Annotated in this window: 53 protein-coding genes, 1 tRNA gene and 1 riboswitch; of the genes, 24 read left to right on the forward strand and 30 right to left on the reverse strand. The window is 57.6% G+C overall.

The genetic code is table 11. The features are described from left to right. The 6 genes from PMI01S_RS23955 to PMI01S_RS23980 all read left to right on the forward strand — a co-directional run. A partial coding sequence (locus PMI01S_RS23955; protein WP_307641715.1) for a PA3715 family protein occupies positions 1-820 on the forward strand: 820 nt, incomplete at its 5' end. Positions 821-825: 5 nt separating this feature from the next. Continuing rightward, positions 826-1,290: a fosfomycin resistance glutathione transferase gene (gene fos, locus PMI01S_RS23960; RefSeq protein WP_084322624.1), complete on the forward strand. Its 465-nt coding sequence runs from the start codon at positions 826-828 to the stop codon at positions 1,288-1,290. Positions 1,291-1,307: 17 nt separating this feature from the next. Continuing rightward, positions 1,308-1,946 carry a LysE family translocator gene (locus tag PMI01S_RS23965; protein WP_084322625.1) on the forward strand — a complete coding sequence of 213 codons (639 nt, stop codon included), beginning with the start codon at positions 1,308-1,310 and terminating at the stop codon, positions 1,944-1,946. 87 nt (positions 1,947-2,033) lie between these two features. Next, entirely contained in the window at positions 2,034-3,383 is a 1,350-nt protein-coding gene (locus PMI01S_RS23970; protein WP_084322626.1) for a sensor domain-containing protein, read from the forward strand. A gap of 116 nt (positions 3,384-3,499) precedes the next feature. After that, positions 3,500-3,658, forward strand: a complete 159-nt coding sequence (locus tag PMI01S_RS23975) for a KGG domain-containing protein (RefSeq protein WP_084322627.1) — start codon at positions 3,500-3,502, stop codon at positions 3,656-3,658. Between the two features lie 71 nt (positions 3,659-3,729). Beyond that, positions 3,730-4,233 (forward strand): DUF4142 domain-containing protein, encoded by a 504-nt coding sequence (locus PMI01S_RS23980; protein ID WP_084322628.1) that lies wholly within the window; start codon positions 3,730-3,732, stop codon positions 4,231-4,233. An 80-nt stretch (positions 4,234-4,313) separates the two neighbouring features. Here PMI01S_RS23980 and PMI01S_RS23985 read toward each other — a convergent pair whose 3' ends face one another. Further along, a complete protein-coding gene (locus PMI01S_RS23985) occupies positions 4,314-4,724 on the reverse strand; it encodes a low affinity iron permease family protein (protein ID WP_084322629.1) in 411 nt (136 codons plus the stop codon). A gap of 233 nt (positions 4,725-4,957) precedes the next feature. Here PMI01S_RS23985 and PMI01S_RS23990 point away from each other — a divergent pair, with 233 nt between their 5' ends. Beyond that, the gene (locus tag PMI01S_RS23990) at positions 4,958-6,043 is read left to right on the forward strand and encodes a type I restriction endonuclease (protein WP_084322630.1); all 1,086 of its coding nucleotides are present in this window, start codon (positions 4,958-4,960) and stop codon (positions 6,041-6,043) included. Between the two features lie 55 nt (positions 6,044-6,098). Here PMI01S_RS23990 and PMI01S_RS23995 read toward each other — a convergent pair whose 3' ends face one another. Then, complete coding sequence (locus tag PMI01S_RS23995; protein WP_084322631.1) at positions 6,099-6,638, reverse strand: AidA/PixA family protein; 540 nt, start codon at positions 6,636-6,638, stop codon at positions 6,099-6,101. A 125-nt stretch (positions 6,639-6,763) separates the two neighbouring features. Next, the gene (locus PMI01S_RS24000; RefSeq protein WP_017336890.1) at positions 6,764-7,267 is read right to left on the reverse strand and encodes an inclusion body family protein; all 504 of its coding nucleotides are present in this window, start codon (positions 7,265-7,267) and stop codon (positions 6,764-6,766) included. Between the two features lie 392 nt (positions 7,268-7,659). Between PMI01S_RS24000 and tam the strand changes: the two genes are divergently transcribed. Beyond that, a complete protein-coding gene (gene tam, locus PMI01S_RS24005) occupies positions 7,660-8,430 on the forward strand; it encodes a trans-aconitate 2-methyltransferase (protein ID WP_084322632.1) in 771 nt (256 codons plus the stop codon). A gap of 425 nt (positions 8,431-8,855) precedes the next feature. On the opposite strand, the gene PMI01S_RS24010 is transcribed toward tam, so the two are convergent. The 16 genes from PMI01S_RS24010 to PMI01S_RS24085 all read right to left on the reverse strand — a co-directional run bounded on the left by PMI01S_RS24010 (position 8,856) and on the right by PMI01S_RS24085 (position 25,276). Further along, positions 8,856-9,125 (reverse strand): hypothetical protein, encoded by a 270-nt coding sequence (locus PMI01S_RS24010; RefSeq protein ID WP_017336893.1) that lies wholly within the window; start codon positions 9,123-9,125, stop codon positions 8,856-8,858. Between the two features lie 583 nt (positions 9,126-9,708). After that, complete coding sequence (locus tag PMI01S_RS24015; protein ID WP_084322633.1) at positions 9,709-10,017, reverse strand: hypothetical protein; 309 nt, start codon at positions 10,015-10,017, stop codon at positions 9,709-9,711. Between the two features lie 352 nt (positions 10,018-10,369). Then, a complete protein-coding gene (locus tag PMI01S_RS24020; protein ID WP_084322680.1) occupies positions 10,370-10,777 on the reverse strand; it encodes a type II toxin-antitoxin system HicB family antitoxin in 408 nt (135 codons plus the stop codon). Between the two features lie 37 nt (positions 10,778-10,814). Then, on the reverse strand, positions 10,815-10,994 hold the full coding sequence (locus PMI01S_RS24025; protein WP_007984690.1) for a type II toxin-antitoxin system HicA family toxin: 180 nt from the start codon (positions 10,992-10,994) through the stop codon (positions 10,815-10,817). A 305-nt stretch (positions 10,995-11,299) separates the two neighbouring features. Next, positions 11,300-11,373: transfer RNA gene (locus PMI01S_RS24030), tRNA-Gly, on the reverse strand. A gap of 174 nt (positions 11,374-11,547) precedes the next feature. Next, positions 11,548-12,432, reverse strand: coding sequence for an alpha/beta fold hydrolase (locus tag PMI01S_RS24035; RefSeq protein ID WP_084322634.1), 885 nt, complete (start codon positions 12,430-12,432; stop codon positions 11,548-11,550). Between the two features lie 314 nt (positions 12,433-12,746). After that, positions 12,747-13,439, reverse strand: coding sequence for a pseudouridine synthase (locus tag PMI01S_RS24040; protein ID WP_084322635.1), 693 nt, complete (start codon positions 13,437-13,439; stop codon positions 12,747-12,749). A 57-nt stretch (positions 13,440-13,496) separates the two neighbouring features. After that, complete coding sequence (locus tag PMI01S_RS24045; RefSeq protein ID WP_084322636.1) at positions 13,497-13,691, reverse strand: cysteine-rich CWC family protein; 195 nt, start codon at positions 13,689-13,691, stop codon at positions 13,497-13,499. A gap of 6 nt (positions 13,692-13,697) precedes the next feature. After that, entirely contained in the window at positions 13,698-15,185 is a 1,488-nt protein-coding gene (locus PMI01S_RS24050; protein WP_084322637.1) for a sensor domain-containing diguanylate cyclase, read from the reverse strand. A 324-nt stretch (positions 15,186-15,509) separates the two neighbouring features. Continuing rightward, positions 15,510-17,282, reverse strand: coding sequence for an allophanate hydrolase (gene atzF / locus PMI01S_RS24055; protein WP_084322638.1), 1,773 nt, complete (start codon positions 17,280-17,282; stop codon positions 15,510-15,512). Positions 17,283-17,306: 24 nt separating this feature from the next. Beyond that, positions 17,307-20,924 (reverse strand): urea carboxylase, encoded by a 3,618-nt coding sequence (gene uca, locus PMI01S_RS24060; RefSeq protein ID WP_084322639.1) that lies wholly within the window; start codon positions 20,922-20,924, stop codon positions 17,307-17,309. 277 nt (positions 20,925-21,201) lie between these two features. Further along, entirely contained in the window at positions 21,202-21,843 is a 642-nt protein-coding gene (locus PMI01S_RS24065; protein WP_017336948.1) for an urea amidolyase associated protein UAAP2, read from the reverse strand. An 11-nt stretch (positions 21,844-21,854) separates the two neighbouring features. Further along, positions 21,855-22,580 (reverse strand): urea amidolyase associated protein UAAP1, encoded by a 726-nt coding sequence (locus tag PMI01S_RS24070; RefSeq protein ID WP_084322640.1) that lies wholly within the window; start codon positions 22,578-22,580, stop codon positions 21,855-21,857. Positions 22,581-22,592: 12 nt separating this feature from the next. Continuing rightward, a complete protein-coding gene (locus tag PMI01S_RS24075) occupies positions 22,593-23,381 on the reverse strand; it encodes an ABC transporter ATP-binding protein (protein ID WP_084322641.1) in 789 nt (262 codons plus the stop codon). Further along, the gene (locus PMI01S_RS24080) at positions 23,378-24,193 is read right to left on the reverse strand and encodes an ABC transporter permease (protein ID WP_084322642.1); all 816 of its coding nucleotides are present in this window, start codon (positions 24,191-24,193) and stop codon (positions 23,378-23,380) included. Before PMI01S_RS24080 ends, PMI01S_RS24075 begins: the two co-directional genes overlap by 4 nt. A gap of 15 nt (positions 24,194-24,208) precedes the next feature. Beyond that, positions 24,209-25,276, reverse strand: a complete 1,068-nt coding sequence (locus PMI01S_RS24085; RefSeq protein ID WP_084322643.1) for a putative urea ABC transporter substrate-binding protein — start codon at positions 25,274-25,276, stop codon at positions 24,209-24,211. A gap of 62 nt (positions 25,277-25,338) precedes the next feature. Further along, positions 25,339-25,439, reverse strand: a riboswitch (guanidine-I (ykkC/yxkD leader). A gap of 280 nt (positions 25,440-25,719) precedes the next feature. Between PMI01S_RS24085 and PMI01S_RS24095 the strand changes: the two genes are divergently transcribed. The 5 genes from PMI01S_RS24095 (at position 25,720) to PMI01S_RS32235 (ending at position 34,557) form a co-directional block, all read left to right on the forward strand. After that, a complete protein-coding gene (locus PMI01S_RS24095) occupies positions 25,720-25,965 on the forward strand; it encodes a hypothetical protein (RefSeq protein WP_084322644.1) in 246 nt (81 codons plus the stop codon). A gap of 167 nt (positions 25,966-26,132) precedes the next feature. Continuing rightward, positions 26,133-26,576, forward strand: a complete 444-nt coding sequence (locus PMI01S_RS24100; RefSeq protein ID WP_084322645.1) for a hypothetical protein — start codon at positions 26,133-26,135, stop codon at positions 26,574-26,576. A gap of 284 nt (positions 26,577-26,860) precedes the next feature. Beyond that, positions 26,861-28,075, forward strand: coding sequence for a glycosyltransferase family 4 protein (locus PMI01S_RS24105; protein WP_084322646.1), 1,215 nt, complete (start codon positions 26,861-26,863; stop codon positions 28,073-28,075). 30 nt (positions 28,076-28,105) lie between these two features. Further along, the gene (locus PMI01S_RS24110) at positions 28,106-28,963 is read left to right on the forward strand and encodes a hypothetical protein (RefSeq protein ID WP_084322647.1); all 858 of its coding nucleotides are present in this window, start codon (positions 28,106-28,108) and stop codon (positions 28,961-28,963) included. A gap of 2 nt (positions 28,964-28,965) precedes the next feature. After that, a complete protein-coding gene (locus PMI01S_RS32235) occupies positions 28,966-34,557 on the forward strand; it encodes a calcium-binding protein (RefSeq protein ID WP_084322648.1) in 5,592 nt (1,863 codons plus the stop codon). A gap of 127 nt (positions 34,558-34,684) precedes the next feature. Here the strand turns inward: PMI01S_RS32235 and dspII are convergent, their stop codons facing one another. Continuing rightward, the gene (dspII, locus tag PMI01S_RS24120; RefSeq protein WP_084322649.1) at positions 34,685-35,797 is read right to left on the reverse strand and encodes an enoyl-CoA hydratase/isomerase DspII; all 1,113 of its coding nucleotides are present in this window, start codon (positions 35,795-35,797) and stop codon (positions 34,685-34,687) included. A 132-nt stretch (positions 35,798-35,929) separates the two neighbouring features. On the opposite strand from dspII, the gene ung reads away from it, so the two are divergent. Continuing rightward, positions 35,930-36,622 carry a uracil-DNA glycosylase gene (gene ung, locus PMI01S_RS24125; RefSeq protein WP_010462292.1) on the forward strand — a complete coding sequence of 231 codons (693 nt, stop codon included), beginning with the start codon at positions 35,930-35,932 and terminating at the stop codon, positions 36,620-36,622. Positions 36,623-36,753: 131 nt separating this feature from the next. Here the strand turns inward: ung and PMI01S_RS24130 are convergent, their stop codons facing one another. The 4 genes from PMI01S_RS24130 to PMI01S_RS24145 are packed head-to-tail and all read right to left on the reverse strand — an operon-like array spanning position 36,754 to position 40,798. After that, complete coding sequence (locus tag PMI01S_RS24130; protein WP_084322650.1) at positions 36,754-37,794, reverse strand: AbrB family transcriptional regulator; 1,041 nt, start codon at positions 37,792-37,794, stop codon at positions 36,754-36,756. Further along, on the reverse strand, positions 37,787-39,301 hold the full coding sequence (locus PMI01S_RS24135) for a tripartite tricarboxylate transporter permease (RefSeq protein ID WP_084322651.1): 1,515 nt from the start codon (positions 39,299-39,301) through the stop codon (positions 37,787-37,789). The genes PMI01S_RS24130 and PMI01S_RS24135 overlap by 8 nt, the downstream gene beginning before the upstream one ends. 1 nt (position 39,302) lies before the next feature. After that, positions 39,303-39,761 carry a tripartite tricarboxylate transporter TctB family protein gene (locus tag PMI01S_RS24140; protein WP_084322652.1) on the reverse strand — a complete coding sequence of 153 codons (459 nt, stop codon included), beginning with the start codon at positions 39,759-39,761 and terminating at the stop codon, positions 39,303-39,305. A gap of 59 nt (positions 39,762-39,820) precedes the next feature. Beyond that, entirely contained in the window at positions 39,821-40,798 is a 978-nt protein-coding gene (locus PMI01S_RS24145; RefSeq protein WP_084322653.1) for a Bug family tripartite tricarboxylate transporter substrate binding protein, read from the reverse strand. A gap of 390 nt (positions 40,799-41,188) precedes the next feature. On the opposite strand from PMI01S_RS24145, the gene tctD reads away from it, so the two are divergent. Further along, positions 41,189-41,860 carry a two-component system response regulator TctD gene (gene tctD, locus PMI01S_RS24150; protein WP_084322654.1) on the forward strand — a complete coding sequence of 224 codons (672 nt, stop codon included), beginning with the start codon at positions 41,189-41,191 and terminating at the stop codon, positions 41,858-41,860. After that, positions 41,853-43,241, forward strand: coding sequence for a two-component system sensor histidine kinase TctE (gene tctE / locus PMI01S_RS24155; protein ID WP_084322655.1), 1,389 nt, complete (start codon positions 41,853-41,855; stop codon positions 43,239-43,241). The genes tctD and tctE overlap by 8 nt, the downstream gene beginning before the upstream one ends. A gap of 135 nt (positions 43,242-43,376) precedes the next feature. Here tctE and PMI01S_RS24160 read toward each other — a convergent pair whose 3' ends face one another. Beyond that, positions 43,377-44,198 (reverse strand): HDOD domain-containing protein, encoded by an 822-nt coding sequence (locus PMI01S_RS24160; protein WP_084322656.1) that lies wholly within the window; start codon positions 44,196-44,198, stop codon positions 43,377-43,379. 34 nt (positions 44,199-44,232) lie between these two features. Beyond that, positions 44,233-45,174 carry a CAF17-like 4Fe-4S cluster assembly/insertion protein YgfZ gene (gene ygfZ / locus PMI01S_RS24165; RefSeq protein WP_084322657.1) on the reverse strand — a complete coding sequence of 314 codons (942 nt, stop codon included), beginning with the start codon at positions 45,172-45,174 and terminating at the stop codon, positions 44,233-44,235. Between the two features lie 150 nt (positions 45,175-45,324). Between ygfZ and PMI01S_RS24170 the strand changes: the two genes are divergently transcribed. Then, the gene (locus PMI01S_RS24170) at positions 45,325-45,579 is read left to right on the forward strand and encodes an FAD assembly factor SdhE (RefSeq protein ID WP_019692540.1); all 255 of its coding nucleotides are present in this window, start codon (positions 45,325-45,327) and stop codon (positions 45,577-45,579) included. After that, positions 45,563-46,015 (forward strand): protein YgfX, encoded by a 453-nt coding sequence (locus PMI01S_RS24175; RefSeq protein ID WP_084322658.1) that lies wholly within the window; start codon positions 45,563-45,565, stop codon positions 46,013-46,015. The genes PMI01S_RS24170 and PMI01S_RS24175 overlap by 17 nt, the downstream gene beginning before the upstream one ends. Here PMI01S_RS24175 and nadB read toward each other — a convergent pair. Further along, on the reverse strand, positions 45,984-47,600 hold the full coding sequence (gene nadB / locus PMI01S_RS24180) for an L-aspartate oxidase (RefSeq protein WP_084322659.1): 1,617 nt from the start codon (positions 47,598-47,600) through the stop codon (positions 45,984-45,986). The two genes, PMI01S_RS24175 and nadB, sit on opposite strands and share 32 nt — an antisense overlap. A gap of 557 nt (positions 47,601-48,157) precedes the next feature. Here nadB and rpoE point away from each other — a divergent pair. The 4 genes from rpoE to PMI01S_RS24200 all read left to right on the forward strand — a co-directional run bounded on the left by rpoE (position 48,158) and on the right by PMI01S_RS24200 (position 51,928). Beyond that, positions 48,158-48,739: an RNA polymerase sigma factor RpoE/AlgU gene (rpoE, locus tag PMI01S_RS24185; RefSeq protein WP_003172477.1), complete on the forward strand. Its 582-nt coding sequence runs from the start codon at positions 48,158-48,160 to the stop codon at positions 48,737-48,739. Positions 48,740-48,769: 30 nt separating this feature from the next. After that, positions 48,770-49,357, forward strand: coding sequence for a sigma-E factor negative regulatory protein (locus PMI01S_RS24190; protein WP_084322660.1), 588 nt, complete (start codon positions 48,770-48,772; stop codon positions 49,355-49,357). An 8-nt stretch (positions 49,358-49,365) separates the two neighbouring features. Next, positions 49,366-50,322: a MucB/RseB C-terminal domain-containing protein gene (locus tag PMI01S_RS24195; protein ID WP_084322661.1), complete on the forward strand. Its 957-nt coding sequence runs from the start codon at positions 49,366-49,368 to the stop codon at positions 50,320-50,322. A gap of 181 nt (positions 50,323-50,503) precedes the next feature. After that, positions 50,504-51,928 (forward strand): DegQ family serine endoprotease, encoded by a 1,425-nt coding sequence (locus PMI01S_RS24200; RefSeq protein WP_084322662.1) that lies wholly within the window; start codon positions 50,504-50,506, stop codon positions 51,926-51,928. A 77-nt stretch (positions 51,929-52,005) separates the two neighbouring features. On the opposite strand, the gene PMI01S_RS24205 is transcribed toward PMI01S_RS24200, so the two are convergent. Then, on the reverse strand, positions 52,006-53,439 hold the full coding sequence (locus tag PMI01S_RS24205) for a M48 family metalloprotease (RefSeq protein ID WP_084322663.1): 1,434 nt from the start codon (positions 53,437-53,439) through the stop codon (positions 52,006-52,008). Positions 53,440-53,537: 98 nt separating this feature from the next. On the opposite strand from PMI01S_RS24205, the gene PMI01S_RS24210 reads away from it, so the two are divergent. Then, positions 53,538-53,777, forward strand: a complete 240-nt coding sequence (locus PMI01S_RS24210) for a sulfurtransferase TusA family protein (protein WP_084322664.1) — start codon at positions 53,538-53,540, stop codon at positions 53,775-53,777. A 32-nt stretch (positions 53,778-53,809) separates the two neighbouring features. Continuing rightward, positions 53,810-54,880, forward strand: coding sequence for an AI-2E family transporter (locus tag PMI01S_RS24215; RefSeq protein WP_084322665.1), 1,071 nt, complete (start codon positions 53,810-53,812; stop codon positions 54,878-54,880). A gap of 161 nt (positions 54,881-55,041) precedes the next feature. Here the strand turns inward: PMI01S_RS24215 and PMI01S_RS24220 are convergent, their stop codons facing one another. Both PMI01S_RS24220 and PMI01S_RS24225 read right to left on the reverse strand, forming a co-directional pair. Next, the gene (locus PMI01S_RS24220; protein ID WP_084322666.1) at positions 55,042-55,515 is read right to left on the reverse strand and encodes a peroxiredoxin; all 474 of its coding nucleotides are present in this window, start codon (positions 55,513-55,515) and stop codon (positions 55,042-55,044) included. A 10-nt stretch (positions 55,516-55,525) separates the two neighbouring features. Then, complete coding sequence (locus tag PMI01S_RS24225) at positions 55,526-56,086, reverse strand: glycine cleavage system transcriptional repressor (protein ID WP_084322667.1); 561 nt, start codon at positions 56,084-56,086, stop codon at positions 55,526-55,528. Positions 56,087-56,274: the final 188 nt, after the last annotated feature.

The raw sequence follows: 56,274 nt of genomic DNA on the forward strand, positions 1-56,274 counted from the left end.
GACTGGCTGGCAGTCGCTACCGTACTATCAGTTGTCGTGCGGGCCTGAAATCGTCTGTTTTTTTGAAACACACAAGGAGCAAGGAATGACATTGAAGTCTGTACGAATGGGATATGCGGCACTGTGCAGTTTGATGATGGCGGGACAGGCCTTCGCTGCTTGCGAGAAACCGTTTCTGGCCGGCGATTTCGGCTATTCGGTGTGCAAGGAGTGGCCGGCCTATCCGGGGCTGACGATTACGGCATTGTCGCAGTTCGAATCGGGGTACTCGGCGAGCGATTATGGGCCTCAGGGTAAATACGATCTCAATCTTGCCATTGTCTCGGCGGGTGATTCGAAACCGCTGGCGACGTATCACAAGACAGCGGCTTTCGAGTCGGATGCCATTGCCTTTGAAGACCTGCAACTCGACACCGCACGTTACAAGCTCACGCCGGACCTGAGAGCGTTTGGTGTACGCGTCACGTTCAAGGGTTCGTCACGGGTCAATCCCGTGAGTGAAAAGTTGCTCTCGCTCTATGTGAAAGAGGGCGGCCAGTTGCGTCCGGTCCTCGACAAGCTCATCACCTATGAGTACGGCGGTGAATGGGATGGCAATTGCGCCGGAGAGCTTTATCGACACACCCGCACCCTCGAAATCGGCAACACCCGTTCACATGGCTACGCGGACCTGATCGTCAAAACAGTGTCCAGCCGCGAAATCGGGAAGGGCGAGGGGGAGGCTTGTGAATCAAAGACCATTACCGAAAAACCGGTGCTGACGACGCTTCGATACGACGGTAAAAGCTACGTCCTGCCACACGGTTTCAAAGGTCTATAAATATCATGCTAACCGGCCTCAACCACCTGACCCTCGCCGTCACCGACCTGACCCGCAGCGTTGAGTTCTATCATGACCTCCTGCAACTTCAGCTCGACGCTACCTGGGACACCGGCGCCTATCTTTCGCTGCCCGGCCTGTGGCTGTGCCTTTCCCTCGATCCCCTGCGCAACGCCGGGCCTGCCGCCGATTACACCCATTACGCCTTCAGCATCAGCACACCCGACTTCCTGCCATTCGTCGAACGCCTTCGAGCCGTCAACGTCCGGGAATGGCGCGACAACCGCAGCGAAGGCGCGTCGTTCTACTTCCTCGACCCGGACGGCCACAAACTCGAAGCCCATGTCGGCGATCTGGCGTCGCGGCTGGCGGCCTGTCGGCAGCGTCCCTATGCGGGAATGAAGTTCTTCGACGATCAGTCAGTCGATTTCCGGGGACCTGATATAGACTTGCGCCCATTCACCAAATAGTTCAAAGGATTTCCCCGATGACCCCATCGCTGCTAATGGCCGTTCTCGCCTCGGGCTTCATTTACGGGATCACTCCGGGGCCGGGCGTATTGGCGGTGTTCGGCATTGGTGCAGCGCGTGGGCGGCGGGCAGGGGCAGGTTTTTTGTGCGGGCATTTGCTCGGTGACGTGGTCTGGTGCAGCACCGCGCTGATCGCGATCGTCGGGGCGCGGGAGATCGGCAGTACGGCGTTTGACGTGTTGGGCGTGCTCAGCGGGCTGTATCTGTTCTGGCTCGGTTTGCGCGCGGTGCGGGCCAGGCGCAGCAGTGCCGAAGCGCCGCAGGGCCCGGCGCGACAACCGTTCTGGCACGGCATTCTGTTCGGTCTGACCAATCCCAAGGCTTATCCGGTGGCGGTGGCGACCTTTACGGCGCTGCTGTCCAGTCGTGCGGAGTTGTTGCATTGGTCGATGCTGCCCTGGCTGATCGTTCTGAGCTTCGTCGGCGGTCTGATCGCCTACGCTATCCTCATTGGCATCGTCGGTGCACGGCAGGTGCGCAGCCTGTATCAACGGCATGAATTGGCGATCACCCGGCTGTGCGGGGTGATGTTTATCGGTTTCGCCATCAACGCCCTGGCGCATGCTTTGCCGGGGCTGATGCCGAACAAGGTTTGAAACTGATCGCAGGGACGCGTCAGCGGCATCATCACCGGTCAGGGACGGTTTTTTATTGCTGCATTGTTCGGACATGCTCTCTGCACCATGGCAACCAGAAATTCCGCGCCGTTGGCGAGTTACATCGATCTACTGCTGGACGCCGTTTGCGCGGTTGATAAACAAGGTCGCTTTGTTTTTGTCAGCGCGGCCTGCGAGCGCATTTTCGGATACACGCCGGATGAGCTGGTCGGCCAGCCGATGATCGATCTGGTGCATCCCGCCGATCGCCAGCGCACCCTCGACGCTGCGCGGGAGATCATGGGCGGCGACCCCAAACTCAACTTCGAAAACCGCTACCTGCGCAAGGATGGCGGCGTGGTGCACATCCTGTGGTCCGCGCGCTGGTCGGAAGTCGATCAATTGCGCATCGCCGTGGCCCGCGACATCACCGAGCGCAAGCAGGCCGAGTCCCGGCAGGCGGCGCTGTATGCAATCTCTGAAGCGGCTCACGCGGCGGAAGACTTGCTGGCGTTGTTCAAACGCATCCACCTGATCATCGGTGAGTGGCTGCCGGCGCTGAATTTCTCCGTCGCGCTGTATGACGAGCACTGCGCGCAGCTCAATTTCCCTTACCACGTCGATGACAACGAACAGCAACCCGAGCAGCCCGGTACCGTCACCGGACGGCTGTGTGCCGAGGTGATCCGCAGCGGCCAGCCGATCCTGCTGACCCCGGATCAGGACAACGCTCCGGAAGGCTTTGAGTTGCTGGTTGCCGGCCAGCATTCGCCCTGCTGGCTGGGCGTGCCGTTGAACTCGCAGAACGGCACCATCGGCGCGCTGATCGTTAAAAGCGTGGCGGGCAGCGAGCGCTACACCGAGCAAGACAAGGAACTGTTGCAGTTCGTGTGCGCCCAGGTCGCGACCGCCATCGAGCGCAAGCAATTGCATGCCCGGCTGCAGCGCATGGCCCAGTACGATCAACTGACCCAACTGCCCAATCGCGAGTTGCTCCGTGACCGGCTGAAAGCCTCCCTGACACTGGCCAAGTCGGAATGCGGGCGCATGGCGCTGCTGTACGTCGATCTCGACCGCTTCAAGGAAGTCAACGACACCCACGGCCATGCGGTCGGCGACATGCTGCTGCAAGCGGTCGCCAATCGCCTGAAAGGCTGCGTGCGGGAAACCGACACCGTGGCGCGTATCGGTGGTGATGAGTTTGTGGTGTTGTTGCACAGCATCCAGGCTGCGGAAGACGCTGACGGTGTCGCCGGCAAAATCCGACACATCCTGGCGCAGCCACTGCGGCTGGATGGCCACAACCTGAACATCCAGCCGAGCATCGGCGTTGCGCATTACCCCGAGCACGGCACAGAGGAAAAGCAATTGTTCCGCCATGCCGACGAGGCCATGTACAGCGCCAAACGTCAGAATCACCTGCAGCACAGGGCTTGAAAACCAGTCGCCGTTCGTCGCATCGATCCCAGTTTTTCTAAACCTTTGCAGTGATCGAAATTCAGATTCTATGCGGGCTCCTGCTCGCCGCGATCAATACCAAGAGGTAGAGAATCATGCCTAACTCAAGAAACTCGAACTCGGGAAATCTCGCCAACGATCGAACGAAGGCGTCTGAAGCCGGTCGCAAAGGTGGGAAAACTACCACCACGACTGTTGATAAAGAGCCTGCGAAACCCGATATGGGCCGCAAAAGTGGCCAGAAATCCAAGTAGTGGTGACAGTAGTTTTGATTGAGAGGCGGGAGCGAAAGCTCCCGTTTGAATTTATAGAGGAGGGCGCGACCATGAACCGGATGGCCACCCGAATACGCAGGGCAAGTTTTGCCACGTTACTGGGCCTGTGTGCCAGCAGTGCCTTTGCCCAGTCCCCCGCCGAATTCATCAACGATGCGTCGGCCAAAGGCATGGCGGACATCGAAACCAGCCGCCTGGCGCACCAGAAGTCCGAATCCAAAGAGGTCAAGGACTACACCATCATCGTCATCAACGACCGCACCACCGCCAACCAGCACCTGGCGAAAATCGCCAAGCAACTTGATCTGCCGGTGGCGCCACGGGAAGAAGTGGTCGACAAGGCCAAAACCTTGATGCCGCCAGTGCAGGACGGCGCGACCTTCGATCAGGCCTACGCCGCCAGCCAGGTGAAGACCACGCAGGAAGCCATCGAGCAACTGCAGCGGACCGCGCAGACCACCGATGTGCCTGAGATCAAGGCCTTCGCCGAAGAAACCCTGCCCAAACTGCAGAACCATCTGCAAATGGCCAAGGCGCTGCAGGCCAGTCGCTGACGCACATTTTGAGCATTCTGCAGGAGCCGGCTTGCTGGCGATCCAAACACCGCGGTGTGTCAGACACGCCGCTAGCGCATTCAGCAGTCGTTCAAATCCTGTTTGTGCTTGCCCTTGGTCGCCAGCCCCGCCAGACCATGCACCTCATTTTCGCCCATGGCGCGATAGTGTTTACGCAGCGCCTCCAGCTGTTTCAGATCCAGCGCCTCGAGCCCGAGCATCGCGTTCTGCGCCTCCTTGTTCACCCGCAGCAACTCATCGATCTTCAAATGCAGAATGTCGGTGTCGCGGTTCTGCGTGTTCTGGATCAGGAACACCATCAGGAACGTGATGATTGTGGTCGAGGTGTTGATGATCAGTTGCCAGGTGTCGTTGTAATCAAAAATCGGCCCGCTCAAACCCCACAGGCCGATAAGAATCAACGCCCCCATGAACGTCTTGGGACTGCCGGCCCACAACGCAAGTTTCTGCGAGATTTTTGCGAATTTCATTGCCGTGTTCCTTATAGGGATGCGCCTGAGTTTCAGACAGCGCGGGCGTGATGAAAATTCTGATTACCTATTCGAGTTCCATTAAAAAGCGAAGGGCTCCAGATCCGAGGGCGGAGAGAGTCATTCGCAATTCTTGGGCGGAATCTTTCTTTGTGCTGGTTTGTGTCTAGTATCAAAGGCAATCAATTTGCCAGCATGCAAACACACGGATCGAAACCAGGAAGGGGTCACGCATGGAATTTTTCGAAAAGTTAGCAAGTTTAGCCGCCAAAGTCCGTTTGCAGAGCGCTGCAATTCAAACGGAAGAGGCGACGAAGAACGCTTTTGTCATGCCCTTTATCAGCACGGTGCTTGGCTACGATGTCTTCGACCCGACCGAGGTTACTCCCGAATTCGTCTGCGACATTGGAACGAAGAAGGGAGAAAAAATTGACTATGCAATCATGAAGGCAGGTGAGGTTCAGATCCTGATCGAGTGCAAGAAAATAGGCGAACCACTACACATCAATCATGCCTCGCAGCTGTTCCGTTACTTCCACGTCACCAGCGCTCGTATTTCCATCCTCACCAACGGTCAGATCTACAAATTCTTCACTGATCTGGATGCGCCCAACAAGATGGATGAGAAACCTTTTCTTGAGCTCGATCTCCTGGATATCGACGAGTATTCCGTCCCAGAGTTGGTAAAGCTCACTAAGTCTGCGTTCGATGTGGATTCGATCATCAGCGCCGCGGGTGAGTTGAAATACGTCAGCCAAATCAAAAAGATCATTGCTTCGCAAGTCAGCAAACCCGATGACGATTTTGTGAAGGTATTCGCTTCCCGGGTGTATGACGGTGTCATAACGCAGAAAGTACGTGAGCAGTTTCATGAGTTGACGAGAAAAGCAGTCGTGCAGTTTCTCAATGATCAGATCAATGACCGGCTCAAGTCGGCGATGAGCGGAGCCATCCAGCCAGCGCTGGCCTCGTTGCCGGTTTCCTCAGGCGGAGCTGAACAGGCAGATGTACGAGATGAGTCAGAGGACAAGGTTCTGACGACGTTGGAAGAACTGGAGGGTTATCACATAGTCCGTGCCGTGGTTCGTTCAGTCGTGGATGCCAAGCGAATTGTTCAGCGCGATACCCAGAGTTACTTCGGCATCCTGCTGGACGACAACAACCGAAAACCGATCTGTCGTCTGCACTTCAATCGCTCACAGAAGTACATCGGCATATTTGACGAAGAGAAGAATGAAACCCGGCATGCAATCAACTCTGTTGATGACATCTACGAGTACTCGGATCATTTGAAGAAGACGGTCGGGTATTACGACTAGCCAGTTAATTGCAAAAAAACCGACTGTTGAGGTCGGTTTTTTTTTTGAGTTTTTTTCAGTCCGGAAGCCTCACTTCAACCGCCCAACTGAAATACCCCAACGCCTCACAGTTTTTATCAATCAGCATGAATTTCAGCTCGCACGCTTCAACCCCGGTGGCGAGTCGTGTGCATTTCCAATAATGATCATCGGCCTGGTGACTACCCGGTTCAGTCGGGTTTTCAGGATCGGGTGCCGGCACTGTCAGGCCGTCCTGAGCCACCAGTTCAGGCGCAGAAAGTACGCCGGCATCGCCAACGGACATGTCGTAAAAAACCACGCTGTGCTCGGCGAGCAAGCTGACGGTTCTGCCTCGGATATGGAATGTCGCATCCTTCCCGGCTCTTAAAGTAATAGAGCTGTCATTTATCGTATTTTGTGGCTTCAGCGATCCGTTGATGGCGAAGACAAAACCATCAGAAATGGACGTCGGCTTGTCCGCCTCAAGACTGGGCTCCGGGTAACGTGACAGCAGTGATTCGGCATCGACAATCAGCAACACATTGTTGGCAGTCGCGACGCTGGATGAGGGCGATTTGATCGGTTCGGAAGTCATCATGGATTCCTTTCATGATGGTGGCACATGACGGCAGCCGCTTCGGTTCATGCAGGCATCCTGTTCCTGTCGAAGCGGCAACGTAGTCGGCAAAAGCCCCTCGTTACCAAGGGGCCGGACGCTCGTCAGTTACGGATGGTAATAAACGGGTCCCACGAGCAGCAGCCGACGATCTTGCAATCGCGATCCACGATCAGGAAGTGGAAGTGATACGTCACGCTGCCGCAGGACAGGGTTTCCGAAGACCAGTAATGGTTATCGACTTTCTGGCAGCTTGGTACCGATGGATTGCTGGTGTTGGGGACCGCAACGCAAGCGGTAGCCTTGCGCGGCGTGGGCGTGGAGATCAAGTCGTTACCGACATTGCCGATGAACTTGTAGAAAATCACGGCGGTCTCGAAGCTCTGCGACAGGCTGGTTTCACGCCAGCGAATCAGGTCGCCTACCTGTGCTTTCAAGTTGAGTTCGCCCCCGGCCTGGCCGCTCACCACGTTGTTCTGATTGGTCACCATGTACACATGGTTGACGTCGATCAGTGTTGGCGAAGCCGGGTTTTTGCTGATGTTCGGGTAGTTTTTCAAGATGGTTTCGGTGTCGATGGAAACCAGCACATCCGTGACTCGAGACATAGTAAAGCTCCTTGTTCATAGTGAATGCCTGGCATCTTTCCAGGCTCAACAACGCTTGCTTGCCTTGCGGTCGTTGCGCAAACACTACGGACGGAACCCACCTGTCACGGGCATGAGCTGGCCTTGCTCCTTGAGTACAAACTGACGGGTTCGGGTTCCTTCCGACGGGCCGCGATTGGACTATAGAAGTGAAACTCAGGCTGTCAAAATTGCTTTGCTGGTAGCTCGACGAACGGTCGATCTGGTGATGGCTTTCGATGATTTGGCGATAAGAAACAGCCCTCATATCCTTTGAACATCCATAAGTCGGATAGGGCTGGCGCACGGGTCGATGTATCGTAGCGAACCGGTTGTCGGCCCAGGCCCGGATAACGAATCGACAGGAGAACGCAATGAGTTGGTCCGCCCAGCAATACGTCGCTTTTGAAGATGAACGCACCCGCCCGGCACGCGACCTGCTCGCGGCGATTCCGCCTGTGGACGCACGTTCGGCCATCGACATCGGCTGCGGCCCCGGCAACTCGACCGAATTGCTCGTGGAGCGCTTCACCAACGCCGCGGTGCGCGGTGTCGACAGTTCAACCGACATGATCGAAACCGCCCGCAAGCGGTTGCCGCAAGTGCAGTTCGACACCGTTGATATTGGCACCTGGAACGACAACGGCCCGTTCGACGTGATCTTCGCCAACGCGGTGTTGCAGTGGTTGCCCGATCACGCGACGTTGCTGCCTTCACTCGCCGCCCGACTGACCCAGGGCGGCAGCCTGGCCATTCAGATGCCCGACAACCTTAACGAACCGTCCCATCGCCTGATGCGCGAAGTCGCTGCCGATGGCCCGTGGGCCAGCAAGCTGGCGGACGCCGCCGGGCAACGCACAGAAATGGCCAGTGCCAGCGATTACTATTCGATGCTGCGACCACACTGCACGCGCGTGGATGTGTGGCGCACCACCTACCATCATCCGCTGGCGGGCGGTGCGTCGGGCGTGGTCGAGTGGTTCAAGGGCAGCGGTTTGCGGCCGTTTCTCGAACCGCTGGATGACGCGGAAAAGACGCAGTACCTCAAGCAATATCACGCCGCGATCGAGCAGGCGTATCCGACGCTGAGCGATGGTTCGGTGCTGCTGCCGTTCCCGCGATTGTTCATTGTCGCGACCCGTTGATGCCAAAAAGGGACAGACAACGTTATCTGTCCCTTCGTTTGGCACTCAAGTAGTCGAAAAGAAACGACGCAAAGCCGAACAACCCAATCATTGAAATGATCATGATCCCCAACTCTGAATTGTCCATGCTGATCTCTGCGTGAAAGGTGAGAGGGCAGGGTAGGGGTTTTTTGGTTGGGGTTGATGCTGCGCTACTGCTTCTTTACTGGGTTGCGGGGATCTATACGAAAAATATACGTGGAGCGCCGAAAAAACCTGTGGCGAGGGAGCTTGCTCCCGTCGGACTGCGCAGCAGTCCTTGTTTGGGGCCGTTTCGCGACCCAGCGGGAGCAAGCTCCCTCGCCACAGTAACTGGTAAAGAAGTTCACGACACAGCAGTTGATTTACGAATCAAAAGGGGCGCCAAAAAGACGCCCTTTTTGATGTCAGGACGGTTCTGCATCCATCCGTCGCGCAATGACATCCAGCACATCGCAGCCATCGCGCAAGGGGATGCTGCAGAGCATTGCGAAGTCGCTGAGAATCACCGAATCCGAATTGATTTCGCCGCGCATCGCGAGGTTTTCCAGGACCTGCGTCACCGCTCCGATTCTGTAACGGGCGGAGCTGAGAAGGGAATGCAGCGGTTGGGTGGTGTTGACGTAGAACGTGGGGAGGTCGTCGGCGTTGCTGGTTAAAGCCATGTAGTCATTCATGAGTGATCACCATATCGGAGGGAAGACCTACCACTCAATCGTCGCCAAACAATAGGGTGGTAGCTGTACGTGGGTTGGCGAACCGGGACATGGTAAAACCGGCAGACCGTGGGGTCTCCCACGCACAGCCACCAAAAAAAGAGGCAGCCAAGTGCGTTCAAAAGCACTCCGAGAAATTCTCGGAGGCTTCTGTACCAGTCATCGAGTCGCCAAACCCAATACGCCATTTGGGCGCGTTCGGACTATAGGACTCATGACAAAGGCACAGCAATGGACAAGTCTACGGACAATTCCCAGAGTCGTGTAGGAGCTTGCCTTTTCCACATACTGTCTCGTTTAAACCCTCAGAGAATGGGCATTGCTTCCCGGTGTCAGTGTCGATGAATCCATTAATTGGGCAACGAAAACGTTAACAAAACGCCGATTTCATGGAAAAACGTTAATTTCCGTGTTGAAACAAAATGCCTGACACAAAAAAACCGGCCATCAAGGCCGGTCAGGTGAAGCACCTCGTCGAACAGCTGGAAACGATCCCTGCGTTCTGTTGTGGCTCTGCTTGCCTTCTACCTTTGTGTGAGGATGCTCAATAGGCCGGTTGCTTCACGCCCCCAGGGTGACTTTCACGTTGTTTTTTCTGGTACTCCTCCGCTTTGTGCGAAGAACCTGAGTCTTTCTCCAGCGTTTTTGAATCAGCCCCGGAATTTGCCCCCGAAGACTCCTCGCCTTTTTTGCTGGCCTTGTCCTTGTTTGATTCAGCTGCTTGCCCCTGGTTAAGACCGGGAAGAGCGGCAGGAGGAACGGCACTTCCTGTCGTCTTCTCGGCCGCTAGCGCGTAGAACGAGCAGGAAGACAGTAGGCCCGCAAGCGTCAGAGCAGCGATTTTGGTGTTCATGCTTAAGCCTTCCGTCCGAGGGATGTACTCATTGGAAGGCAGGTTCGAGGGAGTGTGCCGGACAGCTGACGAGCGGAAGGATTGAAAGCAGGTGGAGATGAGCAGTGAATGCCGCGTGTCACTAAATCCGACCCATAAAAAAACCGGCCACTGAGGCTAATGCCGATCAGTTAAGCGAAAGCTGACTCTTGTAGGAGCGAGCTTGCTCGCGATGGACGCCAACGATAACGCGTATTGTCTGGGTACACGCGTCGTCCTGAAGTCCATCGCGAGCAAGCTCGCTCCTACAAATTCTCTTAACTGACTGGCATTAGCCACTGAGGCCGGTTTTTGCATTTTAGAAACAACGTCATCAGCTCTGCTGCAACACCTTCAGTGCTGCCGATGCCAGAAAACCTGAACGGCTTTTCTCTTCCGGGTGGTGCAATACGTATTCGTCGATGCGGTTGAGCAAGTAGCCCGGCAGGGTGATGTTCAGCTTCTGGGCTTTGCCCAGGTACTTGGTAACATCGATGTCCACCACCGCCCATGTACAACCGGCGTACTGCGGATTGGCCGCATGCAGAGTGACTTTGTTCGCGGGTGGAATCGGTGAACCGTCTTCGGCAAGAATTTCAAAATGGCCCTCAATGGCTTCGCGAGCCATGGCCATGGCATCATCCAGATCCTCACCAGCTGAGTAGCACCCCGGAATATCCGGTACCTCTACGCCCCAAGCGTGTTCGTCATCGCCCATTGAAATCGCAATTGGGTAAAGCATGTTCATTGTCCTCCTGAGTCGCCGCGCATCGGGATCGTCAGAGCAGCGCCTGTTGCAAAATACTGATTGCCGTTTTTTTGAGCAGGTCCTTTTTCGGATGAGGAACTGTTACCAGCCCCGGTTTGGTCGGGTGCTTGAAGTGATGATGACTGCCCCTGATTCGAACCAGATACCAGCCATCCGCAACGATCTGGCTTATCAAAAATCGGCTATTCACATCACCTCCATGTGGTGTGCTTAGGTGGTTACTATACCTACTGAGTTTATATGATCAACACTATAACCACTGAGCCTTCTCGGCGCCGATGGAAAGAGGGTGTGAAAAACGAGTTTAGGAGGGCGTGAGGAGAGAGTTCGGAGATGGCCGCAAATGAGGCGTTTTCTATATTGCAGGGTTTTGCCGCACCCCTTGAAACGCTCCTGTAGCTCCATCGAAGGGCATAAAAAAACCGGCCACATGGGCCGGTTTTTTTCTTTCTAGATCCCCGTCAAAACCATCTCAACGTGAGACCAAAATTCGATTGGAGCGGGTGAAGGGAATCGAACCCTCGTTATCAGCTTGGGAAGCTGGAGTAATGCCATTATACGACACCCGCTCAGAGCGGCTGACTTTGTACCAGATGTGCGCGTGGAAATGAAGTTTTTCTTTGCGCGAGATGGCTTTAGCGCAGGTGAAACAAGACATCGGACCGCGTGACGGTCGTTCGCGGGCAAGCCTCGCGCCTACTGTATGGCGTTAGGCTGCGAAGCTTGCTCGCGATGACGCTGTTTCAGATTGACAATGCATGGTGGTCCTGGACGTAGTGGTAACGCGGTCGGCTTGCCTGTTGCTCTGGTTTCAGGAAACCGAGCAATGCGTTGCGACTGTCTCGGCAGGCGGCTTTGTGTTCCATGTCGAGAAAGTGGCCCGTCGCATCCAGCGTCGTGAAGGAGGCGTGTTTCACGTGGTCGGCGAACAACCGGGCGCCATCGGCGGCGGTGTATTCGTCCCATTCGCCGTTCATGAACAGCACCGGCACGTTGATTTTCTCAGCGGCTTTGAAGAAGCACTGGCGATCGCTGTGCAAGAGGTCGTTGATGTGGAAGTGCATCTGCCCGTATTCATGATCGGCCAGGCTGCTGACGTGTCGATAGTTGAAGCGCTTGAACAGGGTCGGCAGGTGTTTGCCGATGGTGCTGTTCACCAGGTTGCCGACCCGGTCGCCGTCACGGCTGCCGAGGTAGTCAACACCGCGCTCGAGGTAGTCGAGCATGTGCGCGTTGATCTCCGGGGAGAACGAGCTGATCACGGCTTTTTCGATCCGTCGCGGTTGTTGGGCGAGGGCGACCAGGGTCGCGGCGCCACCCCAGGAAAACGACAGCACGTGTTCGGCGGCGAAGTGGTCGATCAGCTCCAGGAGGATCTGCCCTTCGACTTCCTTGGTCAGCAATTTCTCATGCAGGTTGTGGGCTTTTGACTTGCCCGCGTAGGGCTGGTCGTAGCAGACCACATTGAACTGCGGATGGAGGTTTTTCACGGTTTGTGCAAACGACGCAGTCGTGGCCATCGAGCCGTTGACCAAGATAATGGTCTTCTCTGCGGCGTCTGCGCGATAGAACTCCGTGTAAACCCGATACTGACCCTGTATATCCAGCACAGCGATTTCTGGCCTCATGTCATAAGACTCCTGGCAAGCGGGTATGCGCGCAAATGAGATTGCACGAGCTTTGTGACAGGTAGGCATACGCCTGGAATTTTGGAGGCCCATGTCGATCCATTGCAGTCCGGTCGACGGGTATTGTTATTGGCGGGCAGTCTGCCGGTCTGAGGCGGAACCTGAGGGTTCTCTAACCGACAAAAAGTTTCTTAGAAGTATGTTGTGACTCGTCAGTCACATTTCGGCTGACGACCTGATTCAAGCAGGGGAGAGGGGATCGCGCAAGTGCCATTTGTGAATTGTTCGACAACTTCTGCTGAGCGGTAGGCTGCTTAGATCAATTGGATCTCTTCGGTGCGCAACGCACGGTACTCGCCCGGTTTTAGCGCGTTATCGAGCACCAGCGGACCCATGCTTTCGCGGTGCAGGCGCAGTACTTTGTTGTCGAAGTGGCCGAACATCCGCTTCACCTGGTGATAACGGCCTTCGACGATGCTCAGGCGCGCCGACTTCGGCCCGAGCACGATCAGCTCGGCAGGTTGGGTGGTGAGGTCTTCGAAGGCGAAATACAGGCCTTCGGTGAATTTCAGCGCGTATTGCGGGCCGATCTCCTGTTCGGTCTCGACGTAATAGACCTTGGGCAGTTTGGTCTGCGGTTGGGTCAGGCGTCGCGACCAGCTGCCGTCGTTGGTGATCAGCATCAGACCGGTGGTGTTGAAGTCGAGGCGGCCGGCGATGTGCAGGTCGTCCTTGTCCGGCTCGTCGATCAGGTCGAGCACGGTCGGATGCTCTGGGTCGCGAGTGGCGCTGACGCAACCGGGCGGTTTGTGCAGCATGAAGTAGCGGGCGGGTTTGCCGACTTGCAGGACTTCCTCATCGACCTCGACACGGCTGAATTCCAGCACCTCGGTGTGCGGGTCGCTGACGATTTTTCCGTCAACCCGCACGCGCTTTTCCACCAGCAACAGGCGAACCTGCTTACGGTTGAAGCGGGGCAGGTTGCTGAGAAAACGGTCAACGCGCATGAGTTGAGATCGGCAGGAAAAGGGCCGCGCATCTTACGCGATCGGCCGGGCCGCTGCTTACAACTGCGACTCGACCTGCGCGCAGCGAGGGCACAGGCAGGATTTGTCGCGCAGCTCGGCGGGCAGCGCTTCGAGTACCGCCGGGTCGATGCTGACGCTGTAGCACCAGCAGGGCCGATCGGCGGTTCGCGGGTCGGCCAGGGTGCAGTCATTGGAGGCGCCGCAGGCCGGGCAGAATTCAGGCTTGTTCATGTAGGGCTATGCATAACTGGTGTGAGGCATTTGCGCGCAGGTACGGTTACGGCCGGATTGCTTGGCCCGATACATCGCATGATCGGCCCGAGAGAGCAGGGTGTGTAAGGTGTCATCCGGTTGCAAGGTGGTCAAGCCGATGCTGACCGTCAGCTGCAAGGCATGATCGTTGTAGGCATAACGCTGGTGTTCGACATGCTGGCGAATTTTCTCGGCGATCATCAGACCCGTCTCACCGTCCGTGTCCTTGAGCAGCACGATGAACTCTTCACCGCCCCAGCGACAAACGATGTCGGAATGGCGCAGGCAGCTCTCAAGATCCCTTGCGAAACCGATCAGCACCTGATCGCCGGCGAGGTGGCCGTAGGTGTCGTTCAAGGCCTTGAAGTGGTCCAGATCCAGCAACAATGCAGTCAGCGGTTTCGGTTCGCGTTGGGCTTCGTGCATGGCTTGCGCGGCCAGCAGGTCGAAGCCGCGACGGTTCGGCAATTCGGTCAGGCTGTCGAGCGTCGCCTGCGCGTGGATCTTGCCCTGATAGCGTTTGATCACCCGGTTGAGCAGCATCAGCACGATCAGCGTAACGAGCAGGCAAATCAGTAAATTGAGGTACAGCGACTGACGGATCTCACTCAGGGCGCCGTCTTCGCGTTTGTCGACGAACAGGTACCAGTTCAGCTCCGGAATGAACCGCACGTTAAGGAAATGTCCCTGGCCCTGGACGGAATATTCGTAGCTGCCGCTGTGGGGTTTGGGCAGTTGGCTGACCAGGTCTTTCATGCTCTCGAGTTCACTGAGTTTCTGGCCGATGTGCGCGCCTTGCGGGCCACCCTCTGCGCCGGTGAGTACCAGCCTGCCAAAGCTGTCGACGAAGTACACACTGCGCTGGTAGCGCTGCTGGTATTTGTCGATCAGCTTGATCACCGCGTCCACCGTCAGACCGACGCCCGCCGCGCCGATGAAACGGTTGTTGTAGTCGTAGACCTTGTAGTTGATGAAGAACGTCAGGTTGTCTTTGTTGGCAAGGTCGGGGTCGACGTTGATCTCGTAGGGATCGGCCATGTCACGCACGCGGAAATACCAGGCGTCGCGCGGTTCAGTGACTTTGACTTGCTTGAGCACGCCTTTGGCGTGGTAGTAGGTGAGCGTGCCGTTGGAGACGAAAAACGCAGTGTAGGCGCCGTAGTGGGTCATGACCTCGTTGAGGTAGCGGGTCATCTGGTCGGGGTCTTTTTCGCCGTTGACCACCCAGTCGCGCATGAAGGTGTCGCGAGACATCATCGAGGAAATCAGGATCGGTCTGACAAGGTCTTTCTGGATTTCCGAGTAGACCGTGTCCGATGTCAGCGGCAGCTCGGTGTTGACGATGTTGTCGCGGATCGACGCGCGCGAGGCGTAGTAGCTGAGGAATGACGTGGCGAGGAAGCCTGCGCCCAGCAGCGCGATCAGCGTGAGGACCAGCGAACGTTGCGAATACAGCGGCGAGTGAAGCGGCATGGCGATTCCGTTGGCAGTGACCCGATGGGGAGCATTCTAGAGGGACTGCGGGGAAATAACTGCGGGATTTGTGGGGTGAATCGGCAGGAATCAGGTGCGATGGCGCCTGTGCGGACGCCTTCGCGGGCACGTCGGAACGCCGACCGCTCGCTCCAGATCAACACCGCATGACCTGTAGGAGCCGGCTTGCTGGCGATGGTGGGTCAGCTACATAGACGTCAACTGACACACCATCGCCAGCAAGCCGGCTCCTACAAAGGGTATTGCGGTGTCACTCTGTAGGAGCGAGCGGTCGGCGTTCCGACTTGCCCGTGAATCGTGAGATCAGCGCCGATCTGTCAGATACGCACGCCACCCACCCAGATGACTGATATCCACCGCCCCCTCCAATCCATATTGCTCACAGATAAAGCCACTCTCCCAACGCCCATCCGCCAGTTGCACCTTGCCCAATCCCAACGGCGCCGGAATTCCGGTCAGGAACGACCCCAGCTCACGGCTCGGCAATTCCCAGACCTCCACTGCAATCGCCACACCGCCGTCCTTCACCCGCACCATCCCCGGACGAAACGGCGGACCACCGGCCAGTGCATACAGCTGATAGTCCGGCGAACTGAACGTCGATTCGACCAGCGTCGCGCCGCGCTGCTTCAGTTGCCAGTTCAGCGCCAATCCATCCAGGTGCGCACCGCACACCACCAACCTTGCGCGGTCATTGCGGGCGACTGCCGACGATGTAGGCGCATCCGAACGACGCTGAAACGCATCCGCCACGCTCAATAAGTACTGATCGGTAAACGCCCGACCAAACACCGTCACACCCCACGGCAAACCATTGCCCATGAACCCGCTCGGCACGGCGACGGCGGCGTAGTCGAGCAGGTTCATGAAGTTGGTGTAGTAACCCAGTTCCGAATTGCGCAGCACCGGTTCAGCCTCAAGTTCGGCCAGCGTCACGGGACGGCCGAGGGTTGGCGTGACCACACAATCGAGTCCTTCCAGCGCCTTGTCGCACAGCGCCTTCAAGGCTTGCAACCGATACTGCGCGCGGAACGTTTGCACGCCGCTCACCGCTGGCGCCTTGGCCAACACGGCGAGAATCACCGGCAACACCGCTTGAGGATTCTGTTCCATCAATTCGCCCGCAACGCTGTAGCGCTCCGCCACCCACGGGCCTTCGTAAAGCAAACGCGCGGCTTCGAGAAACGGCGACATATCCAGATCCACCGCTTCACCGCCCAGCGCCTTGAGCTGATCGATGGCGTCTCCAAACAACAGCGGACCTTCAGGGCAACCGAAGAACTCCAGGTCCTGCGCACGCGGCACGCCGAAGCGGAAGGGACGCGGAGTGCCAAACGCCGAGCCGTCATTCCACAGTGGATTATTGCGGCTGTACTCATCTCGCGGATCGAGGTGTGCGGTGAGCGCCAGCAACTGGCTCGCCTCCCGCGCCGTCGCGGTAAACGTCGTGACGCAATCGAGCGTCCGGCACGCTGGCACCACACCTGCCGTCGAGATCAGCCCCTTGGTGGCTTTCATCCCCACCAGATTGTTCAGCGCCGCCGGCACGCGCCCGGAACCTGCGGTGTCCGTGCCCAACGAAAAACTCGCCACTCCCAGCGCCACTGCCAGCGAAGACCCGGCGCTGGAACCACCCGACGGATACTCCGGCAACACGCTGTTCGGGCAGGCTCCATACGGTGAGCGACTGCCGTTGAGCCCGGTGGCGAACTGATCGAGATTGGTCTTGCCCAGCGGAATCGCGCCCAGCGCCAGCAACTGCTCGACGATGGTCGCCGACTGCTGCGGCACATAGGCAAACGCCGGGCACGCCGCGGTGGTCGGAATGCCGGCCAGATCGATGTTGTCCTTGATCGCGAACGGCACGCCGTACAGCGGCAGGCTGTCGATGTCCTGACCGTCGAGCGCGGCGAGGTACGGTTCCAGTTCTTCAACACTGAGCAAATGAATGAACAGGTGATAGTCGGGGTTCAGCGCGGCGGCTTTGTCGCGCAGGCTCAGCAGCAGTTGTCGCGGTGTGGTGTGGCCTTCACGGTAAGCACTGCGCAGGGCGTCGAGTTGCAGATTGATCGTCATGGCGTTAATCCTTTTTCAAATGGTTCAGTCGAGTTCCAGCACCACGACGCGCTGTCCGGCGCGCACCGCCGAACCCGGTTGCACGCGGATCTCGCGCACCACGCCGGCCATGGGCGCGAGCAGCGGAATTTCCATCTTCATCGACTCCAGAATCACCAGCACATCACCGGCGGCCACGCGGCTGCCGGTCTGCACCTGAACCTGCCAGAGGTTGCCGGCGATGTGGCTGTCGACGCTCATTTCACCACTGGCCAGTGGTGCGTCTTCAGTCGTTTCCGGTGCCGGCTCTTCACTGTCGTAATGCGCCTGGCCGCTGGCGATCCAGCGCTCGCGCTCGGCGTTGAACGCGCCTTGTTGCTGCTCGCGAAACGTGGCAATGGTCTCGGCTTCTTTCGCCAGGAACGCCTGGTAATCCGCGAGGTTCAACTGGCTGTGTTCGATGTTCAGATCGAAGCGCCCGAGCGGGAAATCCCGGCGGATGCGCAGCAGTTCATCGGCGCTCACCGGGTAGAAGCGGATCTGATCGAAGAAGCGCAGCAGCCACGGTTTGCCATCGAACGCGGCGACTTCGCGGTAGCGGTTCCACATCTGCAACGTACGACCGACGAACTGATAACCGCCGGGACCTTCCATGCCGTACACGCACATGTAGGCGCCACCGATGCCCACCGAGTTTTCCGCGGTCCAGGTGCGGGCCGGGTTGTACTTGGTGGTCACCAGGCGGTGGCGCGGGTCGAGCGGCGTGGCGACCGGTGCGCCGAGGTAAACGTCGCCCAGGCCCATCACCAGGTAACTGGCATCGAACACTGTGCGCTGTACTTCGTCGAGGTTCGGCAGGTCGTTGATGCGGCGGATGAACTCCAGATTGCTCGGGCACCATGGCGCGTCCTTGCGCACGGTGGTCATGTATTTCTCGATCGCCAACTGGCAGGCCGGGTCGTCCCAGGACAGCGGCAGATGGACGATGCGCGAGGGGACTTGCAGGTCCTTGGCGGCGCACACCGCGTCCCATTCACCGGCGACGATGCCGAGCAGATCGGCCAGCGGCAGTTGTTCGGGTTGGTAGTGCACTTGCAGTGAACGGATGCCGGGGGTGAGGTCGATGACACCGTGCAGGTTTTTGCTTTCCAGGGCTTGCATGAGTGCGTGGGCGCGGAAGCGCAAAACAAGGTCGAGTTCCGGTGCGCCGATCTCCAGCAGAAGATGCGTATCCCCCGAAAGACGTGCAACCAACCGCGTATCCTCCTGACCCAAATTCAACACCACAGGCGACTGTAGGCGCCGGCTTGCTGGCGATGAAGTGGACGCGGTGTCTATTAGGGCTCCATCGCCAGCAAGCCGGCTCCTACAAGGGTTCCATTTCAGGGCGAGATTGCGGGCGGTCTGGAGATCGACGGGGAGGAACTGCACTTTGTCCCCAGCCTTCAATTGCCCCAACTGCCAAAGATCCGCCTCGATCACCGTCACCGGGCACACAAACCCGCCCAGGCTCGGACCGTCCGGCCCGAGAATCACTGGCATGTCCCCAGTGAAATCCACCGCGCCAATGGCATACGGATTGTCATGAATGTTCGACGGATGCAGCCCCGCCTCACCACCATCAGCACGCACCCATTCCGGCTTCGGCCCGATCAGCCGCACGCCGGTTCTGCTGGAGTTGAAATGCACTTCCCACTGAGTCGCAAAGAAAGTGCCGATGTAGTTTTCGGTGAAGTATTCCGGTGCGCCATGCGGGCCGTAGATCACCCGAATTTGCCGCACGGCAGGCAATTCAGCGATTTCAGACAGTTGCTCGCCGACGCTGCGATCAATCAAAGCAGGCACATGCAACACGTCACCTGCGCGCAACGCCCGACCACCATGCCCGCCAAACTGGCCAAGGGTGAAGGTACTTTTACTGCCCAGATAATCCGGCACCTGCAGACCGCCGCGCAGGCACAGATAACTGCGAGCGCCCGCACCGGCAATCGTCCCGAGACTTAGCGTGGCACCGGCCGGAATCAGCAGCGCCGTGTTCATTGCAACCGTTTCACCGTTCAACGCCAGCGGAATCACCGCCCCGGTGACCGCCACCACGGCGTCGCAATTGAAGCGCAGCAACGGCCCGCTCATGGTGATTTCCAGCGCGGCGGCACCTGCTTCGTTACCCAGCAAAAGGTTGCCCAAGCGCAGCGCGCGACTGTCCATCGGCCCCGACGGTGGCACGCCCACGGCCCAGTATCCAAGGCGGCCGGGATAGTCCTGAACACTGGTCTGCGTACCGGCGCTGAGTACTTCAAATGTGTTGGCCTGATAGACCAGATGTTCGAGGCAGCGGGTCCACGGCTGACCGCTGGCGAACGGCGCATCGAGCAAAATCTGCCGCAGATAATCGCGGTTGGTTTCCACACCGTAGAGCAGGCTATCGCCCAATGCTTGATGCAGATCGGCACGCGCTGCTTCGCGGGTCGGCGCCCAGCAAATGACCTTGGCGATCATCGGGTCGAAGTACGGCGGAATCTCGCAACCGGCCTCGACCCAGGTGTCGATGCGCAGCTGTTTGCCGTCGGCTACGGGGAAATTGACAGCAGTCAGCAAACCGGGGCTCGGCTGAAAATCACGACCCGGGTCTTCCGCATACAGCCGTGCCTGAATCGCATGGCCGTTGGCTTTCAAGCCTTGGCTCAACACGCTCAACGGCGGCAAATCCCCGGCCGCCAGTTCGACCATCCAGCGCACCAGGTCCACGCCCCACACCTGTTCGGTGACGCCGTGCTCCACCTGCAGACGGGTGTTCACTTCGAGAAAATAGAAACGCCGGGCCTCACTGTCGAAGACGAATTCCACGGTGCCGGCGCTGCGGTAATTCACGGCTTTTGCCAGTTTGATCGCAGCGGCGCAAAGCGCCTCCGCCATGCCTTCGGGCAGGTTCGGCGCCGGGGTTTCTTCAAGGACTTTCTGGTTGCGGCGCTGCACCGAGCAATCGCGTACGCCGAGGGCGATCACTTCACCGCGACCGTCGCCGAACACCTGGACTTCCAGGTGCCGTGCGCGCTGGATGTACTTCTCGATGAACACCCCGGCGTCACTGAAATTGTTCTGGCCGAGGCGTTTCACCGCTTCAAAGGATTCGCTCAACTCGGCCGCACTGCGGCACACGCGCATGCCGATGCCGCCACCGCCTGCGGTGCTTTTGAGCATCACCGGGTAGCCGACCTGTTCGCCGGCGATCAGCGCCGCGTCGAGGCTGTCGAGCAACTCGGTGCCTTCGAGCATCGGCACGCCGTGTTGCTTGGCCAATGCGCGCGCGGTGTGTTTGAGGCCGAACACGCGCAGTTGTTCTGGCGTCGGGCCGATGAAGGCGATGTCGGCAGCTGCGCAGGCTTCGGCGAACGCGGCGTTCTCCGAAAGGAAACCGTAGCCGGGATGGATCGCCGTGGCGCCGGTGGCTTTGGCGATGGCGAGGATTTTGTCGACCGCCAGATAGGTGCCGGCCGCCGCGCCTTCACCGAGGCTGTGGGCTTCATCGGCTTGCAGAATGTGCAGGCTCGCGGCATCGGCTTCGGAGTACACGGCGACGCCGTTGACGTGCAGCTCACGCAGGGTGCGCAGGATGCGGCAGGCAATGGCGCCACGGTTGGCAATCAGGACTTTTTCGAACATGGCATAGACCCCGGAGGGGATGCGGGCCGTCCCGCAGTTTTTCGTTGGGCGCCGGGGTCGTCCCCGACGGCAGATTCACTTGTCTTCAGAACGCCACCGAACCCCTGTGGGGGCGGGCTTGCTCGCGATGGGGCCAGTACATTCGAGATTGATGTCGACTGACACTCCACAATCGCGAGCAAGCCCGCTCCCACATTGGGTTTGTGGTGTTTTTACTTTTTGAGGCACTGGCCTGAGCGGGCCTGACACAAGGCATACAGCCAGCGGCGTAAACGACTCAGTTCCATACCAGTAACTCCGCAGGCGTAGGGTTGTAGGCATTGCACGGATTGTTCAGCTGCGGACAGTTTGAAATCAGCACGATCACATCCATCTCCGCCCGCAGATCAACGTACTTGCCCGGCGCCGAAATCCCGTCTTCAAACGTCAGCCCGCCATCCGCCGTGACCGGCACGTTCATGAAGAAATTGATGTTCGGCCCGATGTCGCCCTTGCCCAGTCGCCCGTCGTGGACGCAGGCGCGCAGGTAGTTGTCGCGGCAGCTGTGCATGTAGCGTTTTTCCAGCGCGTAACGCACGGTGTTGCTCTCTTGCGCGCAGGCACCGCCGAGGGTGTCGTGGCGGCCGCAGGTGTCGGCGACGATGGTCAGCATCGGTTTGCCGAGGTTGGAATACAGCACGCTGCCGGTGCTCAGGTAGACGCTGTTTTGCCGGCGCAAAGTGCGTTGCACGTCGTAGCGTTCTTTCGGGTTGGCGACGCTGTAGAACAAGGTATCGACGGCCTGATTGCCTTCCAGATCGAGGATACGCAAGGTCTGGCCGGCCTTGACTTCCATCAGCCACGGTTCACCGGCGGGGATGGTGGCGCGATAGACCGCCGTTTCCGGATGCTTTTGAGCGGTAGCGATTGCGAGTGACATGGCAGCGATCCTCAGGCGAACAGACGGTCGGTGTTGATGAAGCCGCGCTCGTTTTCCGGGCGCGAGGTGCGACAGTGCTCGGCGACGCTGGCGTCGGCGTTCATCCAGCTCAGCTTCAGTGGTTTCGGTGCGTATTCCGGCGACGGGTCCATCGGATGTTGCAGGGCAGTGAGCACCACCAGCGTGTCCATCGGCGCGTACAACTCGATGTAGTCGCCGGCCTTGGAATTGCCTTCGACGAAGTGGAAACCCCCGGCCTCATCGACATTCACGCGGCTGAACAGGTTAAGGGTCATCAGCAGGTCCGACAGGCCCAGCCCCCACTTGCCCAGTTCCACCAACAGGTTGTCGGTGCCGTTGCGGAAGAAGCCGTTGCGCAGTTCCTGATAGCGGCCTGCGCCGTATTTTTGCGCGACTTCCTCAGCGCAGAGCACGCCGCCGAGGCTGTCACTCCAACCGCAGGTGTCGGCGGTTATTGCCGCCAGCACCCGGCCCATGTCCGAGTAGAGACAATGGCCAGTGGTGAGCTTGGCGGTGTGTTGGCATTTGAGGCTGTCGGGCAGGTTCAGGCGTTCGGTTTTTTCGTTGGCATTGAGCAGCGTCAGGCTGACGTTGGCGCCGCCGCGCAGGTCGGTGAGACGCAGCAGTTGGCCGCGTTTCAGGACGAACGAACGATGGCCGCCACCGGGGAGTATTTCTTCGGCGAAGGGAGGGAACAGTTGGGTCGAATCAGTCATGTGCAGATTCCTCTAAGCGATACGAAGCGTGCCTGCCAGCTCAGCCGGCAAGGCATCGACGGCTTTGCTGTGGGCGCGGCGGTCGCTGTTCAAAGGGATGTCGTAGGTGATGCGCGCGCCATAGGCGCCGGGGGCGTGCGGGTCGACGCGGACCTTGTCGAAGACCAGCAAACGGGTGCCGAGGCTGAAACCTTCGGACAGGTCATGGGTGACCATGAACACCGTCAGTCGCGTCTCGCGCCACAGCTCCAGCAACAAGGCGTGCATGTCTTTGCGGATGCCCGGATCGAGGGCGCCGAACGGTTCGTCGAGCAGCAACACGCGGGGTTTCATGATCAACGCCTGGGCGATGGCCAACCGTTGTTGCATGCCGCCGGAGAGCTGCGCCGGGTACTTGTCCAGCGAGTGGCCGAGCCCCACTTTGTGCAGCAGCACCGAGGCCTGTTCTCGCGCCTCTTTTTTAGCGCTGCCGAACAACCGCCCAAGCAACGGCGAGCATGGCAGTTCGAGGCCGAGGGCGACGTTGTCCAGCACCGTCAGGTGCGGGAACACCGAGTAGCGCTGGAACACCACGCCACGGCTCGAATCCGGTTCGCCGGCCAGCGTTTGACCGTCCAACAAAATCTCGCCGCGACTGGCGCGCTCCTGACCGAGTAGCAGTCGAAGGAAGGTGGATTTGCCACAACCCGATGCGCCGACCAGGGTGCAGAACTCACCTTCGTTGACGTTCAGGTTCAAACCTTCGAGCACCACCTGATCGGCGTATTGCTGCCAGACGTTTTTTACCGTGATGAAGCTCATGCGCGGGCTCCTTCATACCAGGGGAACGCGCGCTGGGTCAGGCGCTTCAGGCCCCAGTCCATCAGCCAGGCGAGCAGGGTGATCCACACCACGTACGGCAGAATCACATCCATCGCCAGGTAACGACGCACCAGGAAAATCCGGTAACCGAGGCCGTCGGTGGAAGCGATGGCTTCGGCAGCGATCAGGAACAACCACGCCGAACCGAGCATCAGCCGCAGCGAGATCAGCAGGCGCGGCAGCAATTGCGGCAGCACCACACGCAGCATCAGCGTCCAGGTTGAAGCGCCGAGGGTCTGGGCCTTTATCAGCAATTCCACCGGAATTTCCCGGGCGCGCTGTTCCAGATCCCGCGCCAGGCACGGGGTGATGCCGATCACGATCAGCATCACTTTCGACAATTCCCCCAGCCCGAAGACGATGAACAGAATCGGCAGGATCGCCAGCGGCGGCACCATCGACAGCACTGTCAGCAGCGGCGACAGCGGCGCGCCAAACAGCGGCAACGTCCCGGCGGCGATGCCCAGGCACAGCCCGGCCAGTGCGCTGATGCCGAGACCGATCGCGAGCCGGCGCAAACTGGACGCGGTGTCTTGCCACAGCACGTATTCGCCGGTGCGACTGTCGGCGGTGAACGCCAGGCGCTTCACCGCGTCGGTCATCTGCACCGCGCTCGGCAACAGTTTGTCGTTGGGGTTATCCGTCAGCCGCTCGGCCGAGCCCATGAAGTAGGCGAACAGCACCAGGGCGAACGGCAAGATCACCAACAACAGGCGACTCGGACGATCCGGGTGGCGATTGATCAGGCGCATGGCCAGTTCCTCTTCTTACAGCTTGGCGTCGGCGGCCATCTGCACGTAACTCGGGTCGAAGCGCAGCTTGAGGTTGGTCTTGTCGCCGCTGGTCACGCCATTGGCGAAGGCCATGCCGACGGCGCTGGTGTCCTTGGCGCCTTCACCGAGCAAGCCGTGCTGAAAGGAGAACTCGGCGACCTTGCGCATGGTCTCCGGCAGTTGCTTGCTGGTGGCGAACCCCAGGGCTTCTTTCGGCGTGGCGAACAATTTGGTGGTGTCGAGCTGCGCCTGGAAACCTGCGAGGTCGGTGCCAGACGCTTTGGCCATGTGTTCGAGGGCCGCCTTGCTGGCCGCGTTTTTCGCGTTCATCAACTCGACCACTTCGAACCAGGCGCCGGTCAGCGCTTTGCCCAGGGCAGGGTTGTCTTTGAGGGTGGCGCTGTTGACCACCATCATGTCCATGATTTCGCCGGGGATCTGGCTGGAATTGAAGACTTCGGTCACGCCGGGCTTGGCCTTGATGTCGGAGAGCATCGGGTTCCAGGTGGTGACGGCGTTGACCTGGTCGGTGTTGAACGCCGCCGAGATGTCGGCGTCGGAGGTGTTGACCACTTTCAGGTCTTTCTCGGTGAGGTCCACCGAATCCAGTGCCCGAGCCAGCAAGTAGTGGGAAACCGACAGCTCGACGAGATTGACGTCCATGCCCTTGAGGTCGCTGACTTTCTTGCCGTCGCCCTTGAGCACGATGCCGTCGTTGCCGTTGGAGAAGTCGCTGACGATCAGCGCGGTGCTGTCCACGCCACCGGCTGCCGGAATGGTCAGCGCGTCCATGTTGGTCATGGTGCAGCCGTCGAACTGGCCGGCGGTGTATTGGTTGATGGATTCGACGTAGTCATTGAGCTGCACCACATCAATCTTGATGCCGTACTTTTTCGCCCATTTGTCGACGATGCCTTGGCTGCCGGCGTACTCCCAGGGCATCCAACCGGCGTAGATGGTCCAGCAGACGCTGAAATGGTCTTTTTGCGCAGCCTGGGACGAAACGCTCACGAAGGCTGCGAACGCAGCGGCGAGGAGGGCGGGTAAACGAAGCTTGAGCATGGGTGGTTCTCCAGTTGATCAAGGGCGGGCAGGAGTCAACGCGGCACCGTGAACGGTGGCTTGTCTCCCGGGCTTTTGTCCCGCCGTGTAACCTCAACTGGAGGTCGCCAACTCTCGGACCAGTCACTCGCGTCAGCGAGCCGGAACCCTAGTCAGCCATTGCAAATTGTGGTGCCGCGAACCTGTGATGACTCCTGCACGGGGTTTGTTAAAGCGAGAGCCGTGCCAAGTCGCCCGAAGCGCTCTGGGCCGAGGGATTGCCATTAAATGGCGTGATGGAAGGGGTGTTCGTTGCTTTGTGATGGTGCGTCCGTGCACCGAGATGCAGCGCGGCTGGCCGCTGATCCGAAGGCCGGAGTCGCCCGGCACTCGCCATCGTATTTCCAGTCAAAACAGGTGTCAGCCGGCCTGTATCGGCTGCGGGTCTTTCAGGAGGCCACGCCATGTTTCGTCGACTGTTGCTGGGTGTTGTGCTTGGTGCCGGGCTGGCCGGTTGCTACTACTACGCCGGCTCATACGATGTGTACTCCACACCTTATTACTATCCCGGCTATGCGCCGTATTCCTACTACTACTACGGCCCGCGCTATTACTATGGCCCACGCTTTTATGGCGGCTATCGCTACTACTATTGGGGCGGGCATGGGCCACGTCATTACGGCGGTGGATATCGTGGAGGGCACCATTAATCAGCAGGTGAATGGATGAAAAACCTTTCATCGGCCAGATGTTTCAACTTGTTGCAGGACCGCACCAGATTTCGAATTCGATGTCTGATCTCTCGACAGTCACCGAATAATTGACTGTCGCTCGCCAGCGTCGCTGGTGTGGCTCACTCGCGGTCCAGGAGGCCGCTATGCTCCGTCGAATTCTTCTGATTGCCTTGTTGGGTTTGTCTGTTGGTGCGTGCGTACCCTATGCCGATGGAGGAGGCAGCTACTACAGTTCCGAGGTGTACACATCCCCTGCGCCGTATTACTCCGGTGGCGGGCCTTACTACTCCAATGGCGGTTACTACACATCGCCGCGCCGGTATTACTCGCCACCGGCCCGGTATTACCAGCCTACTCCGCGGTATTACTACCAGCCGCGGGTTTATCAACCGGCGCCGCGTTATTACCAGCCGTCGCCACGAGGCGACTACCGAGCTCATCAGAGTCGCGGCTGGGACGGTCATGGCCGTGGCGGTTGGGACGGTCGTAACCGTGGCAATTGGAACAACGACAATCGCGGTGGCCATGGCGGACGCGATGGTCGGGGTGGACGGGGCGGCCATGATGGGCGTGGCAGTCACCGGTAGCTTCCACGGAAACATCCTCGATAAAGCGGCGCATAAAGCGCCGCTTTTTTTATGCGCCAGAGATAGGGGTCGCAGGTCATGACTGGGGTTTAGGTGACGGCCTCAAGGAACTGCGGTGGCCTGCCCGATTCGAAATTCACCCTCCTTGCTCCATCTCCTCGGGCGTTCTCGGAACCCTCCTACATTTTTATTTCTGCGCGTTTGTTAGCGTTTGTGCATTCGTATTGATGTTGAAAAAAAACTTCAATGAAATGAGGGTGTACGAGCAGAAAGCTATTTAAATCATGAATTTACTTATTATCCATCAAAACTTTCCTGGTCAATTTCGGCATGTTGCATTGGCGGCGCTGTGCCGGCCGGGCGTCACAGTCACTGCGATAGGTCGAGATACTGCTCCAGGTCTGCATGGAATAAAGCTCTTTAGATATAGATCTATAAAAAAAGCGTCAAATTATACTCATCCGTATTTGCATAAATATGAAGAGGCGGTAGGTGATGGGCAACAAGTCCTTGGGTTGTTGAAAGGGCTCAAGCAAAGAGGTTATCGCCCTGATGTGGTACTCGCGCATCCAGGATGGGGCGAAACACTGTTTGTTAAGGATGTATATCCTGATATTCCCCTGATTCATTTTTGTGAGTATTACTATCATTCAAAAGGCGCGGATGTGGGTTTTGATCCTGAGTTTCCGTGTGCGCCAGATGCTTCTTCAAGAATTCGTCCGCTGAACTCGATGCATCTTTTGAATCTTGAACAATGTGATGTTGGAGTTGCACCAACACATTGGCAGCGGAGTTTGTTTCCGACAGCGTATCACTCAAAAATTCACGTGATTCATGAGGGTATTCCTTTAGAAACTCTTGGGCCTATGCCGTTTTCCTCTGTAAGGCTACCCAGTGGGCACGTGCTGGAAACCGGGCAGCCAATCGTGACGTATGTCGCGAGAAACCTCGAACCTTATCGCGGATTTCATAGTTTCATGAGATCTATTCCTTATATCCAGGCCGATTGTCCGGGCGCCCAGATTGTAATCGTGGGAGGCGATGGTGTCAGTTATGGGCGTTTGCCGAAAGGGTTTGCTAATTGGCGCAGTAAGTTGCTGGAGGAGTTGGATATAGATCTTTCCAAGGTGCATTTCACGGGTAAGCTGTCTTATGAAACGTATAGAGCCGTTTTGCAGGTTTCAGAAGTGCATGTTTATTTGACTTATCCCTTCGTTATGTCTTGGTCGTTACTAGAGGCGATGGCCTCTGAGTGTGTCGTGATAGGTTCCGATACCGCTCCGGTTCGGGAGGTAATTGACGACGGTATAAATGGATTGCTGGTGGATTTTTTTGATGCTGAGGCAATAGCTGGAAAAGTATGCAGCGTCTTAAAAACTCCCGGTGATTTTAATTTGATTGGAAAAACAGCGAAATCGACAGCGAGCAGGTTTGATTTAAAACATGGCTTGCAAGGCTATTTCGAGATTTTTGATCGCCTGGTTTCTTGTTCTAAATAGGCTGTTTGATCATTTTAAAGGGAGTTTGAAATGTATAGGGTGATTCGCAAGGATGCATATTGGTGGTGTAAAACCATACTGAAGTACGGTTTGGTTGTGGCTTTTTGTTCTTGGCTGGTGAGTTGTTATGTTGAATCTGAACGCATGGCAGAAGAGCGGGATCGCAGACGAGAGGAGTCAAAAAAATGCAATCAGAAACTTGCTGGTATGGAGCACGTTCCCATCTTGGGTGGGAGCCTTCTTGATCGAACCAAGATACCAGGATTCCATTTTGGTTCTTCAACGAGAGACGGGTTGTGCATTGCAGATGTTCTTGAGGGTTCTTTCTGGTGGACGGGGACTGAACTGCGCACAGAATATCAGGAGAGTGGGAAAGAAAAACCATCTAGCTGGGGGCATTTCAATGTGGCTGCGAGGTTGTACACAAGAAAGCCATCCACGGAACCGTACAATATGGGACGTAAGACTATCGATTGGCCTGATGAGCTTACTGTAAAACTAAAAAATTACCCGGGCTTGGAGCTCTGGCTTACCGCTCCTCCTCCTAGTGTTAAGAATGAATTCTCGGTTACAAGTTTTGTAATACGTGATTGGCGTCGACGTGACGGAACACCGCGCACGATATCGTGTGACGGCTTGGATTCGCCGCGGGAGAAAATTGTAGAAAGCGGAATGAGTGGGACGGATCTATTAAGGTTTAACAAGTCGCAATTGGAAAATTTAGATTTTGGTGACTTGAACGCCTATTGTACGGTCGGATTGCATAATTTCGATTTTGCAGGGGGAGATGCCCGTGTGGGGACTGGAACTGAGTCCTTGCGGGGGGCTTCCATAGCGCTTCAGATGATTAGTGAATATCTTTCGAACTCTATAATTACAGGGAAGTAACTATGAGTTATGTTTTTAGTGTTTTAGAGAAAAGAAGAATTTTCGAAGCTGTCAGTATATGCAGTGGGATGGTATTTGGATCGGAAGAAGAGAGGTATAAGGCAGTAGGGAAGGAAGGTAGTAATTGCGCGCCTTTCTATCAGGCTTTATCAGATATTATAGGTGAGAAGCTTTCTGGCAGAATTGTTTTTAATGAAACAATTAAGCGCACTTTGAAAAGTGCCAAGCTCTGGCTTGATGTGGCGATTGATGCCAATGGAGGAGACGGTGCTTACTCTGCTTTAATTCGAGCCTATACGCTACGGCAAGGGCAGTTGAGGCTAAAAAAGACGTTTAACGCTGAGCTGATACAAGAAGCATCCAATGGTGTGGCAGTAAATTTTGTAAATGCTCTGGTGTACGGATCAGTTAAAGATGATTTGGCCCCATGGACAGTGCCATTAATTAGCCAAATCGCTTCCATCGATGCAAGAGCCGTTGGTGAAATATTATTCGAAGACGAAAGTGGTACAGAAGATACTGCCTCGAGTCGTAATTCAGGATGGTCGGGTACCATCGCCTTTAGCCTGTTGGGTGGGGAGTTTCCCTATGAGACGTGGAGATTGATATCGGCGGGTGATCCTGGTTCGGAAATAAAAGGCAGTCATGATCAAGTAAAGGTTAATAGGATCGATGATTTTAAGAATCTCCTGTTTGCCATAAATTCATACAGCGTAGCTCTTCAGGCTGTCGTAAATAATTTTGGGCAGCACATGTTGGCGACATTATTTTCTATCCCGACGCAGATAAATGTGGCGCTCGATAGTGGGAATATTAATCCGCTAATTCAGTATGTAGTTAAAGGTACGCCTATTTCACCAACAGTTAATCTGATCTTGAAATACGGTGTGAATGCCTTCTTTGACATGTTTAGACGAACCTACGGAGGTGGCGCTACTGTTGCGGCTACCACGGATGAAACTTTTGCTGTTAACGCCTATGCATTTTTCTCGGCGCTCCCGCCCAGTCAATCCCAAAGCATTGTTGCAAAGACAATTGGGGAGTATGGCAGCGCTTCTGAGTGGGGAGTACTAGCTGCCCAGGATACGTCTATCGGGCAGGCGTTACGAAACTCTCTAAAATACCTGAGCGAAATAGTTATAGAAAGAGACGACGGTTTTTCAGGGCGCGGACTGGAACTCCATGACTCGAAAACCGGCGAAGGTGTCATCACTGAGCAATGGCTTATTGATCGCGCGGACATGTTAGGCCGCCTGATAGCCAAGACCAATGGGTCATTCGGAGAAAACACCGCTCAGAGGTTTTCCTATTCAGATCTTGCATCAGGTAAACAGGCTCCAATGATTACAGGGGTTTTAAATCCTCTGGTTATGTTTGGTGATGATGGAGGCCGTTCGATCAGCGGGGGAAAAAATATCGACCATCTTTATGGTGGTTCCGGCGATGAGAGAATCAACAGCAGTGAAGGAAATGATTATGTTGAAGGTGGTCAGGGAAACGACTCGTTAAGCGGCGGAGATGGAAATGATGCGCTACACGGGATGGCCGGTGATGATGTATTGGTGGGCGGCAAAGGTAACGATACTCTGAGGGGAGGCGCCGGCAACGATCGATATGAATTCACAAGTGGCGATGGAATCGATCAGATTTACGATTTAAACGTCAATGGTCAGATACTGATACATGGCCTTCCGATACCTCTCCCAAAACGTATTGGCCCTCTGAGCAATACCTGGATCACTGAAGATGGCGCCATTACTTTAACCCTCATCGAAGAACTCGCTGAAAAAACACTCAATATCAAATACGGCCAGAATGACCTGATCGTCATAAGACAGTACACACCGGGAATGTTCGGCATCCAGCTTCCAGGCTACGAAAACCTTCACTTTGCGAAGCCCTATCTCACCATTTCCGGTGACCGAATGGCTGAAGATGCCGATCCGGATGTTCCCGGTGAGCAGCTTTCTTATGATGAGCTAGGCAACGTTGTGGTGATGCCGAAGGTAAAACAGAGCAACCGGGCAGATGTGCTGCACGGATCGGTTAACCACGATGTGCTCATTGGGCTCGGTGGTTCCGATCGGTTATTCGGTAAAGCCGGAAATGATCGTTTGTTTGGAGAGAAGCAGGCCACTATCAAAAAGGCGATCACTGGGGGAGCCGTTCGCGGACGAGCAAGTCGTGGCGATTGGCTTGATGGGGGGCTGGGCGACGATCTGCTGGTCGGTAGTTCATCCAGAGACGTGCTTCTCGGAGGTACCGGAGGAGATACGCTGGTTGGCGGGGCGGGCGACGACAATCTATCGGGTGATGGTATGACCGGTGGCTTGTTGGACAGCTGGGAATTCAAGCGCGTTGAACTCCCTTTCGGCAAGGATGGTAGCAGTTGGCATCCAGGCCTATCCGATGCCTCCACTAGCACGGCCGTAGAAGGTGGTAACGACATTCTTTATGGCCAGGGTGGTCACGATTTTATGACCGCTGGTGGGGGGGACGATTTTCTCGATGGCGGCACCGGGAATGATGTCATGGGCGGCGATCAAGGAAATGACACCCTCCTCGGAGGCAATGATGACGACATCCTGTTTGGAGACAACCACGATTCTGCTGGCGGACTCAAAAGCAGGAGCCACGGAAACGATTTGCTGGACGGTGGTGATGGCAATGACGAACTTTACGGTAATGGTGGTAGCGATGTGTTGTACGGCGGCCTCGGTAACGATGATCTAAAAGGCGATGACGCTGAGTTACAGGGTCTTGAGGGGGATGCAGCCCATTATTTCGGGAGTGACTTTCTGGATGGTGGTGCGGGCAACGACACCCTCCGGGGGGGCGGTGCTGATGATTCACTTTATGGCGGTGCAGGTAACGATAATCTCTCTGGCGACTACCTAACTCATCCCGTTAATTACCACGGTAATGATTTCCTTGATGGCGGTATCGGTGATGACACGCTTATAGGCATGGGCGGCTCCGATACGCTGATAGGGGGAGAAGGAAATGACGCCTTGGACGGAGACGAACACAGTCTGCCAGAGGGCGGAATTAATGATGACTACATTCAAGGCAATGCAGGAAACGACACACTCTGGGGAGGCTTGGGCGCCGATACACTTTATGGCGGCGCTGATGACGACTTCTTGCTGGGTGATTATGAGCTAAGGCCCGAAACGGAACATGGCGCAGATTATCTTGATGGCGGTGCCGGTAACGACACCCTGATAGGCGGAGGTGGAGACGACACGCTAAATGGCGGTGCAGGTGGAGACTATCTTCGCGGTGGTCCCGGTAACAACGTTTTTGAAGGAGGCAGTGGCAAAGACTATCTGGATGGGTTAGACGGCGATGACACTTATCACTTCGGCGCCGGCGATGGTATCGACGTTATCGCAGATACAGGCGGAAACAACATCATAAAATTCGGACCTGGATTTGCTGCGAGCAAATTAAAAGTTGGCATCGTTGTTGTTGATATTGGCCCAGTATTACGACTGACGAATGGGTTGGGTGACGCGGTTCGGATCCGTGATTTTGAAAAATGGCAAAATTCATCGTTTAGTTTCAGTGACGGTATCGTTTTAAGTTTTCAGGAGGTTATGGCAATTGCCCGAGGTTCGGTAGGCGTTTCGCCTTTGGTAGACCCCTCTCCGAGAAGTGGCGCAGATGAAAGTGGCATCGGGGCGGCAGATAACGATACTGTGACGGAGCAATCAGGAGAGAATGACAATTCCAGTGGGGCGGCGCATACCAATATTACTGCGGCTGATACCCCGCGAGTTAAAACTGATGCCGATAAATTGTGGGGCGAAGAGTTTATGGATAATCTGAAAAAGCGTCGCTCTGCACTTATGTTGGCATCGGGGTTCCTGCTGAATGCTCAGGGAGTCTGGAGTAAAAATCATATTGCTAACGATGATTACAGCTATAACGAAAAAACCAATCTGATTGTTGAAAGTTTTCAGACGGGATCGTTGTCGGAAACCCCGGAGCGGATGAATCTGGTTTCTGGTAAGGCAGTATTCAGCGAGATAACTTCAAGTTTAATTTCCCGTTCTGAGTCCCGGCCTGCAGTGGTTGGTGGACTAAAATATACCCCAAAACAAGAACCGCATTATTATTCATCTGGTTCGAACTACAGTGGTTTTGCATTGAGTGCAGGTGAAGTTGTCGTCGAGCATAAAAGTGCCACCGGCGTCATCCAAGGCTGGTATGTTTACCCTGCGGGAAGCTTAGAAAGCAGCGAGTTAAGTTATAAGCAGTTCAGTTTTGATGTCACGACTGAAACCATCAAGCATCAAATTGTTCAGGGCGACGATGCTGGCGGCAGAGTAAATCTTGAAGTCGGTAATATTTTTCATGGCGGGGCGGGTGACGACTTGGTGGTCACCTATAAGTCTCCCGACGTTGATTATGGCGAATATGAGGCTAGGGCCACCGGTGCATTTCTTTCGGGTGGAGCAGGAAACGATACGCTGGTCGGATCAGAAGGTGCGGACTATCTAGTCAGTGGCGCAGGGCACGACCGGCTTTATGGTGAGAATGGTCCTGACACATACATAATCGCTCCTCATGCAGGAGCGACTACCATTGTTGCGGATATGTTGAATCCTGTTTTTCTTCGCTCGGAAGTTGGTGCCTCCGGTTGGCATTCTGAGTTCGGAGCAGAGGATGTGGATACAGTCAGACTTCCAGATAGGGTAACTCTTGATCAGTTGCAATTAAATTGGGGCGCCGTATTGGTCGAAGCAGTAAATATTGAGTTGGCCCGAAAGCCACAGCGCGGCGCCTATCGCAATCCACCCCGTGGGCAGATGCTGTACTCAACGCTTGATATCTCTTGGGGTAAAAATCAACAGGTTCGTATAGTTTTGCCTAATGCTAGTGATCTTAGTGGTTCTGGTGTTGAACTTGTGGAGTTTTCAGATGGGTCAAGTTTAAATCTGGGGGAACTTATCGCTGTTAGTAAATTAGGTCCCGCACCTGATATCTATCAATATGGTGTTCTAATTGATAATGCGGTGGAGGCTATCTCTTTGCGGGATGCTAAAAAACTCCCTCTCGTTGGTGGCCAAGGCAATGACACTTTGAGCGGCTCTGGTGAAATACGAGGCATGCACGGAGATGACTTGATCTCGGGTGGCGCAGGGGACGATACCCTATGGGGAGGGCCTGGTAACGATACTTTAAGCGGTGGTGCGGGCAATGATATTTACAAATATGACGGCATGGGAAGAGATTTGATTGTTAATGCATCTGGCGGTATTGATGGAATCGATTTTACGGACTTCGATGCATCCATCCATCAGCTGAAATTTCACCGCGATAACAATGATCTCGTCGTAGTGGTGAATTATGGTGCGTCGCCGAAGATACGAGTAGCCAATCATTTTTCAGGAGGCGATGCCTCGATAAGTTTTATAAGAGTTCAAGCCGTAGACAGGACCCCTGAAGACTACACTGCGAACCAGCTGATTGAGCTTTTACATCCGCTGCCCCCGTTAAGAGATATGGACGATATATTTTTACGGGATGATGAGGGTGTAGCTGAGGCAATTAAGGAAATAACTGAATTTTATGGGGTTCAGATGTAATTAGCATTTCGATGACAAACAGACGGTGACTGCTACCCGTTCGTAGGAGCGCGCCGGGACTCGCTAGCAGAACATGGCTCGCCTGCGATAGACCTCTTGATAGGCTATCGCGGGCGATGCCCGGACCTTAGTACTCGGAAAGATCCGCCAGCGGATGCCGCCCTTCCCAAACCTTGTGAAAATGCGCCTCCACCACCGCATCCGGCACATTATTGATATCTGGCCAATGCCAGTGCGGTTTCTGGTCCTTGTCGATCAACCGCGCCCGCACGCCTTCGCTGAATTCCGGATGACGGCAGCAGTTGAGGCTCAAGGTGTATTCCATCTGAAAAACCTGTGCCAGCGACAGGTGTCGGGCGCGGATGATTTGTTCCCACACCAGATGAGCGGTCAGCGGCGAACCTTCACTCATTGTCCGCGCAGCACGGCTGAGGAGCAGGTCGGTGCTATCGCGCTGTTGGCTGATGGCCTTCCAGGCGCATTCCACGTCACTGACGTCCAGCAGTTCATCGATCTGCTGACGACGCGGCAGCCATTGGGCTTCGGGCATCTGCGCGAGCGCTTCCTGTTGCAACGCCTTGAGCAGGCTGTTGAGCTGCATCGGCGTCTGTTCCTGCCAGTTCAACTGCAGCAAACCTTCGATCAGCTCGTCTTGCTGTTCATCGAGCAGAAAACGGTCGGCCAGGTCCAGATCGAGCGCATCCCGACCGTTCATATGTGCGCCGGTCAGGCCGAGGAACAGACCGAGCTTGCCGGGCAGGCGCGACAGAAACCAACTGGCGCCGACATCCGGGTACAGACCAATGCTGATTTCCGGCATCGCCAATCGGCTGCTTGGCGTTACGATTCGGATGCTCGCGCCTTGCAAGAGGCCCATGCCGCCACCCAGAACGTAGCCATGGCCCCAGCAGATCAGCGGTTTGGGGTAGGTGTGCAGGCTGAAGTCCAGTCGGTATTCCGCCGCGAAGAAATGCGCGGCCAGCGGCGGTACTTCACCCGGATGCTCGCGGCAGGCTTCCACCAGGCTGCGGACTTCGCCGCCGGCGCAAAAGGCCTTGGCACCTTTGCCGCGTAATAATACGCAGACGATTTGCGGCTCCTTGGCCCAAGCGTCCAATTGATCGCGCAAGGCGTTGATCATCGGCAAGGACAGGGCGTTCAGGGACTTTTCGGCATCCAGGCTGGCAACGCCGATGCGGGCGCCGTCGGTGCCGGTGAGTTCTTCGAAGTGCAGATTCATCGTGACCTCGATCGGGAATTTGAGCGTTCAGTATGATCGCAATGCAGGAAAGTGCCGGTTCTGTGTCAGATCAATTGACAAGCGTGATGGGCTTTCCTAGGGTTCGCCCCATTGTTTTTACCGGATGTAACCATGACTGCTGATGACCGTATCAAACTCGAACCGGGCTGGAAGGAGGCACTGCGTGCTGAGTTCGACCAGCCCTACATGGCAGAGTTGCGCAATTTCCTGCAGCAGGAGCGCGCGGCGGGCAAGGAAATCTATCCTCCGGGACCGATGATTTTCAATGCGCTCAACTCGACGCCGCTGGACAAGGTCAAAGTGGTGATACTCGGTCAGGACCCGTATCACGGCCCGGGCCAGGCCCATGGCTTGTGCTTCTCGGTGCAACCGGGCGTGCCGGCGCCGCCGTCGCTGGTGAACATCTATAAAGAGCTCAAGCGCGACCTGAACATCGACATCCCCAATCACGGTTACCTGCAGAGCTGGGCCGATCAGGGTGTGTTGATGCTCAATACCACGATGACGGTGGAGCGGGCCAATGCCAATGCGCACAAGGACAAGGGCTGGCAGTTTTTTACCGACCGGATTATTGAAGTGGTCAGCCAACAGCAACCGCATCTAGTGTTCATGCTGTGGGGCGCCCATGCCCAGAGCAAGCAGAAACTGATCGATGCGACCAAGCATCTGGTGTTGACGTCGGTGCATCCGTCGCCGCTGTCCGCTTATCGCGGTTTTCTCGGGTGCGGGCACTTCAGCCGGACCAACAAGTTTCTTGAGCAGAATGGCGAGACACCGATCGAGTGGCGGTTGCCGCCGGTTTGATGGGGTGTACGTGATGGCCCCATCGCGAGCAAGCCCGCTCCCACATTCGATCTGCTGTGAACACAAACAGTGTGTTCACAGCAGATCGAATGTGGGAGCGGGCTTGCTCGTGAAGTAGGCGCCTCGGTCTATCAGACGGAATCTGGGTTGCGATTCCAATACTTGAACAACGGCTCCGCCAGAAACAACACAAACAACAACCGCATCACCTGCATTGCCGTCACCAGCGGCACCGACAATTGCAGGGTCTCCGCCGTCAGGCTCATCTCCGCAATCCCGCCGGGCATCATGCCCAGGGTCAGCGAACGCAAATCCAGATGCGTCAGCGCACTCAATCCGAGCGCTGCCGCCGTGGCGATCAGCATGGTCAGCACCGTCCCGATCAAGGTCCGCCCCATAAACGAAGGCGCCCGCCGAAAAAACTGCCGATTGAAATGACAGCCCAGGCCGCTGCCGATCAGCCATTGGCCGATCTGGCTGCCGCCATGGGGCAAACCGATATGCAAATCCCAGCCAATGCTCACCGCCGCACTTACCAGCAGCGGTCCGAACAGCCATGGGTTGGGTTGACGAAGACGTTCCCAAAGCCAGGCCGCCAAGGCGCCCGCCGGGAATAGAAGGGCCAGCCACCACCAGTTGACGGCTGTCGGATGAACGATCGGCGCACCGTCACCCAGCAAATACTTGAAGGCGGCCGGCACACACAGCACGACTACCAGCACCCGCAGACTTTGCCCGGCCGCTACGCGACTGAGCACCGCGCCATTGCGCGCGCCGAGGTTGACCATCTCCCCGGAGCCGCCGGGCATGCTGGAAAAGAACGCCGTGGCGCGATCCTCACCGGTGCGCCGCATCAGCCAGACCCCGACGATGGCCGAGAGGCTGGTGACCAACGCACCGAAGAAGATCAGACCGAAGTGGCTCAGCACCTGCTCCATCACCATCGGGGTGAAGTGCAGGCCGATGCCGATGCCGACAATCCACTGACCGCACTTGCGGCCGCCAGGGATTTCCGCCAGTTGCCAGGGCGTCAGGCAACGCACCAGGATGATCGCCAGCAACGAGCCGACCATCCACGGCAGTGGCCAGCCGACAAGGCTGGCCAGGTAACCGCCCAGCGCGCCGACCAGCGGCGTACCCCACCAGGCGTTGAAGGGTGTTCGATCAGACATCAGCAATGGCGCGCTGAGCAGCCGAACGTTTACGCCAGATCCTCAGCAGTGGCATCAGCAGCATGATCGCTGTCAGTACCCAGACACCGAACGTGATCGGGCTCGACCAGAGGATCTCCAGCGCACCGTTGGAAATTGACAGGGCGCGACGCAGGTTCTGCTCCATCAAACCTCCGAGGATGAAACCCAGCAGGACGGGCGACAATGGGAAGTCCAGCTTGCGCAGGATGTAACCGAAGATGCCAATGCCGATCATCAGGAACAGGTCGAATGTGGTGGCGTGCACCGCGTAGACGCCGATCCCGGTGATGATTGCGATCACCGGCACCAGCGCCCAGTTCGGCACGGCAAGGATGCGGGTGAAGATGCGGATCATCGGGATGTTGAGGATCACCAGCATGATGTTGGCGACGAACAAGGAGGCGATCAGGCCCCAGACAATGTCCGGTTGCTGTTGGAACAACAGCGGACCCGGGGTGATGTTGTACAGCGACAAGGCGCCGATCATCACCGCCGTGGTGCCTGAACCCGGGACACCAAGGGTCAGCATCGGTACCAAAGCGCCGCACGCTGCACCGCCGATGGCGGTTTCCGGTGCCGCGAGGCCGCGCATGTCGCCCTGGCCGAACGTGCCTTTGGCACCGGCGATGCGCTTCTCGGTCATGTAGGCCACGGCGCTGGCCAGTGTCGCACCGGCACCCGGCAGCACGCCCATGATGAAGCCCAGTACGCCACAACGGATGTTCACCATGAACACCGCCGACGCTTCCTTGAAGTTGAACATCATTCGGCCGGTGGCTTTTACCGCTTCCTGACCGTGATGGGTTTTTTCCAGCAGCAGAAGAATTTCACTGATGGAGAACAGGCCTAATACCAATACGACGAATTGAATACCATCCGTCAGATGGATGTTGTCCCCGGTGAACCGGTACACACCGCTGTTGGCATCGATCCCGACAGTCGACAGAAACAGGCCGATCAAAGCAGCGATAAAAGTCTTCAGCGGACGATCACCCGCCATGCCGCCCAGGCAGACAATCGCAAACACCATCAGCACGAAATATTCCGCCGGCCCGAATGCAATCGCCCATTTCGCCAGCAGCGGTGCGAACAGAACCATGCCGCAGGTGGCGATAAACGCACCGATGAACGAACTCCATGCCGATAGCGACAGCGCGACACCAGCCAGGCCTTTGCGGGCCATCGGGTAACCGTCGAGGGTGGTCATGACGGTGGACGCTTCGCCCGGAATGTTCAGCAGAATCGAACTGATTCGGCCGCCGTATTCACAACCCAGGTACACCGCTGCCAGCAGGATCAAGGCTGACTCCGGTGGCAGGCCCAGGGCGAATGCAATCGGGATCAGCAATGCCACGCCGTTGATCGGGCCCAGGCCCGGCAACAGACCGACCACGGTGCCGATCAAGGTGCCGCAGAGGGCGGTCACCAGGTTGTACGGGCTCAGCGCGACGCCGAAACCCTGTCCCAAATAGCCAAGAGTATCCATATCAGTTCTCCAGAACGTCGAGCACGCCCAACGGCAGCGGTACGTCCATCACCTTGTCGAACAGCAAGTAAAGACCCACCGCCATCAGCGTGATGATCACCACACTGGGCAGCCAGCGGCCACCGTACAGGCGGGCCATCGGGATGCCGATCAGGGTGCTGGCGACGATGAAACCCAGTGGCTCGAAAGTGCCTGCGAACACGAGCAACAGCAGCACACAGATACCGATTTTGGTCAGGGTTTCGCGGTCCATCGGCGGTTCGTCGGGGTTGTGCTTGATCGGTGCGGGACGAAACACCATGTACAACAGCGCGATGCCCATCAGGCCGAGCATCAACAATGGAAAGGCCCGAGGCCCGACGGGTTCATAAGAAAAAGCCGCCTGATACGGCCACGCCATCAGCGCCAGGCCAATACAGGCCAGCAACAGCACCGAAGCAAAAATGCGTTGTAAGAGCATAGGGAACTCCTGTGCCGCAGCCCCGCAGAACGGGGGCCGCAGCCGCTAGACAGAGGCGATCACTGAATCAGGCCGAACTCTTTGGCCAGCACTTTGTAGTCCGCGACCTGCTTCTTCACGTAGGTGTCCAGCTCCGGGCCGGTCATGGCGAACGGGAACAGTTCACGCTGATCGCGCAGCTTGGCGAACTCGGGTGACGCCAGCAGTTTGTCGAAGGAGTCTTTCCACCAGGCGTAGTCTTCATCGCTGACCTTTGGCCCGAGGTAGAAGCCGCGAACCACTGGCCAGACGATGTCGTAGCCTTGCTCCTTGGCGGTCGGAATGTCTTTCATTTCCGGCTCGTCCAGGCGTTTCTCGGAGAACACGGCCAGCAGGCGCATGTCGCCACTCTGGATGTGCGGCATGGAGTCGGAGATGTCGGTGCTGCCGACCTGGATATGACCACCGAGCAGCGCGGTGGCGATTTCACCGCCACCTTCGAGGGCGACGTAACGCAAGTCGCGCGGGTTGATCCCGGCGGCCTTGGCGATCAGCGCGGTTTGCATCCAGTCCTGGCTGCCGACGGTGCCGCCGGAGCCGATCACCACTTTGCTCGGATCTTTCTTCAGGGCCTGAACGAGGTCGTCGAGATTCTTGTAAGGCGAATCGCTTTTCACCGCGATGGCGCCGTAGCTGGTGCCGACGGCGGCCAGCCAACGCACGTTGGTTTCATCGAAGCGACCGAACTTGCCCTGGGCCAGGTTCAGCAACGAACCGCTGGACCACGCCACGAGCGTGCCGGCATCCGCCGGACGTTGAGCGACCACCGCGTTGTACGCCACCGCGCCGACACCGCCGGGCATGTAGGTCACGCGCATCGGTTTGGTCAGCAGCTTTTCGTTGACCAGCGCGCTCTGCGCCAGTTTGCAGGTCAGGTCGAAACCGCCGCCGGGGGAAGCCGGGGCGATGCATTCCGGGCGTTTCGGTTCGGCCATCAGTTGGCCGGCAAACAGCATGCAACTGGCGGCGAGGGCGAAACGGCGCAGTGATCGATTCATTGTTATCTCCACGGGAGTTGTTGTTTTTGGGGATGTTTCAGATGCGACGGTTTCGCGTTGCGCAGCCAGCAACGGCGCTGACGAGCGTATACGAAGGGAATCGAGAAAAGGGGTGGGGCGGGCAAATCTGGAGCTGTGTGGACAGCATGGCGGAGTACCTCGTTATTGTTCTTATTGGCGAAAACGCATCGGGGCGTTTTTCGGGAGCTACATTTCAAAGCAGGTTCGGTGGCTTACAGTCGAAACCATCCGTGGGCCGACTCTAACGGTCGAACCTTTCGCTAACCTTTCAGCGGACTTTCACGGTTTTCGGGCTTCACAGCGGCGGATGCGGCTGTAAACTCCGCGCCAAAGAATGGCGTCGAACATCCCTGAGTGAGGTAAAGATCCATGCGTGTTCTGCTCGTCGAAGACCATCTGCAACTCGCCGACAGTGTCGCCCAGGCGCTCAAGAGCACCGGGCTGACCGTGGATGTGCTGCACGACGGCGTGGCCGCCGACCTGGCGTTGAGCAGCGAGGAATACGCCATGGCGATCCTCGACGTCGGCCTGCCGCGCATGGATGGTTTCGAAGTGCTGGCGCGTCTGCGGGCCCGTGGCAAGAACCTGCCAGTGCTGATGCTGACCGCACGCAGCGACGTCAAGGACCGGGTCCATGGCCTGAACCTTGGCGCTGACGATTACCTGGCCAAGCCTTTCGAACTGACCGAACTCGAAGCCCGGGTCAAAGCCTTGCTGCGCCGTAGCGTGCTCGGCGGCGAGCGCCAGCAGACCTGCGGCGTACTGGCTTACGATCTGGACACCCGGCGCTTCACCCTTGGTGAAGAATTGCTGACCCTGACCTCCCGCGAACAGGCGGTGCTCGAAGCCCTGATCGCCCGTCCCGGTCGGGTGATGAGCAAGGAGCAACTGGCTGCCCAGGTGTTCGGTCTGGACGAAGAGGCCAGCCCCGACGCCATCGAAATCTACGTCCACCGCTTGCGCAAGAAACTCGACGGCCAACCGGTCGCCATCGTGACCTTCCGTGGTCTCGGCTACTTGCTGGAAAGCCGTGATGCATAAGCCCAGCAGCCTGCGCTGGCGGTTGCTGTGGAACCTCGCGCTGTTGTTGGTGGTGTTGATGCTGGCCAGTGGTTTGAGCGCGTACTGGAATGGGCGCGAGGCTGCCGACACCGCGTACGACCGGACCCTGCTGGCCTCGGCACGAACCATTGCCGCCGGGGTGTCTCAGCGAGATGGCAGCCTGAGTGCCGACGTGCCTTACGTGGCCCTCGATACCTTCGCCTACGACAGCGCCGGGCGGATTTTCTATCTGGTCAATGACATCAATCAGAAGTTGATCTCCGGTTACGAAAACCTGCCGCCACCGCCACCGGGTACGCCGCGCACCGATGACTACCCGGCGCTCGCACGTTTCTACAACGCAACGTATCAGGGGCAGAACGTGCGGGTGGTGAGCCTGCTCAAACCCGTGAGCGAGCCGAACATGAACGGCATGGCGGAAATCCGCGTGGCGGAAACCGACGAAGCGCGGGTCAGCATGGCCCGTAGCCTGGCGGCGGACACGTTACTGCGATTGGGCATGCTGGCGGTTGGCGCGTTGCTGATGGTGTGGTTTGCGGTGAGTGCGGCGTTGCGTCCATTGGAGCGCTTGCGCACGGCGGTGGAGGAGCGGCAGTCCGACGATCTGCGGCCGCTGCCGTTGGTGGAAGTGCAGCACGAATTGTGGCCGCTGGTGCGCGCGCTCAATCACTTTACCGAGCGTCTGCGCGGGCAGTTCGAGCGACAGGCGCAATTCATTGCCGATGCGGCGCATGAACTGCGTACACCATTGGCGGCGCTCAAGGCCCGGCTTGAGCTGGGGCTGCGCTCGACCGAACCCGAGACCTGGCGTAACACATTGGAAACGGCGGCCCAGGGCACAGACCGTTTGACCCATCTGGCCAATCAATTGCTCTCGTTGGCACGGGTCGAGAACGGTGCCCGGGCGATCGCCGAGGGCGGCGCGCAGTTGCTGGATTTGAGTCAGCTGGCCCGCGAACTCGGCATGGCCATGGCGCCGCTGGCCCATGCCCGTGGCGTGGCGCTGGCGCTGGAGGCGGACGAGCCGGTATGGCTGCGCGGCGAGCCGACGCTGTTGAACGAGCTATTGAGCAATCTGGTGGATAACGCGCTGGCCCATACGCCGTCCGGCGGCAATGTGATCCTGCGGGTTTCGGCGCCGGCAGTACTGGAGGTCGAGGACGATGGCCCGGGGATTCCTCTTGAAGAACGCGACCGGGTGTTCGAACGCTTCTATCGACGCAACCAGCAAGTCGCCGGCTCGGGGTTGGGGCTGGCGATTGTCGGCGAGATTTGCCGTGCGCATTTGGCGCAGATCAGCCTGCACGACGGTGAACAGGCGGGGTTGAAGGTGCGGGTGAGTTTTATCGCGGGAGAGTGATGGTGTCTGTACCGGCCTCTCCGTCGGAACACCGTCCGGAGCAAGCCCGCTCCCACATTTGACCGAGTTACTCCTGGAGAAATGCGATCAAGTGTGGGAGCGGGCTTGCGCGCGAAGGGCGCGCTGCGGTCTCGGCTAGTAAAACATCGACCGCGATTCTTCCAGATCCCTGCACATCGCCTCGTTCTCCGGATCGATCCCCAACTTCCTGAAAGCCGGGACACTGATCGCGTCGATACGGGCGATAGGATGGTCGGTGTCCTTGTGGCAATACAAACTGGCCACTTGCACCAGATCCACATAGTCGACGCGCTCGGAGTCACGCTTGAAGTCCAGATACAGCCCCGGCAATTGCACCAGCATTTCCGGAAACTCCCAGACCCGCAGCAGTTTGTCGCCCAGTAACGGGTGAATCTGGTCGATGACATGGTTCAGGCTGACCGGGTCGGACAGCAGCTCGTAATGGTCTTCGGCGTAGGTCAGGATCGGCAGTACGCCAATCTGATGTACCAGCCCGCCGAGAGCCGCCTGGTCAGGTTTGAGTTGCGTGTAACTGCGGCACAGCGCGTAACTGACGCCGGCGATTTCCAGGCTTTTGCGCCAGACATCGCGCATCTTCTTTTCCACCACGTCGGAACGCGCGTGGAAAATCTGCTCCATCACCAGGCCAATGGCCAGGTTGCTGCTGTAGTTGACGCCCAGGCGCGTAATGGCCGTGTGCAAGTCCGTCACTTCCTGAGTCGCACGAAGGAGCGGGCTGTTGACCACTTTGATCAGTCGCGCCGACAACGCGGTGTCACGACCGATCACTTTACTCAGGGTGCTGACACTGATTTCCGGGTCTTCAGCGGCCTTGCGAATCTGCAGGGCCACTTCCGGCAATGTTGGCAGAACCAGGTCATCGTTATCGATGGCCTCAACCAAATCCTGTTGGACCTTATCCGCCAGCTCACTCATTTCTTTTCTCTAGGTGTTGCGACAATTGCTGCCGTTAACGCTGGATCTCGCGATCGCGATCCAGTTCATAAGGCAGGTCGAGCAGGTGCAGGGCTGGCCCTTCGAGTGCGCCCAGATGGACATCACCACCTTCGGCTGCTTCGGCTTGCAGCACGGCCAGGAGTTCAATGTTTTGTTCGGAGTGTGCGGCGATAACCACTTCGCCGATGGAACTGCCGTGGGTCGGGGAGAACAGTTGAGTGCCGGGCTCAGGCAAATCATTGGCGTCCAGCTTCAGGCGATACAAGCGGCGCTTGAGTTTGCCCAGGTACTGCATCCGCGCGACGATTTCCTGGCCGGTATAGCAACCCTTTTTGAAACTCACGCCACCGATGGCTTGCAGATTGAGCATCTGCGGAATGAACAGCTCGCGGGTGCTCGGCATGACCTGGCCGATCCCTGCGCGGATCTGGCCCAACAGCCACTCGTTGAGATCGCCTTCGGTCAACAGGGCGGATAACCGGCCTTTGATGGCATCGGCCTGCTCGGCGGCAACCCAGAGTTCAGCACGGTCCGGCGAAACGCGGACGGCGATCAGCCCGTCATTGCGCGCAACGCTGTCGGTGTCTGCCGGCAGTTCCAGGCCCAGACTGATCAACGCGGCATCGCCATGGTCGACGCCGAAGCGGACCCACGCGGCGCTTTCATCAGTCAGTTTGGATTTGGAGAATACGGCGTACTTTTTCAGATCCGCCAGTTGCGGTTCCAGCAGCTCGGTGGCCATGGCCATGAGCACACCGTCGCCTTGCAGCAGGATACGGAAACTCGATTGCATCCGGCCTTTCTGGGTGCAGCGTGCGCCGAGGCTGGCCTGGGTGTCGCTCAGGTAATTGAGGTTGCAGGTCAGTTGGCCTTGCAGGAATTTACCGGCATCCGCGCCGCGGACCGCGAGAACGCCTTCGTGAGACAGGGTGCAGAAAAAAGCAGAATCGGCCATGGGTCATCGCAGAGAAGAAGAGTCTGGGGGACATCATAAGGGGGCGCCCATGAAATGGGTAGTTCACAAAAGGTCGGCAGTGCCCGACCAAAGCCGACTGTTCGATGGTGTCGGGGGCTGTATACTTGCCGCCTATTTGAGGAGCGCTCCATGGTCGAAGATGTAGAACTGAATCGCCTCTACTGGCACAGCCGCCGCGGCATGCTTGAACTTGACGTGTTGCTGGTGCCGTTCGTGAAAGAGGTCTACCCGCACCTCAATGATGTCGACCGCGAATGCTACCGCAAGCTGCTCGAATGCGAAGATCAGGACATGTTCGGCTGGTTCATGGAACGCGCCGAATCGGAAGATCCGGAGCTCCAGCGCATGGTTCGCATGATCCTGGATCGTGTCCAGCCCAAGTAATGCGTTCGAATGCCGCTGGCATGCCTCACGGCAGTTGCTGGCGGCGTATCTGTTGGCTCAGCTGTTCGCGCTGGGTTCGTTGTTTTTTCTTTCCATACCGGTCTGGGTCAGTTTGCCCGGCGCTTTCTGCTGCCTGGCGCATGGCATTTGGGCATTGCCGAGACAGATTTTACTGACACATCCGCAGGCGTTTCGCGGCTTGCGTCGCGATGCAGATGGCTGGCAGTTATGGAATCAGGCGGCCGGTTGGCAGGCGGTTCAACTGCGACGGGACAGTCTGGCGCTGCCGCTGGTCGTCGTCCTGCGTTTTCGCCTGCAGGGCGAGCGGCGGGTCCGGGCAGTCTGTGTGCCCAGGGATTCGCAGACAGCGGATGTGCACCGACGCCTGCGGGTTCGGCTCACGTTCAGTCGGCGTAGGTGGGCGGCACCAGAATAGTGTCCAGCGCCTCCGGCAGCAGGTTTGGGTAGTCGAGGGTGTAATGCAGGCCGCGACTTTCCTTGCGCTCCATGGCTGACAGAATCATCAGCTCGGCGACCTGGGCCAGGTTACGCAGTTCGATCAAATCCCGACTGACCTTGTAGTTGCTGTAGAACTCGTCGATTTCATCCAGCAGCAACTGCACGCGGTGCTGCGCTCGTTGCAGGCGCTTGTTGGTGCGCACGATGCCAACGTAGTCCCACATGAAGCGCCGCAGTTCATCCCAGTTGTGCGCAATGATCACGTCTTCATCCGAGTCGGTGACCTGGCTGGCGTCCCAGACGGGCAGGGCGACGGGGATCGAAACCTGCGGCAACTGCTCAAGAATGTCTGCTGCTGCCGAGCGCGCGTAAACGAAGCATTCCAGCAGTGAGTTGCTGGCCATGCGGTTGGCGCCGTGCAGACCGGTAAAACTGGTTTCGCCAATCGCATACAGCCCCGGCACGTCGGTGCGACCTTGCTGATCGACCATCACGCCGCCGCAGGTGTAGTGCGCCGCAGGAACCACCGGGATCGGTTGTTTGGTGATGTCGATGGAAAACTCGAGGCAACGCTCGTACACCGTCGGGAAGTGCGACTTGATAAAGGTTTCTGGCTTGTGACTGATGTCCAGGTAGACGCAGTCGATACCGAGTCGCTTCATCTCATGGTCGATCGCCCGGGCGACGATGTCCCTTGGTGCAAGCTCGGCGCGCGGGTCGAAACGCTGCATGAAACGTTCGCCGTTAGGCAGTTTCAGGTGTGCGCCTTCACCACGCAACGCCTCGGTGATCAGGAAGCTTTTGGCCTGCGGGTGATACAGGCAGGTCGGGTGGAACTGGTTGAACTCCAGGTTTGCCACCCTGCAGCCCGAACGCCAGGCCATGGCGATGCCATCACCGCAGGCGCCGTCGGGGTTGCTGGTATAGAGGTAGACCTTGGCGGCACCGCCGGATGCGAGGATCACGAAGCGTGCGCCGTAGGTGTCGACTTCGCCTGTACCGCGGTTGAGCACGTAGGCGCCGAGACAGCGGTCGCCTTCAAGGCCCAGGCGTTTCTCGGTGATCAGATCGACCGCGACGCGCTGTTCCAGCAGTTCGATATTGGGTCGTTGTCTGGCTTTGTCGAGCAGGGTTCTGAAAATCGCTGCGCCCGTGGCGTCGGCGGCGTGAATGATGCGCCGATGGCTGTGACCGCCTTCGCGGGTCAGATGGAATTCGAACCCGCCGTCTTCGGTGCCGGACTGCTCATCGCGGGTAAACGGTACGCCCTGATCGATCAGCCATTGAATGGCCTCTTTACTGTGCTCGACGGTGAAGCGTACAGCGTCTTCGTGGCACAGGCCGCCGCCGGCGTTGAGGGTGTCATCGACGTGGGACTCAACGGTATCGGTGTCGTCCAGAACGGCAGCGACACCGCCCTGGGCCCAGAATGTCGAGCCATTGGCGAGGTCGCCTTTGCTCAGTACGGCGATACGCAAATGATCGGGCAAGGTCAGCGCAAGACTCAAACCGGCTGCACCGCTGCCAATGACCAGAACATCGTGTTGAAACTGTTGGCTCATTTCAGGATTCCGCTCAAAGCGACCCGGGTCGGGGTTGGCGCCAGACTACTGGAACGACGAGTCAAGGCGGCCACACAGCCCACTAGTATATAGAGGGGGGGAGCGGCACAATAGCCGGGCTGACATGGCATTGTGAAACTACAGTGACAGAAAAGACCTGACGCTTCGTCGGATGGTTTTTCGACCTGTTCGGCGACAAGACGACTGTATCGTGGATTTAACAGTCTTTTTCCGTTCCGGGTTGCACAATGTCGGTCTGGCACAGCTATAAATATTTGGAACTTTTGCCAAAGGCCCAAGATCAATAGACCGTTGCCTGAATCAAGGGACAGTGTCGGCTTCATTGCGGGATTGCGGTTTGATCCTGGCAGTCGAATCCGATGACAAGATTATTCGCGCAGCCGGGTTCGCTCGAGCTGCGCTTTTCGTGCGTGCCAATCAGAGCCCGCAGGAAACTTGCTTGGAGGGGGAGAACTTTTGCGAAAAGCCCGAGTCTATGTTTGCAAGTCTGGTCGTTTAGTTATGCAAGCTTCCTCCGAGCTTATCGAGGAGAGTTCATGCTAACCCAGGAAGAGGATCAGCAGCTCGTCGAACGCGTCCAACGCGGCGACAAGCGAGCTTTCGATCTGCTAGTGCTGAAATACCAGCACAAAATTCTCGGGTTGATCGTGCGTTTCGTGCACGACACCCATGAAGCCCAGGATGTGGCACAGGAAGCCTTTATCAAGGCATACCGTGCGCTTGGAAATTTTCGCGGAGACAGCGCGTTTTATACGTGGCTTTACCGCATCGCCATCAACACGGCGAAAAACTATCTGGTTTCACGCGGCCGTCGGCCGCCGGATAGCGATGTCAGTTCCGAGGATGCAGAGTTCTACGATGGCGATCATGGCCTCAAGGATCTCGAGTCGCCAGAACGTGCATTGCTGCGGGATGAGATCGAAGGCACCGTCCATCGAACCATTCAGCAACTGCCAGAAGATTTGCGTACGGCTTTAACTTTACGTGAATTCGATGGTCTGAGTTACGAGGACATTGCTAGCGTCATGCAATGTCCGGTGGGTACCGTGCGCTCCCGGATTTTCCGCGCTCGGGAGGCCATCGATAAAGCCCTGCAGCCGTTGTTGCAGGAAAACTGAGACAGCGGCGACAGCCAAGAGAGGAACGCCATGAGTCGTGAAGCCCTGCAGGAATCGCTGTCCGCAGTGATGGATAACGAAGCGGACGAATTGGAATTGCGTCGGGTATTGAATGCCTTTGACGATGTTGAAACCCGTGAAACATGGGCTCGTTATCAGATCGCTCGGGCAGTGATGCATAAGGATCTGCTGCTTCCACGTCTGGATATCGCCGCGGCCGTTTCCGCTGCGCTGGCTGACGAAGCCGTACCGGCAAAAGCTTCCCGTGGTCCATGGCGCAGCCTGGGTCGTCTGGCGGTCGCAGCTTCGGTCACCGTTGCCGTGCTGGCGGGTGTTCGTCTGTACAACCAGGACGAGATCGCAGGTGTCGAGCTGGCTCAACATTCCAGCCAACCGGGTCTTGCCGTTCCTCAGGTCAAGGGCCCAGCTGTATTGGCAGGCTATAATGAGAGTTCGGAAGCCACCGGTCCTATGGCCAACGGCGTTTTGCAAGGTCAGCCGGGCTGGCACGATCAGCGTTTGCCAGGCTACTTGCGCCAACATGCTCAACAGGCTGCACTGAAAGGTACTGAGAGCGCTCTGCCTTACGCTCGTGCAGCAAGTATGGAAAACCGTTAAGGAGGATCATGCGCGCCATACCTCTACTTTCGCTTCTGCTCGGTGGCTGGTTCATTGTTCCAGCCCACGCCGATGAGGCCCAGGACTGGTTGACCCGTCTTGGTCAGGCCGAGCAACAGCAAAGCTTTCACGGCACTTTTGTTTACGAGCGAAACGGTAGTTTTTCTACTCACAACATCTGGCACCGTGTCCAGGATGGCAAGGTCCGCGAGCGTTTACTCCAGCTTGATGGCTCTGCTCAGGAAGTCGTGCGCATTGATGGACGTACTCAATGCGTCAGCGGCACCTTGATCGCAGGACTTGGGGACTCCCCCAATTCCGCTGCTCGTGCACTCGATCCCCAGAAACTCAAGAATTGGTACGAACTTGCCGTCATCGGCAGGTCGCGTGTTGCCGGGCGTGCCGCGGTAATCGTTTCCCTGAAGCCGCGTGATCAGCACCGTTACGGTTTTGAATTGCATCTGGACAAAGAAACCGGTTTGCCGCTCAAGTCATTGCTCCTGAATGATAAAGGGCAGTTGCTGGAGCGCTTCCAGTTCACGCAGCTGGATACCTCTGGTGTCCCTTCCGACAGTGATCTGCAGCCGGGCAGTGATTGCAAAACCATCGCTCTCGACAGCGACAAGGCTTCAGCGGTCAAGGTTGCCCAGACCTGGCATTCAGACTGGTTGCCTGCAGGCTTCGAGCTGACCAGTAGCACTTCGCGCAAGGATCCAGAGACCAAAATCCAGGTCAACAGCCTGATGTATGATGATGGTCTCGCCCGTTTCTCGGTGTTCCTTGAACCGCTGAATGGCGCTACCCTCACCGATACTCGCACTCAGCTCGGTCCGACCGTTGCTGTATCCCGACGCCTGACCACGCCTCAAGGCGACATGATGGTTACCGTGGTCGGTGAAATCCCGGTAGGTACTGCTGAACGGATCGCGCTGTCCATGCGCACCGATGCCGCTGCAACCCAGTAGTGAGCTGATATCGAAATGTTTGGTGAGCATTTCAGTTTGCAAATATCCCCAAAATTTTTTATAGGTCAGAGCCCCTCGGCTCTGGCCTTGTTTGTTGTTCCCGGAACAAAAATACCGGCGTATCGTTCCCGGTGTTCCTTGCTCCATATCGCTTAACCATGCTCGTCGTAACGGGAGCCGTATGTCGATACCACGCTTGAAGTCTTATCTCACCATTTTTGCCACGGTACTGGTGCTCGGTCAGGCGGTCGCTGCTCAAGCGGTCGAATTGCCTGATTTTACGCAACTGGTCGAACAGGCCTCGCCTGCTGTGGTGAACATCAGCACCACGCAGAAACTGCCGGATCGCAAAGTGAGCGAGCAGATTCCCGACCTCGAAGGTTTGCCGCCGATGTTGCGCGAGTTCTTCGAACGAGGCATGCCGCCGCCGCGTTCACCTCGAGGTGATCGTCAGCGTGAAGCCCAGTCACTGGGTTCGGGTTTCATCATTTCCCCGGACGGCTACATCCTGACCAATAACCATGTGATCGCCGATGCTGACGAAATTATCGTCCGTCTCGCCGACCGTAGTGAGTTGAAAGCCAAACTGGTTGGCACCGATCCACGTTCCGACGTGGCCTTGCTGAAGGTAGAAGGCAAGGATTTGCCGGTCCTGAAGCTGGGTAAATCCCGGGACCTGAAAGCGGGGCAGTGGGTCGTCGCCATTGGTTCGCCATTCGGCTTCGATCATACCGTGACCCAAGGCATCGTCAGCGCCATCGGGCGCAGCCTGCCGAACGAAAACTATGTGCCGTTCATCCAGACCGACGTGCCGATCAATCCGGGTAACTCCGGTGGTCCGCTGTTCAACCTGGCGGGTGAAGTAGTCGGGATCAACTCGCAGATCTACACCCGTTCCGGCGGCTTCATGGGCGTGTCCTTCGCGATCCCTATCGACGTGGCCATGGACGTTTCCAACCAGCTGAAAAGCGGCGGCAAAGTCAGCCGTGGCTGGTTGGGCGTCGTCATTCAGGAAGTGAACAAGGATCTGGCCGAGTCGTTCGGTCTTGAAAAACCGGCCGGTGCGCTGGTGGCTCAGATCCAGGACGATGGCCCGGCTGCCAAGGGGGGTCTGCAAGTGGGCGACGTGATCCTGAGCATGAACGATCAACCGATCGTCATGTCCGCCGATCTGCCGCACCTGGTGGGCGCACTGAAAGCCGGCTCGAAAGCCAATCTGGAAGTGATCCGAGAAGGCAAGCGCAAGAATGTCGAGTTGACGGTCGGCGCTATCCCGGAAGAAGGCAAAGAGCTGGACGCATTGCCGAAATCCAGCGCCGAGCGTAGCAGCAATCGCCTGGGTGTTTCCGTGGCCGAGCTGACCGACGAGCAGAAGAAAACCTACGACCTCAAAGGTGGTGTGGTGATCAAGGAAGTCCAGGACGGTCCTGCTTCCATGATCGGCTTGCAGCCGGGCGACATCATCACTCACCTGAACAATCAGGCGATTGGTTCCACCAAGGAGTTCACCGATATCGCCAAGGCGCTGCCGAAGAACCGCTCGGTGTCGATGCGCGTTCTACGTCAAGGTCGCGCCAGCTTCATCACCTTCAAACTGGCTGAATAAACCGGTTGTCGGCTGAATAAAAAACCGCCTCGAAAGAGGCGGTTTTTTTGTGCCTGACTGTTTGTTTGAACAACAGGTCAGCCCATCAGGTCCTTGATCATGCGTTCCTGCTCCATCAGCTCACGTTGTCGAGCGTCGATGCGTGAAGACAGCGGGAAGTTGGTTCCGGCCTTGCGCTTGGCGAAGTCCAGTTGCTGGATGGCCTGGCGGTAGTCGCCGACCAGTGCGAAGTACTCGGCGCGAGCCTGATGCAGGCCGATGATGTTGCCGGACAGGCCTCGGGTTTCAGCCACCATGTACCAGACGTCCGGATCATCCGGGCGACTCTTGAGCAGGGCTTCCAGTGCTTTTTCCGCTTCGGGCGCACGGTTCTGCTTGAGCAGTAAGTCGACGCGCACCTGATTCAGCGGATAGTTTCCCGGATACTGAGTCAGCATCCGGTCAACCCGAGTCTGAGCATCCGGCAGTCGATTGTTGGTGATGTCCAGATCGATCTGCGCCAGGTTGTAGATGATCTCGTTCGGCGACTTGGCCAGCAGCAACTTGAGGTTTTCCCGTGCTTCGTTCAGCTGACCACCCTTGATCTGGGCGATCGCCAGGCCATAGCGTGCGACATCGTTTTTCGGGTTCTCATCCAGCTGCGCACGAAAGCGTTTGGCGCCCAGGCCTGGGGTTTCTTCGTAGATCAGCTGGACCCGCGCACGAATCAGCTGATAACGCATGGAGTCTTCAATGCCGCCCGGTTTGGCCTGCTCGGCGCGGTTGCGGGTGTCGGCGATCCGCGATTCGGTCACCGGGTGAGTCAGCAGGAATTCCGGCGGCTTGGCGTCAAAACGGTATTGGCGCGCCAGCCGCTCGAACATGGTTGGCATCGAGCGTGGATCGTAACCGGCTTTTTCAAGGTTCAGGATGCCGATGCGGTCGGCCTCCTGCTCGTTCTGGCGCGAAAAGCGTCGTTGTTCCTGAATCGCCGCCGCCTGTGTGCCCGCAATGGCGGCGATACCGGCATCGCCGGCACCGGCAGCGGCAATCACGATCCCGGCCAGCAGCGCGGCCATCATCGGCACCTGCATGCGCTGTTGCGCTTCAACGCCGCGTGCGAAGTGGCGCTGCGACAAGTGAGCCAGTTCGTGAGCGAGTACCGAAGCGTATTCGCCCTCGGTCTGGGCATTGAGGAACAAGCCACCGTTGACCCCGACAATCCCGCCCGGCGCCGCAAAGGCGTTGAGTTGCGGGCTGTTGATCAGGATGAATTCCAGGCGCCGGTCGTTGACCTGGCTGGTCTCCACCAGGCGGTAGACGCTGGATTCGACGTAATCCTTGAGCTGCGGATCGTTGAGCTGGGAAACCTGACTGCGCAGCAGCGCCAGCCAGGCACGGCCCAACTGATATTCCTGTTGCGGCGAGACAATGGCAGAACTGGCGTCGCCGAGTGACGGCAGGTCGTCAGCGAAGCCCGGTGAGGCGAGCAGGCAAGCGAGCGTCAGCAGGGTAGGGCGCAAAAAAGTCATGCACAAAGCCTTAGTCGACAAAGACCTTACTGTAGCCGGACAGTACGCTTCGGACCAGATATTCTAAGCCCCTCGACCATCTGACCCGGAGTGACGCAATGACCGACGCTGTAGCCCATGACGCCGAACTGGACGCCAGCGGCCTGAATTGTCCGTTGCCGTTGCTCAAGGCCAAGATGGAACTCAATCGCATGGCCAGTGGCGCGGTGCTCAAGGTGATCGCCACCGATGCGGGTTCGCAGCGCGACTTCCGCACCTTTGCTCGTTTGGCCGGTCATACGCTGCTTCGTGAAGAAGATGAAGCAGGCGTTTACCGCTACTGGTTGAAAAAAGCCTGAAACCTGCCGCATTCGTTTCTAAGGGATTATTGATGTTCAAGGTGTTACGCGACTGGATTCAGCGCTATTTTTCCGACGAAGAAGCCGTGGTGCTCGCGGTTTTGCTGTTTCTGGCGTTTACCGCTGTCCTGACGCTGGGCGGCATGCTTGCGCCGGTGCTCGCCGGTATGGTGCTGGCGTACCTGATGCAAGGACTGGTGGTAACCCTCGAACACTTGCGCATGCCGGGCGGGGTGGCCGTGGGACTGGTGTTCGCGTTGTTCATGGGGGTTTTGCTGGTGTTCATCGTGATCGTGGTGCCGTTGCTCTGGCATCAACTGATCACGTTGTTCAATGAACTGCCGGGCATGCTCGCCAAGTGGCAATCCCTGTTATTGCTGCTGCCCGAGCGCTACCCGCACCTGGTGTCAGACGAACAGGTGTTGCAGGCCATCGAAGTGGCACGGGGCGAGATCGGCAAGTTCGGCCAGTGGGCACTGACGTTTTCGCTGTCGAGTCTGCCGCTGCTGGTGAACATCATGATTTACCTGGTGTTGGTGCCGATCCTGGTGTTCTTCTTCCTCAAGGACCGCGAGATGATCGGCCAATGGGTGCGCGGTTACCTGCCCCGCGAGCGCGCGCTGATCACCCGTGTCGCCCACGAGATGAACAGGCAGATCGCCAATTACATTCGCGGCAAGGTCATCGAAATCTTCATCTGCGGTGGCGCGACCTACATCGGGTTTGTCGTGCTGGGGCTCAACTACGCGGCGTTGCTGGCGTTGTTGGTGGGGGTGTCGGTGGTGGTGCCTTACGTCGGCGCGGTGGTGGTGACGGTGCCGGTGCTGCTGATTGCGTTATTCCAATGGGGCTGGAGCGATCAGTTCATCTATTTGATGGCGGTTTACGGAATCATCCAGGTGCTGGATGGCAACGTGCTGGTACCGCTGCTGTTTTCGGAAGCGGTCAACCTGCACCCGGTGGCAATTATCTGCGCGGTGCTGTTGTTTGGCGGGTTGTGGGGATTCTGGGGAGTGTTCTTCGCGATTCCGCTGGCGACGTTGTTCAAGGCGGTGCTGGATGCCTGGCCGCGCAAGGAGCCGGTAGTGGCGCCGCTGCTTTAACGGATCACCCTGATTTTTTCAGTGAGGCTAAGGGCCTCTTCGTCGGAACGCCGCCCGGAGCAAGCCCGCCCCACATTCGATCGCATTCTTACAGGAAGAACTCGGTTGAATGTGGAAGCGGGCTCGCTCGCGAAAGCGCCAGAACAGGCGCCAAATATCTATCAGGCCTTGTTCAGCGCCTGTGCCGCCGCCAAAACAGCATCCACATGCCCCGGCACCTTCACGCCACGCCATTCCTGCCGCAACACACCCTCCTTATCAATCAGGAATGTGCTGCGATCAACACCCATGTATTCCTTGCCATAAAGCTTCTTCAGCTTGATCACATCAAACAGCTGGCACAGCGCTTCTTCCTTGTCGCTGATCAGCTCGAAGGTGAACGCTTGCTTGGCCTTGAAGTTTTCGTGAGATTTCAGGCTGTCACGCGACACGCCAAAGACCTCAGTGTTAGCCGCTTTAAAGGCGTCCAGCTGATCGCGAAAGCCTTGGCCCTGGGTCGTGCAACCCGGCGTGCTGTCCTTCGGATAGAAGTAGATCACCACTTGCTTGCCTTTGAGGCTCGCGAGGCTGACGGTCTGCCCGCTGGTGGCGGGGGCTTCGAAGTCGGCAACCGGTTGGTCGATGGCAACGGCCATGAAAGCTTCCTTACATTGGGTTTTGTGGGCGCCACGGTTCGATCAGCGCATCCAGGTTCAGCGCGTCGGCGAAATCCAGGAACTGATCGCGCAGCCAGCTGATCTGCACACCGGCCGGCAAGGTCACGGTAAACGTGGCATTGAGCATGGTGCCGCCGGTTTGCGGCGCCTGATACGTGTCGCAGGTCAGGTTTTCCAGCTCGACGTTGTGGTCCATGAAGAACTGGCACAGCTCGTTGATGATGTCCGAGCGATACGCCGAGCTGACGTAGGCGACGTACGGCAGGGCTTGAGGGCGATTCTCCAGCGCCGCACTGCGCACCACGTTGACCGTGAAGGCGTGCTTCTTGGCGAGGGTCGGCAGGCTGCCTTCGAGGCGCGCCAGGGCGTCCCAGCTGCCTGAGACCTCGAGGACCAACGCACTGCACTCGCCATGTCGGGTCAGGCGAGAGGTGACCACGGCGCAACGGTTTTCATGGCTGGCGCGGCACAGGACGTTAGTCAGCTCCATGGGGTTGGCGCCGAGGGCACTGATGACAAGGAATTGTTCGCGAACTGTGGGGGTGGACATGCAGCATTCCTAAAGCGATGAGCGGTCGATACTTCTACGGGCTTTTTTTGCCGGGGGCGAGCCTGCGGATGCGAATTCAGAAAACCCGGGCCGAAGGTTGCAACGTGCTCCATCAAGGCAGGAGCGAAGGGTGGCAACGCTGGATCGGGGCTTGTGATGCCGAAAATGGAGGCTGAAACCCGGCGTAC

Source organism: Pseudomonas migulae NBRC 103157, from assembly GCF_002091715.1.
GTDB classification, from domain to species: domain Bacteria; phylum Pseudomonadota; class Gammaproteobacteria; order Pseudomonadales; family Pseudomonadaceae; genus Aquipseudomonas; species Aquipseudomonas migulae_A.

Bases quoted from the DNA above. Each gene is read 5' to 3' on its own strand.
- fos (WP_084322624.1), top strand. From the start codon at position 826: ATGCTAACCGGCCTCAACCACCTGACCCTCGCCGTCACCGACCTGACC.
- PMI01S_RS23965 (WP_084322625.1), top strand. From the start codon at position 1,308: ATGACCCCATCGCTGCTAATGGCCGTTCTCGCCTCGGGCTTCATTTAC.
- PMI01S_RS23970 (WP_084322626.1), top strand. From the start codon at position 2,034: ATGGCAACCAGAAATTCCGCGCCGTTGGCGAGTTACATCGATCTACTG.
- PMI01S_RS23975 (WP_084322627.1), top strand. From the start codon at position 3,500: ATGCCTAACTCAAGAAACTCGAACTCGGGAAATCTCGCCAACGATCGA.
- PMI01S_RS23980 (WP_084322628.1), top strand. From the start codon at position 3,730: ATGAACCGGATGGCCACCCGAATACGCAGGGCAAGTTTTGCCACGTTA.
- PMI01S_RS23985 (WP_084322629.1), bottom strand. From the start codon at position 4,724: ATGAAATTCGCAAAAATCTCGCAGAAACTTGCGTTGTGGGCCGGCAGT.
- PMI01S_RS23990 (WP_084322630.1), top strand. From the start codon at position 4,958: ATGGAATTTTTCGAAAAGTTAGCAAGTTTAGCCGCCAAAGTCCGTTTG.
- PMI01S_RS23995 (WP_084322631.1), bottom strand. From the start codon at position 6,638: ATGACTTCCGAACCGATCAAATCGCCCTCATCCAGCGTCGCGACTGCC.
- PMI01S_RS24000 (WP_017336890.1), bottom strand. From the start codon at position 7,267: ATGTCTCGAGTCACGGATGTGCTGGTTTCCATCGACACCGAAACCATC.
- tam (WP_084322632.1), top strand. From the start codon at position 7,660: ATGAGTTGGTCCGCCCAGCAATACGTCGCTTTTGAAGATGAACGCACC.
- PMI01S_RS24010 (WP_017336893.1), bottom strand. From the start codon at position 9,125: ATGAATGACTACATGGCTTTAACCAGCAACGCCGACGACCTCCCCACG.
- PMI01S_RS24015 (WP_084322633.1), bottom strand. From the start codon at position 10,017: ATGAACACCAAAATCGCTGCTCTGACGCTTGCGGGCCTACTGTCTTCC.
- PMI01S_RS24020 (WP_084322680.1), bottom strand. From the start codon at position 10,777: ATGCTTTACCCAATTGCGATTTCAATGGGCGATGACGAACACGCTTGG.
- PMI01S_RS24035 (WP_084322634.1), bottom strand. From the start codon at position 12,432: ATGAGGCCAGAAATCGCTGTGCTGGATATACAGGGTCAGTATCGGGTT.
- PMI01S_RS24040 (WP_084322635.1), bottom strand. From the start codon at position 13,439: ATGCGCGTTGACCGTTTTCTCAGCAACCTGCCCCGCTTCAACCGTAAG.
- PMI01S_RS24045 (WP_084322636.1), bottom strand. From the start codon at position 13,691: ATGAACAAGCCTGAATTCTGCCCGGCCTGCGGCGCCTCCAATGACTGC.
- PMI01S_RS24050 (WP_084322637.1), bottom strand. From the start codon at position 15,185: ATGCCGCTTCACTCGCCGCTGTATTCGCAACGTTCGCTGGTCCTCACG.
- atzF (WP_084322638.1), bottom strand. From the start codon at position 17,282: ATGACGATCAATCTGCAACTCGACGCCCTGCGCAGTGCTTACCGTGAA.
- uca (WP_084322639.1), bottom strand. From the start codon at position 20,924: ATGTTCGAAAAAGTCCTGATTGCCAACCGTGGCGCCATTGCCTGCCGC.
- PMI01S_RS24065 (WP_017336948.1), bottom strand. From the start codon at position 21,843: ATGTCACTCGCAATCGCTACCGCTCAAAAGCATCCGGAAACGGCGGTC.
- PMI01S_RS24070 (WP_084322640.1), bottom strand. From the start codon at position 22,580: ATGACTGATTCGACCCAACTGTTCCCTCCCTTCGCCGAAGAAATACTC.
- PMI01S_RS24075 (WP_084322641.1), bottom strand. From the start codon at position 23,381: ATGAGCTTCATCACGGTAAAAAACGTCTGGCAGCAATACGCCGATCAG.
- PMI01S_RS24080 (WP_084322642.1), bottom strand. From the start codon at position 24,193: ATGCGCCTGATCAATCGCCACCCGGATCGTCCGAGTCGCCTGTTGTTG.
- PMI01S_RS24085 (WP_084322643.1), bottom strand. From the start codon at position 25,276: ATGCTCAAGCTTCGTTTACCCGCCCTCCTCGCCGCTGCGTTCGCAGCC.
- PMI01S_RS24095 (WP_084322644.1), top strand. From the start codon at position 25,720: ATGTTTCGTCGACTGTTGCTGGGTGTTGTGCTTGGTGCCGGGCTGGCC.
- PMI01S_RS24100 (WP_084322645.1), top strand. From the start codon at position 26,133: ATGCTCCGTCGAATTCTTCTGATTGCCTTGTTGGGTTTGTCTGTTGGT.
- PMI01S_RS24105 (WP_084322646.1), top strand. From the start codon at position 26,861: ATGAATTTACTTATTATCCATCAAAACTTTCCTGGTCAATTTCGGCAT.
- PMI01S_RS24110 (WP_084322647.1), top strand. From the start codon at position 28,106: ATGTATAGGGTGATTCGCAAGGATGCATATTGGTGGTGTAAAACCATA.
- PMI01S_RS32235 (WP_084322648.1), top strand. From the start codon at position 28,966: ATGAGTTATGTTTTTAGTGTTTTAGAGAAAAGAAGAATTTTCGAAGCT.
- dspII (WP_084322649.1), bottom strand. From the start codon at position 35,797: ATGAATCTGCACTTCGAAGAACTCACCGGCACCGACGGCGCCCGCATC.
- ung (WP_010462292.1), top strand. From the start codon at position 35,930: ATGACTGCTGATGACCGTATCAAACTCGAACCGGGCTGGAAGGAGGCA.
- PMI01S_RS24130 (WP_084322650.1), bottom strand. From the start codon at position 37,794: ATGTCTGATCGAACACCCTTCAACGCCTGGTGGGGTACGCCGCTGGTC.
- PMI01S_RS24135 (WP_084322651.1), bottom strand. From the start codon at position 39,301: ATGGATACTCTTGGCTATTTGGGACAGGGTTTCGGCGTCGCGCTGAGC.
- PMI01S_RS24140 (WP_084322652.1), bottom strand. From the start codon at position 39,761: ATGCTCTTACAACGCATTTTTGCTTCGGTGCTGTTGCTGGCCTGTATT.
- PMI01S_RS24145 (WP_084322653.1), bottom strand. From the start codon at position 40,798: ATGAATCGATCACTGCGCCGTTTCGCCCTCGCCGCCAGTTGCATGCTG.
- tctD (WP_084322654.1), top strand. From the start codon at position 41,189: ATGCGTGTTCTGCTCGTCGAAGACCATCTGCAACTCGCCGACAGTGTC.
- tctE (WP_084322655.1), top strand. From the start codon at position 41,853: ATGCATAAGCCCAGCAGCCTGCGCTGGCGGTTGCTGTGGAACCTCGCG.
- PMI01S_RS24160 (WP_084322656.1), bottom strand. From the start codon at position 44,198: ATGAGTGAGCTGGCGGATAAGGTCCAACAGGATTTGGTTGAGGCCATC.
- ygfZ (WP_084322657.1), bottom strand. From the start codon at position 45,174: ATGGCCGATTCTGCTTTTTTCTGCACCCTGTCTCACGAAGGCGTTCTC.
- PMI01S_RS24170 (WP_019692540.1), top strand. From the start codon at position 45,325: ATGGTCGAAGATGTAGAACTGAATCGCCTCTACTGGCACAGCCGCCGC.
- nadB (WP_084322659.1), bottom strand. From the start codon at position 47,600: ATGAGCCAACAGTTTCAACACGATGTTCTGGTCATTGGCAGCGGTGCA.
- rpoE (WP_003172477.1), top strand. From the start codon at position 48,158: ATGCTAACCCAGGAAGAGGATCAGCAGCTCGTCGAACGCGTCCAACGC.
- PMI01S_RS24190 (WP_084322660.1), top strand. From the start codon at position 48,770: ATGAGTCGTGAAGCCCTGCAGGAATCGCTGTCCGCAGTGATGGATAAC.
- PMI01S_RS24195 (WP_084322661.1), top strand. From the start codon at position 49,366: ATGCGCGCCATACCTCTACTTTCGCTTCTGCTCGGTGGCTGGTTCATT.
- PMI01S_RS24200 (WP_084322662.1), top strand. From the start codon at position 50,504: ATGTCGATACCACGCTTGAAGTCTTATCTCACCATTTTTGCCACGGTA.
- PMI01S_RS24205 (WP_084322663.1), bottom strand. From the start codon at position 53,439: ATGACTTTTTTGCGCCCTACCCTGCTGACGCTCGCTTGCCTGCTCGCC.
- PMI01S_RS24210 (WP_084322664.1), top strand. From the start codon at position 53,538: ATGACCGACGCTGTAGCCCATGACGCCGAACTGGACGCCAGCGGCCTG.
- PMI01S_RS24215 (WP_084322665.1), top strand. From the start codon at position 53,810: ATGTTCAAGGTGTTACGCGACTGGATTCAGCGCTATTTTTCCGACGAA.
- PMI01S_RS24220 (WP_084322666.1), bottom strand. From the start codon at position 55,515: ATGGCCGTTGCCATCGACCAACCGGTTGCCGACTTCGAAGCCCCCGCC.
- PMI01S_RS24225 (WP_084322667.1), bottom strand. From the start codon at position 56,086: ATGTCCACCCCCACAGTTCGCGAACAATTCCTTGTCATCAGTGCCCTC.